This is a genomic window from Pantoea sp. EA-12 (assembly GCF_030053355.1).
GTDB classification, from domain to species: domain Bacteria; phylum Pseudomonadota; class Gammaproteobacteria; order Enterobacterales; family Enterobacteriaceae; genus Pantoea; species Pantoea vagans_C.
This window is the reverse complement of sequence record NZ_JASGBY010000018.1, coordinates 1-54,969: the sequence shown is the minus strand read 5'-3', so window position 1 is coordinate 54,969 and position 54,969 is coordinate 1. Positions and strand designations below refer to the sequence as shown.

Annotated in this window: 64 protein-coding genes and 1 tRNA gene (1 of these 65 only partly in view); 33 read left to right on the top strand and 32 right to left on the bottom strand. The window is 52.3% G+C overall.

The window, feature by feature from the left end; all coding sequences use genetic code 11:
• On the bottom strand, positions 1-1,223 hold the 5' portion of the coding sequence (locus QMZ30_RS21800) for an AMP nucleosidase (RefSeq protein WP_283228929.1). Its footprint begins 226 nt before the window's first position; the window shows 1,223 of its 1,449 coding nt (coding positions 1-1,223); it begins with the start codon at positions 1,221-1,223; the stop codon falls past the left edge of the window.
• Between the two features lie 125 nt (positions 1,224-1,348).
• On the opposite strand from QMZ30_RS21800, the gene QMZ30_RS21795 reads away from it, so the two are divergent.
• From QMZ30_RS21795 to QMZ30_RS21735, 13 genes are all read left to right on the top strand, one after another.
• Positions 1,349-1,549, top strand: coding sequence for a hypothetical protein (locus QMZ30_RS21795; protein WP_283228928.1), 201 nt, complete (start codon positions 1,349-1,351; stop codon positions 1,547-1,549).
• Between the two features lie 19 nt (positions 1,550-1,568).
• The gene (locus QMZ30_RS21790) at positions 1,569-2,684 is read left to right on the top strand and encodes a branched-chain amino acid ABC transporter substrate-binding protein (RefSeq protein ID WP_283228927.1); all 1,116 of its coding nucleotides are present in this window, start codon (positions 1,569-1,571) and stop codon (positions 2,682-2,684) included.
• 78 nt (positions 2,685-2,762) lie between these two features.
• A complete protein-coding gene (locus QMZ30_RS21785; RefSeq protein ID WP_039336852.1) occupies positions 2,763-3,677 on the top strand; it encodes an ABC transporter permease subunit in 915 nt (304 codons plus the stop codon).
• A gap of 10 nt (positions 3,678-3,687) precedes the next feature.
• Positions 3,688-4,971 carry a high-affinity branched-chain amino acid ABC transporter permease LivM gene (livM, locus tag QMZ30_RS21780; protein ID WP_283228926.1) on the top strand — a complete coding sequence of 428 codons (1,284 nt, stop codon included), beginning with the start codon at positions 3,688-3,690 and terminating at the stop codon, positions 4,969-4,971.
• A complete protein-coding gene (locus QMZ30_RS21775) occupies positions 4,964-5,839 on the top strand; it encodes an ABC transporter ATP-binding protein (RefSeq protein ID WP_283228925.1) in 876 nt (291 codons plus the stop codon). The genes livM and QMZ30_RS21775 overlap by 8 nt, the downstream gene beginning before the upstream one ends.
• Complete coding sequence (locus QMZ30_RS21770) at positions 5,832-6,581, top strand: ABC transporter ATP-binding protein (protein WP_283228924.1); 750 nt, start codon at positions 5,832-5,834, stop codon at positions 6,579-6,581. Before QMZ30_RS21775 ends, QMZ30_RS21770 begins: the two co-directional genes overlap by 8 nt.
• 120 nt (positions 6,582-6,701) lie before the next feature.
• A complete protein-coding gene (locus QMZ30_RS21765) occupies positions 6,702-8,114 on the top strand; it encodes an EmmdR/YeeO family multidrug/toxin efflux MATE transporter (RefSeq protein WP_283228923.1) in 1,413 nt (470 codons plus the stop codon).
• A gap of 134 nt (positions 8,115-8,248) precedes the next feature.
• On the top strand, positions 8,249-8,416 hold the full coding sequence (locus QMZ30_RS21760; protein ID WP_283228922.1) for a hypothetical protein: 168 nt from the start codon (positions 8,249-8,251) through the stop codon (positions 8,414-8,416).
• A 331-nt stretch (positions 8,417-8,747) separates the two neighbouring features.
• On the top strand, positions 8,748-11,027 hold the full coding sequence (locus QMZ30_RS21755; protein ID WP_283228921.1) for a catecholate siderophore receptor Fiu: 2,280 nt from the start codon (positions 8,748-8,750) through the stop codon (positions 11,025-11,027).
• Positions 11,028-11,077: 50 nt separating this feature from the next.
• Positions 11,078-11,755, top strand: coding sequence for a PKHD-type hydroxylase YbiX (gene ybiX / locus QMZ30_RS21750; protein WP_283228920.1), 678 nt, complete (start codon positions 11,078-11,080; stop codon positions 11,753-11,755).
• Between the two features lie 294 nt (positions 11,756-12,049).
• Positions 12,050-12,904 carry a sugar phosphate isomerase/epimerase family protein gene (locus QMZ30_RS21745; RefSeq protein WP_283228919.1) on the top strand — a complete coding sequence of 285 codons (855 nt, stop codon included), beginning with the start codon at positions 12,050-12,052 and terminating at the stop codon, positions 12,902-12,904.
• A gap of 134 nt (positions 12,905-13,038) precedes the next feature.
• The gene (locus QMZ30_RS21740) at positions 13,039-14,361 is read left to right on the top strand and encodes an MFS transporter (protein ID WP_283228918.1); all 1,323 of its coding nucleotides are present in this window, start codon (positions 13,039-13,041) and stop codon (positions 14,359-14,361) included.
• Between the two features lie 21 nt (positions 14,362-14,382).
• Positions 14,383-14,541 carry a hypothetical protein gene (locus QMZ30_RS21735; RefSeq protein WP_283228917.1) on the top strand — a complete coding sequence of 53 codons (159 nt, stop codon included), beginning with the start codon at positions 14,383-14,385 and terminating at the stop codon, positions 14,539-14,541.
• A gap of 90 nt (positions 14,542-14,631) precedes the next feature.
• On the opposite strand, the gene QMZ30_RS21730 is transcribed toward QMZ30_RS21735, so the two are convergent.
• The 4 genes from QMZ30_RS21730 to QMZ30_RS21715 all read right to left on the bottom strand — a co-directional run bounded on the left by QMZ30_RS21730 (position 14,632) and on the right by QMZ30_RS21715 (position 17,612).
• A complete protein-coding gene (locus QMZ30_RS21730) occupies positions 14,632-15,558 on the bottom strand; it encodes a sugar phosphate isomerase/epimerase family protein (RefSeq protein WP_283228916.1) in 927 nt (308 codons plus the stop codon).
• A gap of 157 nt (positions 15,559-15,715) precedes the next feature.
• Positions 15,716-15,791, bottom strand: a tRNA-Asn gene (locus QMZ30_RS21725).
• Between the two features lie 103 nt (positions 15,792-15,894).
• Positions 15,895-16,662 carry a DgsA anti-repressor MtfA gene (gene mtfA, locus QMZ30_RS21720; protein WP_283228915.1) on the bottom strand — a complete coding sequence of 256 codons (768 nt, stop codon included), beginning with the start codon at positions 16,660-16,662 and terminating at the stop codon, positions 15,895-15,897.
• A gap of 272 nt (positions 16,663-16,934) precedes the next feature.
• On the bottom strand, positions 16,935-17,612 hold the full coding sequence (locus QMZ30_RS21715) for an ASCH domain-containing protein (RefSeq protein ID WP_039336839.1): 678 nt from the start codon (positions 17,610-17,612) through the stop codon (positions 16,935-16,937).
• A 591-nt stretch (positions 17,613-18,203) separates the two neighbouring features.
• Here QMZ30_RS21715 and QMZ30_RS21710 point away from each other — a divergent pair.
• Positions 18,204-18,902: a phosphohydrolase gene (locus QMZ30_RS21710; RefSeq protein ID WP_058972730.1), complete on the top strand. Its 699-nt coding sequence runs from the start codon at positions 18,204-18,206 to the stop codon at positions 18,900-18,902.
• A gap of 76 nt (positions 18,903-18,978) precedes the next feature.
• Entirely contained in the window at positions 18,979-19,227 is a 249-nt protein-coding gene (locus tag QMZ30_RS21705) for a hypothetical protein (protein WP_039336835.1), read from the top strand.
• 42 nt (positions 19,228-19,269) lie between these two features.
• On the opposite strand, the gene QMZ30_RS21700 is transcribed toward QMZ30_RS21705, so the two are convergent.
• Both QMZ30_RS21700 and dcm read right to left on the bottom strand, forming a co-directional pair.
• Positions 19,270-20,871, bottom strand: coding sequence for a methyl-accepting chemotaxis protein (locus tag QMZ30_RS21700; protein ID WP_283228914.1), 1,602 nt, complete (start codon positions 20,869-20,871; stop codon positions 19,270-19,272).
• 162 nt (positions 20,872-21,033) lie between these two features.
• Positions 21,034-22,437, bottom strand: a complete 1,404-nt coding sequence (gene dcm / locus QMZ30_RS21695; RefSeq protein WP_283228913.1) for a DNA (cytosine-5-)-methyltransferase — start codon at positions 22,435-22,437, stop codon at positions 21,034-21,036.
• 126 nt (positions 22,438-22,563) lie between these two features.
• Here dcm and QMZ30_RS21690 point away from each other — a divergent pair, with 126 nt between their 5' ends.
• From QMZ30_RS21690 to dgcQ, 6 genes are all read left to right on the top strand, one after another.
• Positions 22,564-23,040 (top strand): very short patch repair endonuclease, encoded by a 477-nt coding sequence (locus tag QMZ30_RS21690; protein WP_039327778.1) that lies wholly within the window; start codon positions 22,564-22,566, stop codon positions 23,038-23,040.
• 70 nt (positions 23,041-23,110) lie between these two features.
• A complete protein-coding gene (locus QMZ30_RS21685; protein ID WP_283228912.1) occupies positions 23,111-23,386 on the top strand; it encodes a hypothetical protein in 276 nt (91 codons plus the stop codon).
• Between the two features lie 11 nt (positions 23,387-23,397).
• Positions 23,398-24,309, top strand: a complete 912-nt coding sequence (locus QMZ30_RS21680; RefSeq protein WP_283228911.1) for a DUF808 domain-containing protein — start codon at positions 23,398-23,400, stop codon at positions 24,307-24,309.
• 36 nt (positions 24,310-24,345) lie between these two features.
• Complete coding sequence (locus QMZ30_RS21675) at positions 24,346-24,480, top strand: hypothetical protein (protein WP_283228962.1); 135 nt, start codon at positions 24,346-24,348, stop codon at positions 24,478-24,480.
• Between the two features lie 180 nt (positions 24,481-24,660).
• Positions 24,661-24,840 carry a YodC family protein gene (locus QMZ30_RS21670; protein ID WP_039327770.1) on the top strand — a complete coding sequence of 60 codons (180 nt, stop codon included), beginning with the start codon at positions 24,661-24,663 and terminating at the stop codon, positions 24,838-24,840.
• A 133-nt stretch (positions 24,841-24,973) separates the two neighbouring features.
• Entirely contained in the window at positions 24,974-26,626 is a 1,653-nt protein-coding gene (gene dgcQ / locus QMZ30_RS21665) for a cellulose biosynthesis regulator diguanylate cyclase DgcQ (RefSeq protein WP_283228910.1), read from the top strand.
• Here dgcQ and QMZ30_RS21660 read toward each other — a convergent pair.
• The 3 genes from QMZ30_RS21660 to yodD form a co-directional block, all read right to left on the bottom strand.
• On the bottom strand, positions 26,623-27,843 hold the full coding sequence (locus QMZ30_RS21660; RefSeq protein ID WP_283228909.1) for a glycosyltransferase family protein: 1,221 nt from the start codon (positions 27,841-27,843) through the stop codon (positions 26,623-26,625). The two genes, dgcQ and QMZ30_RS21660, sit on opposite strands and share 4 nt — an antisense overlap.
• Before the next feature lie 23 nt (positions 27,844-27,866).
• Positions 27,867-28,664 carry a mannosyl-3-phosphoglycerate phosphatase-related protein gene (locus QMZ30_RS21655; RefSeq protein ID WP_283228908.1) on the bottom strand — a complete coding sequence of 266 codons (798 nt, stop codon included), beginning with the start codon at positions 28,662-28,664 and terminating at the stop codon, positions 27,867-27,869.
• 350 nt (positions 28,665-29,014) lie between these two features.
• On the bottom strand, positions 29,015-29,248 hold the full coding sequence (gene yodD / locus QMZ30_RS21650; protein WP_283228907.1) for a YodD family peroxide/acid resistance protein: 234 nt from the start codon (positions 29,246-29,248) through the stop codon (positions 29,015-29,017).
• 319 nt (positions 29,249-29,567) lie between these two features.
• Here yodD and QMZ30_RS21645 point away from each other — a divergent pair, with 319 nt between their 5' ends.
• Together QMZ30_RS21645 and dsrB are read left to right on the top strand one after the other, a co-directional pair.
• Positions 29,568-29,726: a YqaE/Pmp3 family membrane protein gene (locus QMZ30_RS21645; protein WP_034824466.1), complete on the top strand. Its 159-nt coding sequence runs from the start codon at positions 29,568-29,570 to the stop codon at positions 29,724-29,726.
• 67 nt (positions 29,727-29,793) lie between these two features.
• On the top strand, positions 29,794-29,988 hold the full coding sequence (dsrB, locus tag QMZ30_RS21640) for a protein DsrB (RefSeq protein WP_058972725.1): 195 nt from the start codon (positions 29,794-29,796) through the stop codon (positions 29,986-29,988).
• 135 nt (positions 29,989-30,123) lie between these two features.
• On the opposite strand, the gene QMZ30_RS21635 is transcribed toward dsrB, so the two are convergent.
• The 15 genes from QMZ30_RS21635 to fliF form a co-directional block, all read right to left on the bottom strand.
• A complete protein-coding gene (locus QMZ30_RS21635) occupies positions 30,124-31,830 on the bottom strand; it encodes a methyl-accepting chemotaxis protein (RefSeq protein WP_283228906.1) in 1,707 nt (568 codons plus the stop codon).
• A 164-nt stretch (positions 31,831-31,994) separates the two neighbouring features.
• The gene (gene rcsA / locus QMZ30_RS21630) at positions 31,995-32,630 is read right to left on the bottom strand and encodes a transcriptional regulator RcsA (protein WP_039327754.1); all 636 of its coding nucleotides are present in this window, start codon (positions 32,628-32,630) and stop codon (positions 31,995-31,997) included.
• 628 nt (positions 32,631-33,258) lie between these two features.
• The gene (gene fliR, locus QMZ30_RS21625; protein WP_283228905.1) at positions 33,259-34,047 is read right to left on the bottom strand and encodes a flagellar biosynthetic protein FliR; all 789 of its coding nucleotides are present in this window, start codon (positions 34,045-34,047) and stop codon (positions 33,259-33,261) included.
• Entirely contained in the window at positions 34,047-34,316 is a 270-nt protein-coding gene (gene fliQ / locus QMZ30_RS21620) for a flagellar biosynthesis protein FliQ (protein WP_039327751.1), read from the bottom strand. Before fliQ ends, fliR begins: the two co-directional genes overlap by 1 nt.
• Before the next feature lie 9 nt (positions 34,317-34,325).
• Positions 34,326-35,057 (bottom strand): flagellar type III secretion system pore protein FliP, encoded by a 732-nt coding sequence (gene fliP, locus QMZ30_RS21615; protein ID WP_039327781.1) that lies wholly within the window; start codon positions 35,055-35,057, stop codon positions 34,326-34,328.
• Positions 35,057-35,452, bottom strand: coding sequence for a flagellar biosynthetic protein FliO (gene fliO, locus QMZ30_RS21610; RefSeq protein WP_039327749.1), 396 nt, complete (start codon positions 35,450-35,452; stop codon positions 35,057-35,059). Before fliO ends, fliP begins: the two co-directional genes overlap by 1 nt.
• 2 nt (positions 35,453-35,454) lie before the next feature.
• Positions 35,455-35,862, bottom strand: coding sequence for a flagellar motor switch protein FliN (gene fliN / locus QMZ30_RS21605; protein WP_039327747.1), 408 nt, complete (start codon positions 35,860-35,862; stop codon positions 35,455-35,457).
• On the bottom strand, positions 35,855-36,862 hold the full coding sequence (fliM, locus tag QMZ30_RS21600) for a flagellar motor switch protein FliM (RefSeq protein WP_039327744.1): 1,008 nt from the start codon (positions 36,860-36,862) through the stop codon (positions 35,855-35,857). The genes fliN and fliM overlap by 8 nt, the downstream gene beginning before the upstream one ends.
• 4 nt (positions 36,863-36,866) lie before the next feature.
• Complete coding sequence (gene fliL, locus QMZ30_RS21595; RefSeq protein ID WP_283228904.1) at positions 36,867-37,352, bottom strand: flagellar basal body-associated protein FliL; 486 nt, start codon at positions 37,350-37,352, stop codon at positions 36,867-36,869.
• 130 nt (positions 37,353-37,482) lie between these two features.
• Positions 37,483-38,763: a flagellar hook-length control protein FliK gene (locus tag QMZ30_RS21590; protein WP_283228903.1), complete on the bottom strand. Its 1,281-nt coding sequence runs from the start codon at positions 38,761-38,763 to the stop codon at positions 37,483-37,485.
• Positions 38,760-39,203: a flagellar export protein FliJ gene (gene fliJ / locus QMZ30_RS21585; protein WP_283228902.1), complete on the bottom strand. Its 444-nt coding sequence runs from the start codon at positions 39,201-39,203 to the stop codon at positions 38,760-38,762. The genes QMZ30_RS21590 and fliJ overlap by 4 nt, the downstream gene beginning before the upstream one ends.
• A gap of 23 nt (positions 39,204-39,226) precedes the next feature.
• A complete protein-coding gene (gene fliI / locus QMZ30_RS21580) occupies positions 39,227-40,591 on the bottom strand; it encodes a flagellar protein export ATPase FliI (protein ID WP_283228901.1) in 1,365 nt (454 codons plus the stop codon).
• On the bottom strand, positions 40,591-41,292 hold the full coding sequence (gene fliH / locus QMZ30_RS21575; protein WP_283228900.1) for a flagellar assembly protein FliH: 702 nt from the start codon (positions 41,290-41,292) through the stop codon (positions 40,591-40,593). Before fliH ends, fliI begins: the two co-directional genes overlap by 1 nt.
• The gene (fliG, locus tag QMZ30_RS21570) at positions 41,285-42,277 is read right to left on the bottom strand and encodes a flagellar motor switch protein FliG (protein ID WP_283228899.1); all 993 of its coding nucleotides are present in this window, start codon (positions 42,275-42,277) and stop codon (positions 41,285-41,287) included. Before fliG ends, fliH begins: the two co-directional genes overlap by 8 nt.
• Positions 42,274-43,992, bottom strand: a complete 1,719-nt coding sequence (fliF, locus tag QMZ30_RS21565; RefSeq protein WP_283228898.1) for a flagellar basal-body MS-ring/collar protein FliF — start codon at positions 43,990-43,992, stop codon at positions 42,274-42,276. Before fliF ends, fliG begins: the two co-directional genes overlap by 4 nt.
• A 356-nt stretch (positions 43,993-44,348) precedes the next feature.
• Between fliF and fliE the strand changes: the two genes are divergently transcribed.
• Together fliE and QMZ30_RS21555 are read left to right on the top strand one after the other, a co-directional pair.
• Complete coding sequence (gene fliE, locus QMZ30_RS21560) at positions 44,349-44,660, top strand: flagellar hook-basal body complex protein FliE (protein WP_039331746.1); 312 nt, start codon at positions 44,349-44,351, stop codon at positions 44,658-44,660.
• 175 nt (positions 44,661-44,835) lie between these two features.
• The gene (locus QMZ30_RS21555; protein WP_039331747.1) at positions 44,836-45,018 is read left to right on the top strand and encodes a hypothetical protein; all 183 of its coding nucleotides are present in this window, start codon (positions 44,836-44,838) and stop codon (positions 45,016-45,018) included.
• Between the two features lie 46 nt (positions 45,019-45,064).
• On the opposite strand, the gene QMZ30_RS21550 is transcribed toward QMZ30_RS21555, so the two are convergent.
• Positions 45,065-46,276 carry a diguanylate phosphodiesterase gene (locus QMZ30_RS21550; RefSeq protein ID WP_283228897.1) on the bottom strand — a complete coding sequence of 404 codons (1,212 nt, stop codon included), beginning with the start codon at positions 46,274-46,276 and terminating at the stop codon, positions 45,065-45,067.
• Positions 46,277-46,521: 245 nt separating this feature from the next.
• Between QMZ30_RS21550 and QMZ30_RS21545 the strand changes: the two genes are divergently transcribed.
• Positions 46,522-46,770 carry a hypothetical protein gene (locus QMZ30_RS21545; protein WP_283228896.1) on the top strand — a complete coding sequence of 83 codons (249 nt, stop codon included), beginning with the start codon at positions 46,522-46,524 and terminating at the stop codon, positions 46,768-46,770.
• Between the two features lie 35 nt (positions 46,771-46,805).
• On the opposite strand, the gene QMZ30_RS21540 is transcribed toward QMZ30_RS21545, so the two are convergent.
• Positions 46,806-47,474, bottom strand: coding sequence for a S24 family peptidase (locus QMZ30_RS21540; RefSeq protein WP_283228895.1), 669 nt, complete (start codon positions 47,472-47,474; stop codon positions 46,806-46,808).
• A 144-nt stretch (positions 47,475-47,618) separates the two neighbouring features.
• Here QMZ30_RS21540 and QMZ30_RS21535 point away from each other — a divergent pair, with 144 nt between their 5' ends.
• The 4 genes from QMZ30_RS21535 (at position 47,619) to QMZ30_RS21520 (ending at position 49,091) form a co-directional block, all read left to right on the top strand.
• A complete protein-coding gene (locus QMZ30_RS21535; protein WP_034824400.1) occupies positions 47,619-48,008 on the top strand; it encodes a hypothetical protein in 390 nt (129 codons plus the stop codon).
• Positions 47,989-48,318, top strand: a complete 330-nt coding sequence (locus QMZ30_RS21530; RefSeq protein ID WP_283228894.1) for a hypothetical protein — start codon at positions 47,989-47,991, stop codon at positions 48,316-48,318. The genes QMZ30_RS21535 and QMZ30_RS21530 overlap by 20 nt, the downstream gene beginning before the upstream one ends.
• An 82-nt stretch (positions 48,319-48,400) precedes the next feature.
• Positions 48,401-48,694: a hypothetical protein gene (locus tag QMZ30_RS21525; protein WP_283228893.1), complete on the top strand. Its 294-nt coding sequence runs from the start codon at positions 48,401-48,403 to the stop codon at positions 48,692-48,694.
• 130 nt (positions 48,695-48,824) lie between these two features.
• Positions 48,825-49,091, top strand: a complete 267-nt coding sequence (locus tag QMZ30_RS21520; protein ID WP_039331758.1) for a hypothetical protein — start codon at positions 48,825-48,827, stop codon at positions 49,089-49,091.
• A 20-nt stretch (positions 49,092-49,111) separates the two neighbouring features.
• On the opposite strand, the gene QMZ30_RS21515 is transcribed toward QMZ30_RS21520, so the two are convergent.
• Entirely contained in the window at positions 49,112-49,351 is a 240-nt protein-coding gene (locus QMZ30_RS21515; protein WP_039331762.1) for a DinI-like family protein, read from the bottom strand.
• 170 nt (positions 49,352-49,521) lie between these two features.
• Between QMZ30_RS21515 and iraP the strand changes: the two genes are divergently transcribed.
• Positions 49,522-49,815 carry an anti-adapter protein IraP gene (gene iraP, locus QMZ30_RS21510; protein WP_283228892.1) on the top strand — a complete coding sequence of 98 codons (294 nt, stop codon included), beginning with the start codon at positions 49,522-49,524 and terminating at the stop codon, positions 49,813-49,815.
• 198 nt (positions 49,816-50,013) lie between these two features.
• Here iraP and QMZ30_RS21505 read toward each other — a convergent pair whose 3' ends face one another.
• The gene (locus QMZ30_RS21505; RefSeq protein WP_034824381.1) at positions 50,014-50,337 is read right to left on the bottom strand and encodes a DUF6388 family protein; all 324 of its coding nucleotides are present in this window, start codon (positions 50,335-50,337) and stop codon (positions 50,014-50,016) included.
• A gap of 148 nt (positions 50,338-50,485) precedes the next feature.
• Between QMZ30_RS21505 and yedD the strand changes: the two genes are divergently transcribed.
• A complete protein-coding gene (gene yedD, locus QMZ30_RS21500; RefSeq protein WP_283228891.1) occupies positions 50,486-50,953 on the top strand; it encodes a lipoprotein YedD in 468 nt (155 codons plus the stop codon).
• A gap of 52 nt (positions 50,954-51,005) precedes the next feature.
• Here yedD and fliT read toward each other — a convergent pair whose 3' ends face one another.
• The 3 genes from fliT to fliD are packed head-to-tail and all read right to left on the bottom strand — an operon-like array spanning position 51,006 to position 53,209.
• Complete coding sequence (fliT, locus tag QMZ30_RS21495; RefSeq protein ID WP_283228890.1) at positions 51,006-51,362, bottom strand: flagella biosynthesis regulatory protein FliT; 357 nt, start codon at positions 51,360-51,362, stop codon at positions 51,006-51,008.
• The gene (fliS, locus tag QMZ30_RS21490) at positions 51,362-51,769 is read right to left on the bottom strand and encodes a flagellar export chaperone FliS (RefSeq protein WP_034824372.1); all 408 of its coding nucleotides are present in this window, start codon (positions 51,767-51,769) and stop codon (positions 51,362-51,364) included. Before fliS ends, fliT begins: the two co-directional genes overlap by 1 nt.
• A gap of 12 nt (positions 51,770-51,781) precedes the next feature.
• On the bottom strand, positions 51,782-53,209 hold the full coding sequence (gene fliD / locus QMZ30_RS21485; protein WP_283228889.1) for a flagellar filament capping protein FliD: 1,428 nt from the start codon (positions 53,207-53,209) through the stop codon (positions 51,782-51,784).
• Between the two features lie 334 nt (positions 53,210-53,543).
• On the opposite strand from fliD, the gene QMZ30_RS21480 reads away from it, so the two are divergent.
• Positions 53,544-54,854: a FliC/FljB family flagellin gene (locus QMZ30_RS21480; protein ID WP_283228888.1), complete on the top strand. Its 1,311-nt coding sequence runs from the start codon at positions 53,544-53,546 to the stop codon at positions 54,852-54,854.
• Positions 54,855-54,969: the final 115 nt, after the last annotated feature.

Genomic DNA, 54,969 nt, shown 5'->3' with positions numbered 1-54,969 from the left:
GCAATTGTCGCGCTCTCCATGTCTACCGCCACGGCGCGGCTCAGGTTAAAGCGCAGCGCAGAAGCGGAATAACGCAACTCCCAGTTACGGTCATCAGTTGTGACGACGGTTCCGGTACGCAGACGCTGTTTGACCTCTTCCCCCGGCATACCGCTCACTGCTTTCGTGGCGTCATATAAAGCGCGTTGCACTTCAGCAATGCTTGGGATCGGAATGTCCGGCGGCAGTACACTATCCAGCACGTGATCGTCACGCAGATAAGCGTGAGCCAGTACGTAGTCACCAATGGTCTGGCTTTCACGTAGCCCGCCACAGTGACCAATCATCAACCAGGCGTGCGGACGAATCACGGCGAGGTGATCGCAAATGGTTTTGGCATTGGACGGTCCCACCCCGATATTCACTAGCGTGATGCCGCGGCGGTTGGGTGAAGTGAGGTGCCAGGCGGGCATCTGGTGCTTCTTCCATGCCAGGTCGGACATCATGGCGGTAGGGTCTTTGGTGTCTGCGGTGATGACCACATCCCCGGCGCACGCCAGACTGTCATAAGGCGTATTGGGATCCTGAACCTGTTCGATGGCCCAACGCACGAATTCATCGACATAGCGGGTGTAGTTGGTAAACAGCACAAACGGCTGGAAATGTTCTACCGCTGTACCGGTGTAATGACGCAGGCGCGCGAGGGAAAAATCGGTGCGCAGCGCATCAAAGTGCGACAGCGGGAAAATAGCATTGGCATGGAACAGGCCATCCGCGGTTTCATCGCCGATTTGTGACAGTTCAGTGGTGGGGAAATATCGCGCAATGCTGGCGCTCATTGAACGGTCCAGCGTGAGGCCATCAATCACGTAGGGATAAGGGATTTCCTGTTGCGATGGGCTCACCTCAATCAACACATCGTACTCTTTCTCCAGCATCTGTAACTGCTCGCTTAAATAATGGCGTAACAGTGCAGGGCGGGTGATGGTGGTGCTGTAACTGCCGGTATGGGTAAAACGGCCCCAGGCGCGCGTGCGATTCTGCTGTGGGCCTTCACCCTGCCAGGTGATGCGCAATTCGGGATAAACAAACAGACCATTTTGACGCTCGGCTTCATCCGGCAGCGTACCCTGGGCAGTGAAATCACGAATCGCGTTGCGCAGTGCCTCTACAGCGCTCTCATACAGGCGTTCCAGCTCATCCAGTGCCTGCTGGCTACTCAATCCGTTCCGTTGTGTATTCATAGGTTCTCCTTCAGGGAAACATGGACCGATTTGACCAGAGCATAGCGGATAAACACAGCAGCACGATGAAGAATCTGTGATCGACCGCATTCTGCACCATCACGGTGCTGGTGCGCGGCGTAACTGTGGCTATGTTTATGATTAGCAGGGATGTCACCTCGCGCTGCTTCTACCCTGGCGCGATGCCACTGCAAAAACTGCCACCGACCGTCTTCTTTGGCGAGTTTCTTGCTTATTCCTTAATCGTGGTCCTGATGACCACTGAAAGTGCTGCAAAAGTTTCAGAAATTGATTTCTCCCAGGCCGTGGTATGGCTCCGTTCCTGACCCGTTGAGGATTGAAAGCATGTCTTTGAAATTCATCAAACACCCAGTGAAGGTGGTACTTGCAGGTTGCCTGAGCGTCGCTTTTTACGCTCAAGCGGATATCAAGATTGGTGTAGCGGGCCCGTTCTCCGGCCCCAATGCGACCTACGGGGCGCAGTACTGGAAAGGTGCAAGTCAGGCAGCCGACGATATTAATGCCGCAGGCGGTATTAACGGCGAAAAAATTGTGTTGGTGCAGGGGGATGATGCCTGTGAACCCAAGCAGGCGGTGTCGGTAGCAAACCGACTGGTTGATCAGGACAAAGTGATGGCAGTGGTCGGTCATTTCTGTTCATCCTCCACCATGCCCGCCTCGGAGGTGTATGACGAAGCCGGTGTGCTGGCGATTACCCCCGGCTCCACCAACCCACAAATCACCGAGCGCGGCATGAAAACCATGTTCCGCATGTGTGGTCGTGACGATCAGCAAGGTGCAATCGCCGCCGATTACATCATCGACAAGTTAAAAGCGAAAAAAGTGGCGGTGATCCACGACAAAGATACTTACGGTCAAGGCCTTGCCGATGCCACTAAAGCGGCGTTAGAGAAACGCGGCGTGAAAGAGGTGATGTATGAAGGGCTGTCTCGCGGTGAAAAAGATTTCAACGCATTAGTGACGAAAATCGGTGCGGTTAAACCTGATGTGGTCTATTTCGGTGGATGCCACCCGGAAGCGGGTCCGTTAGTGCGTCAAATGCGTGAGCAGGGCGTCAACGCCGCCTTCTTCTCCGGTGACTGTATCGTGACTGAAGAGATGGTGACGGCAGCAGGTGGCCCGCAATATACCAAAGGCGTGTATATGACCTTTGGTAATGACCCACGCACCATCCCTGATGGCAAAGCGGTGATTGAGAAATTCCGCGCCAGCGGTTTCGAACCCGAAGGTTACACCCTTTATGCCTATGCGTCGGTTCAGGCGATTGCTGCGGCCTACAAAGCTGCCGGTAAAGATAACGCCAAAGCCAGTGATTGGTTGAAAGCCAATAGTGTCGATACCGTGATGGGCAAAAAAGCCTGGGACGGTAAGGGCGACCTTAAAGTCTCGGATTATGTTGTTTATCAGTGGGATGACAAAGGTAAATATCACCAGCTGTAATATGACACGCGGCCCCGCCTGGCGGGGCTTTTCGCGATTGGACGCGAAATCTGCGTTCCTTTTACGTGCGAGAGATATATGGACGCTTTCTTCATACAGCAGATGATCAACGGCCTGACGTTGGGCGCGGTATATGGGTTGATCGCTATTGGCTACACCATGGTTTACGGCATTATTGGCATGATCAACTTCGCGCATGGCGAGGTGTACATGATCTCCGCCTATCTGTGTGCGATAGGGCTGGCATTACTGAGTTACTTTGGCATTCACTCCTTTCCACTGCTGATCTTCGGCACGTTAATTTTTACCATTATTGTCACTGCCGCCTACGGCTGGGCGATAGAGCGCATTGCCTATCGACCTCTGCGTAACTCCACGCGTCTTGCGCCCCTGATTTCAGCGATTGGCATGTCACTGATCCTGCAGAACTATGTTCAGTTGAGCCAGGGGCCAAACCAACAAGGGATTCCGACATTACTAACAGGCGTTCTGCGCATGGAGATTGATGGCGGTATCGTGCAGATAACCTGGACCAAAGTGTTCATCCTTATCGCTGCCTTCTGCGGTATGGCGTTACTGACCTGGATAATTCAATACACCAAACTGGGACGCATCTGTCGTGCGGTGCAGCAGGATCGGCGCATGGCCTCGATTCTGGGTATCAATACCGACCGTGTCATTTCGCTGGTGTTTGTGATTGGCGCGGCGATGGCCGGGTTGGCTGGCGTGCTGGTGACCATGAACTACGGCACCTTTGATTTCTACGCCGGGTTTATTATCGGCATCAAAGCCTTCACGGCTGCGGTTCTCGGCGGCATTGGTTCTCTGCCGGGCGCCATGTTGGGCGGGTTGCTGTTGGGCGTGGCGGAAGCGCAGTTCGCGGGGCTGGTGAACTCTGATTATAAAGATGTGTTCTCGTTTGCTCTGCTGGTGGTGATTCTGATCTTCCGTCCGCAGGGGCTGCTGGGACGTCCGCTGGTTGCAAAAGTGTGAGGATGCCGCGATGAATGCAATGGCGCAAAGTACGGGCGTGCGCGAAGCACTGCTCGATACACTGCTGGCTGGCGTGATCGCGCTGGTGGTGTTTGGTCCGATTGTTGGGGTGGTGCTGGATGGCTACAGCTTCAAACTGTCGCCTCAGCGTGTTGCACTGCTGGTGGGACTGGTGATGGTGGGACGCTTAGCTATCAGCCTGATTCTGCATACGCCCTTTGGCCAGCGTTTCAAACGCAAGTTTGAAGGCAATGACGATGGCGTTTACGTTCGTGAACCGGGTCATCGTTCGCGGCTGCGCTGGGTGTTGCCGCTACTGCTGGTGGTGGCGCTGGCGTTTCCTTTTCTCTCAAGCAAGTATCTGTTAACCGTAGCGATTCTCGGGCTGATTTATGTCCTGCTCGGCCTTGGATTGAACATTGTGGTTGGGCTGGCTGGGCTTCTCGATTTGGGTTATGTGGCCTTTTACGCCATTGGTGCCTACGGTCTGGCGTTGGGGTATGAATATCTTGGTTTAGGGTTCTGGAGTATGTTGCCGATTGCCGCGTTGCTGGCCGCTTTTGCCGGTGCGCTACTGGGGTTTCCGGTGCTGCGCATGCACGGTGACTATCTGGCGATCGTGACGCTGGGCTTTGGTGAAATTATCCGTCTGGTGCTGACCAACTGGCTATCGTTTACCGGCGGCCCCAACGGCGTATCGGTTCCTTCACCGACCTTTTTTGGCCTGGAGTTTGCCCGACGCGCGCGGGACGGTGGTGTGCCTTATCACGAATTTTTCCACCTTGATTACAACCCCAATATGAAGTTCATCTTCATTTACGTGGTGCTGGTGCTGGTGGTGCTGCTGGTACTGTTTATCAAGCATCGCCTGACGCGCATGCCGATTGGTCGCGCCTGGGAAGCGCTGCGTGAAGATGAAATCGCCTGCCGCGCCATGGGGCTGAACCACGTGCTGGTAAAACTTTCGGCGTTTATGCTGGGCGCATCCACCGCGGGTATTGCCGGGGTGTTTTTTGCCAGCTATCAAGGCTTTGTTAATCCTACGTCATTCACCTTTTTCGAATCTGCATTGATCCTCGCGATTGTGGTGCTGGGGGGGATGGGCTCGACGCTGGGCGTGGTGCTCGCGGCCTTTGTGCTGACCGTGGCACCCGAACTGTTGCGCAGTTTTGCGGAATATCGCGTCCTGTTGTTTGGCATGCTGATGGTATTGATGATGATTTGGCGACCGCGCGGCCTGGTGCGTACCGCACGTGTTGGCGTACCGGTGAGAAAAGGAGTGCGCCATGAGTGATGCCATTCTGCAAGTGGATAATCTGATGATGCGCTTCGGCGGCATCAAAGCGCTCAATGATGTCAGCCTCTCTGTAGAACGCGGTTCAGTCACCTCGCTGATTGGCCCTAATGGTGCCGGTAAAACCACAGTGTTCAATTGCCTGACAGGATTTTATCGCGCCACGGGCGGGCGCATTATGCTCAATGCTAACCAGCGCAGCACTGACGTGATTCAGGTGCTGGGGCAGAAAATCCACCCACAGGATTGGCTCAACCCCGCACGTCTGGGATCGCGAGTCTGGTACAAAATGTTCGGCGGTGCCCACCTGGTCAATCGCGCTGGGCTGGCGCGCACCTTTCAAAACATCCGCCTGTTTCGTGAAATGTCAGTGGTCGAGAACCTGCTGGTGGCGCAGCACATGCAGGTTAATCGACAGCTTTTAGCGGGAGTGCTGAATACGCGAGGTTACCGGGAAGCGGAAAACCGGGCACTGGATCGCGCCTTTTACTGGTTGGAAAACGTCGATTTAGTCTCCAGTGCGAATCGGCTGGCGGGGACGCTCTCTTATGGCCAACAGCGGCGATTAGAGATTGCACGCGCCATGTGCACGCGTCCCGAATTGATCTGCCTGGATGAACCCGCAGCAGGGCTGAACCCGGTCGAGACCGATGCACTGAGCCAAATTCTGCATCGCCTGCGTGCCGACCACCGTATTAGCGTGCTGTTGATTGAACATGATATGCCGATGGTGATGCGTATTTCCGATCACATTGTGGTGTTGGATCATGGCGATGTGATTGCGCAGGGCACACCGCAGCAAATCCGCCACGATCCCAAAGTGATTGCGGCTTATCTCGGTGCCGATGAGGAGAGCGAGCATGGCTGAACCGATGCTGAGTTTTGAACAGGTGGATGTGTTTTACGGCCCCGTGCAGGCCCTCAAGCAGGTGTCATTGACCGTGAACCAGGGTGAAACCGTCGCCTTGATTGGCGCGAACGGCGCAGGCAAATCGACGCTGCTGATGTCGATATTTGGTCAACCCCGCATTGCCAGCGGTGAGATTCGCTTACGCGGAGAATCGATTAGCCACCGCAGCACCCATTTTATCGCGGCCAGGGGTATTGCTCAGGCACCTGAAGGGCGGCGTATTTTCCCTGATATGACGGTGGAAGAGAATCTGCTGATGGGCACCATTGCCGTAGGTGAACGCCACGTCAAAGAAGACAAGGAGCGGATGTATCAACTGTTCCCACGCTTACTGGAACGGCGCAAGCAGCGCGCAATGACGCTCTCTGGCGGTGAGCAACAGATGCTGGCAATTGCGCGGGCATTGATGAGTCGCCCAAAGCTATTATTACTGGATGAACCTAGCCTGGGCCTGGCACCGATCGTGGTGAAGCAGATCTTCAACATCCTGCGCGAATTGACTCAGCAAGGCATGACGTTATTTCTGGTGGAGCAGAATGCTCGTCATGCGCTGCAGTTAGCTGAGCGTGGCTATGTCATGGTCAACGGGGAAATTAAACTGAGCGGCAGTGGGGAAGAACTCCTAAATAACGATGAGGTGCGTAGCGCCTATCTCGGTGGTGCAGCGGATCCTGCGGTGGTGGCGACAAAAAGTTTGTAATAATGATTAAATGGTGACGGGAAACACTTTGCATATTTCTCAGTGGCCTATCATCATTATTACTCTTCTTCCTCTCCAAAGTGATTTGGTACTCCCTTGCAAAATCCTGGCGTAGCAGTGATGCGTGCGGTCAGAAATACGGCGTGGTATCCCAAACGTCGCTCTTATCGCACGCTGTTGTGGCGTGAAATCACCCCATTGGCCGTGCCCATCTTTATTGAAAACCTGTGCGTGATGCTGATGGGCGTCCTGAGTACTTTCCTGGTGAGTTGGCTGGGCAAGGAAGCGATGGCGGGCGTTGGCCTGGCTGACAGCTTCAATATGGTGATTATCTCTTTCTTTGCGGCGATTGATCTGGGTACCACGGTGGTGGTGGCCTTCAGCCTTGCCAAACGCAACGGCAAACGCGCCCGTGCGGCGACGCGCCAGTCGCTGGGATTAATGACGGTGCTGGCCTTTGTGCTGGTGATCGTGATTGAGTTCTGGGGGCATTTGATCATTGATGGCATCGCCGGCAGCGCTGAACCCAAGGTGAAAGAGCTCGCGCTTAGCTATCTGCAAACGTCGGCGTGGAGCTATCCCGCAGCAGCGATTGCATTGATTGGCAGTGGCTCACTGCGCGGAGCGGGGAATACCAAAATTCCAATGCTGATCAATGGCGGCATGAATATCCTTAACATCGTGATCAGTAGTGTGCTGATTTACGGTGCGATGGGGTGGGAAGGCATGGGGTTTGTCGGGGCCGGGCTTGGGCTGACCATCTCACGCTATATCGGTGCGGCTGCGGCCATTTATGTGCTGTATCGTGGTATCACGCCTGCGCTCAGAATTAGCATCGCCAGCTACTTTCGTCGCTGGGATCGTAACATCCTGATGGAAGTGTTGGGGATCGGTGTACCCGCCAGTATTGAGTCTGTGCTGTTTAACGGCGGTAAATTGCTGACGCAGATTTTTGTTGCGGGTATGGGCACCAATGAAATTGCCGGTAACTTTATTGCCTTCTCCATCGCCACGTTAATCAATTTGCCCGGTAATGCCCTCGGTTCGGCATCCACTATTATTACCGGCAAGCGCCTGGGAAAAAATCAGGTGATGCAGGCAGAAAGGCAGATTAAACACGTGTTCTGGCTGGCGATGATTGGGTTGTGCACGCTGGCCTTAATCACGGTGCCTTTAGCGGGCACGCTGGCGAAATTCTATACGCGCGATCCTGAAGTGATCGAGGTGACGAAACACCTTATCTGGCTGAATGCCGCCTTTATGCCTATCTGGACTGCTTCGTGGGTGTTGCCTGCCGGACTGAAAGGCGCACGCGATGCGCGTTATACCATGTATGTGTCGATGTTTAGCATGTGGGGCGCACGCGTGGTGGCGGGTTATGTGCTGGGTATCATGCTTGGCATGGGGGTGGTGGGCGTGTGGCTCGGTATGTTCCTCGACTGGACTGTACGCGGCGTGTTCTTCTGGCTGCGCTTGACCAGCGGAAAATGGCTCAATAACTATCATCGAATGCTGGTAAAGAGCAGGGGATAGGTGTGTGATGGCCGCTGCTGAGTGCGGCCATCACAATATGCATTAACTGGGATTCCATCGCATATCTAATCGTTTTGGTTATCACGCGCTATGCGCTTTACTGTCACGGTCAACCATTACTGGAGAGCCTGACGATGAAAACCATCCTGTCGCAGTGGTTCAACCGCTTAATTAACGCTGATATTGAGCCGCGCGAGGAACGTGAGTTTGACCTCAGCAATCATATTGATTTGCTGATCCCAGTTAGCCAATTGTATGGCATTGAATTCCATCCATCGGTGTACCGCTACTATGAAAGATGAACGCTTCCTTCAGGTGATGCGCTACAGCTACTGGAATGAACTCTGCACTGCCCAATAAAAAACCCGCTGCCATGTCCAGCGGTTTTTTTCTGTCCGTATTTTCCCTCTTGTTGAAAAAATTTCGCCTCATCCCGCCGTCTCATTCAACCGTATTGATTCTGTAATCTTAACGTAAAGAAATGTATTCCCAATCCTCACATTGCGTGTAAAAATAGAAAAGTAAATGATAACCATTGGCGTTATCATTTAGGTGTTGCATGCCAAAACGGCCTTTTAGCCTTGATGGGATGTGATAAGCGCGTCAATAACGATAAGAAACCTTCCCTTTAAAATGGATAAAAATCGCACTCTGCCGTTTGGCAGTTTCAATTCGCTGACCTTGTTCACGGGTCTCTGTATTGGTATTTCTCCTGCCGCCAGCCTGGCTGCTGACACCTCAACCAAAAAAACTGACGATACGTTAGTGGTGAACGCGCAGACTCCCTCGCTGTATGCGCCGAACGCCTCTGCTGACCCAAAATTTAGCCGCCCGCTGGTGGACACCACCCGGACCATGACAGTGATCAGCGATCAGGTGATTAAAGATCAAGGCGTGAATAATCTGACCGATGCGCTGAAAAACGTACCAGGTGTGGGTGCATTTTATGCCGGTGAGAACGGCAGCTCGTCGACAGGGGATGCCGTCTATATGCGCGGTATGGATACCTCGAACAGCATCTATGTTGACGGTATCCGTGATATTGGCAGCGTGACGCGTGACACCTTTAACACGCAGCAGGTTGAAGTGATCAAAGGGCCATCCGGCACCGATTACGGTCGCAGCGCGCCATCCGGCTCAATCAACATGATCAGTAAACAGCCGCGTCTGGATACCGGTCTGGATGCCTCTGTCAGTGTCGGCAGTGCGTGGATGCGTCGTGGTACGCTTGATTACAATCAGGCGATCAACGATAACAGCGCCTTCCGTCTTAATTTGATGGGAGAGAAAACCCACGATGCGGCACGTGATAACGTGGAAAACGAGCGTTATGGCGTTGCGCCTTCACTGGCATTTGGTCTGGATACGTCAACGCGTCTGTATCTGAACTATTTGCACGTGCATCAAAACAATACGCCAGACGGCGGCATCCCAACGATTGGTTTGCCGGGCTACTCTTCGCCAACGGCCGCCACGGCCGCGCTGAACAACTCAGGCAAAGTGGCGACCAGCAACTACTACGGGACCGATTCCGATTTCGACAAATCGACGACCGATACGGGCACCATCCGCTTTGAGCATGACCTGAACGACAGCACCACCATTCGCAACACCACGCGCTGGTCGCGAGTGAAGCAGGAGTATCTGCTGACTGCGGTGATGGGCAGCACTATTACCACACCAGATCTTAACGATGTCGGTACCTGGACCTGGACGCGTAATGCCAACCAGAAAGATGTCAGTAACCGTATTCTGACCAACCAGACGAATATCACCTCTAAGTTTTATACCGGCTCGGTGGGGCACGATATCAGTGCAGGCGTTGAGTTCACACGTGAGAATCAAACCAACTACGGCGTGAACGCCATTACTGCGCCTGCGGTGAATATCTATCACCCTATCAGCAGTATCTCGGTGGGCGGGCTGGATCGTAACGGCGCGAATGCCAACGGTCAGACGGACACCACCGGTATTTATGCCTTCGATACCTTAGCCATCACCAAAAGCTTTGAGTTGAATGGCGGCATCCGCCTCGACAGTTACCACACCGAGTATGACAGTGCGACGGCTTGCGGTGGCACGGGACGCGGTGCGTTGGCTTGCCCAGCGGGCACGGCACGAGGTACACCAATCACTACGGTTGACACCGCCAAGTCAGGCAATCTGGTGAACTGGAAAGCCGGTGCACTCTATCGTCTGACAGAGCAGGGCAATGTGTATGTTAACTATGCCATCTCGCAACAGCCTCCAGGCGGCAGCAGTTTTGCCTTGGCGGCAGGTGGCACGGGTAACAGTGCCAACCGCACCGACTTTAAACCGCAGAAAGCCAAGTCAAGTGAAGTGGGTACCAAATGGCAAGTGCTGGATAAACGCCTGCTGCTGAATGCGGCGTTGTTCCGCACTGATATTGAAAACGAAGTGGATGCTAACGATGATGGCACCTACTCGCAGACCGGCAAAAAGCGTGTAGAGGGCTATGAGTTATCGGCCACGGGTAACATCACGCCTGACTGGGAAGTGATTGCCGGTTACACCATGCAGCACGCTTCCGTGAAAGAGGGGGCGGCCGTGGCACAAGACGGGTCGTCCTCGATTGCCTACACGCCGAAGCACGCGTTCACCTTGTGGACACAGTATCAGGCAACTGATGCCATTTCAGTTGGTGGAGGTGCACGTTATGTTGGCAGCTTGCGTCGCGGCAGTGATGGCGCAGTCGGCACGCCTGATCATACCGAAGGCTACTGGGTGGCAGATGCCAAACTGGGATATAAGGTGAATAACAACCTCGATCTGCAGTTCAACGTGTATAACATTTTCGATACCAACTATGTTGCTTCGATCAACAAGAGTGGCTACCGCTATCATCCGGGTGAACCACGTACATTCCTGTTGACGGCAAACGTCCACTTCTAAGTGTTAACATGGGGCGTGTGCGCCCCATTTTTATTTGAGAGAACAACGCGATGATGTATCACATTCCCGCCGTACTGGCACCGGAAGAGGTGGCGAAATTCAGTGAGCTGTTACAGCAGGCTGAGTGGATTGACGGACGTGCAACGGTCGGAAGTCAGGGGGCGACGGTCAAAAACAACCAGCAGATTGACACACGCACGCCGCTTTACGATCAACTGCAAGCGGCGGTGATGCAGGCGCTGAACACCAACCCGCTGTTCTTTTCTGCCGCGTTACCGCGATCGATTTCGACACCCTTGTTTAACCGTTACGAGCAGGGGGAAACCTACGGTTTTCACGTTGATGGTGCGGTACGTCATAACGGCGCGGCGGGCTGGATGCGTACCGATCTTTCCGCCACGCTGTTTCTCAGCGAACCGGACAGCTATGACGGCGGCGAGTTGGTGATTGAAGATACCTACGGCCAACACAAAGTGAAGTTGCCTGCCGGGCATCTGGTGCTTTATCCGTCCAGCAGTCTGCATTGCGTGACACCCGTGACACGCGGTGCCCGTGTGGCGTCATTTTTGTGGATTCAGTCGATGGTGCGTGATGATAAACAGCGTGCGATGCTGTTTGAGCTGGACCGTAATATCCAGAGCCTGAAAGCGCGCCATGGAGACAGCGAAGAGTTACTGTCGCTGCTGAATATGTACCACAACCTGCTGCGTGGCTGGACGGAAGTGTAATCCCCTGACCGCACATGGAGCGGTCTAACGTGTTACCCATGCGCCCGGTTTGCACTTCATACCCACCCTATGTAAACCGAGCACGTTCGGCGTAGGGTCGCCATTTATGGCGACTCAATCCTGCCTGACTGACAACATCCCTCTACGTTGACTGCCCTCGAGTTCATCACCGCAAACCCGCATATTTCCATCAAAGTCTCCTTTCGTGATCCACTCGCGCTTTCGGGTTTCTGTTTTTTGCTAAAAGTGTTCATACGGTCATATGCTGAACTTTAGTTCAATAGGGAGGGCATCATGAGTAAGCTGGAAATTGGCGTAAACACGGCGATGTTTGACGGTTTAGATATGGATGTGGCTTTCAGCACCATTAAGAAAGCAGGCTTTCATTATGTGGAACTGGCCTATAACCAAGGCTATGTCGGGGAGATGCCGCCTGAATTATTCGGCGAAGAAAACGCCAGGCAGGTCGCTGCGTTACTGGAAAAGCATCAGTTAGGCACACGATCCTTCGGTGCCACCATGAACATGGGCTCGACAGATGCTGTTGCCCAGTTTAAACGCCGGATTCGCTTTGCGAATTTGATTGGCGCTAAGTGGATTAATATTTGCGTTGGGCGTAAAGAAGACCGCCAGCAGATTATTGCAAATCTAAAAGAATTGGCGCCTGTCGCTGCTGACCATGGATGTGTCATCTGTCTGGAAAACGGGGGAGATCCGAATTATGACGTGTTTCAATTAGCAGATGATGGCTTTTCCTTACTTAATGAAATTAATCATCCCGCGGTGGCATTCAATGTGGATGCCGGCAACATTGTTTCGCTCTGCCCAGAGGTAGACGCGATTGAACAAGGCATCGCGATGTTGCCGGGTGCACAGCACTGTCATCTTAAGGATTTGAATATCGTCGACGGTGAAGTCCATTTCACCCCGCTGGGATATGGTCAGCTCAATTATGTACCGATGCTCAGCGCACTGGAAAAATTAAATCTTCCTTGCAGTCTGGAAATTCCATTACGTATGCATCGACAAAGAGACAGTTATCCGCTACGCGGTGAATTACCCGTGGATGCGGATGTCAGTCTCCACGTCTTAATACAGTCCCGAAAAAAACTAGAGGAATGGCTGGGATATAATCCAGTCAGTCAATAATAAACGTTGTGATAATAACCGCTGATGGATTCATCAGCGGGTTTTACCTGTGCATTTTCGATCCAAAAGTAAAGCGTACTTTAAGCTTCTTTGAATAATCCGATGTTTAACGATTTCAAAACTGAAGGTTAATTATGTCTGACTCTACATTGAATGCCTCACCAAAATCCGGCAAACCGACCCAATTTCGCTGGGCGATATTTGCCACAATGTTCTTCCTGTTAGCCGTTAATTTAATGGACCGAATCACGTTATCAATTGGCATGCCTTACATTAAAGATGAATTCCATCTTTCACCAACGATGCAAGGCCTCATACTCAGCAGTTTTTTCTGGTCGTATGCGTTATTACAAATTCCTGGCGGCTGGTTACTCGATCGCTATGGGCCGAGAAAAATTATTACTGGCGCGCTGTTTGGTTGGGGGTTCTTCCAGGCCATTATTGGTTTGGCGAGTGGCGGGCTTAGCCTGATCCTTGCACGTATAGGCTTAGGTGCCATGGAAGCGCCAGTATCGCCAAGCGGCGCGAAGTTAAGTTCCACCTGGCTGACGCAATCAGAACGTGGTCGTGGGGCTGTGATTATGGATTCAGGCAGTCCGCTGGGGGTGGCCATTGGCGGGATTATTGTCGCACATTTGATCGTTGTGCTGGATTCCTGGCGCGTGACCTTTGTGGTGGTGGGCCTGTTCACCATGTTGTTGGGATTTTTTGCCTGGCGGATACTACGTGACCGTCCAACGGAACATCCTAAAGTGAGTCAGCAAGAGGTCGATTACATTGCGGCGGGCAATGTTGATGGATCGGCGACGAATACCGACATCACACCCACCAAAGGGCTTGGCATCAGCTGGTTTACCATGATCGCCATCATGGTTGGGCGCGCTTCATGGGGCATGGTGTACTGGGGATTATTGACATGGGGACCGAGTTACTTGGCTCAGGCGCAAGGGTTACAACTCGCTTCAATTGGTAATTCGACTTTCTTAATCTTTATTATGGGTACCGCCGGTTGTTTATTCAGCGGCTTCTTTGCTGATTACCTGGTGAAAAAAGGGATGAGTCACAACGTTGCACTAAAAAGCTTATTGTCAGTATCGGGATTGGTGGGCCTTGGTGTGTTGTATGCGTTAGCGACGGTTAAAAATCCAAATCTGGCAGTAGGGCTGTTATCCATCGCTGCCTTCTTTATGATGTTCGGTAGTCTGTATTGGAGTTTTCCAGCTATTTTGGCACCGAAAGACCGTGTGGGCATGGTGGGGGGCTTTATGAATATGGCTAACAGTTGTGCCGGCATCCTTGTACCGATTCTGGTCGGAATCATTTTGCAAGTGACCGGAAGTTATGAAAGCGTTCTGGTCTATTTCGCCATTTGTGCCGGTTGTTATACGCTGGGCACACTCTGTATTAATTTCAATAAACTGCCGACTAAAGATGGTCAGCTATCATTCCAAAAATAGTTGTTCATTTTAGGGAAGTGTATGCCATTAATACTGCGCGTGAATAAAGTGCCGCAAACTTTGGTTGATCAGTTGTCACTCAATAATAGCGTGGTTGAACTTGTAGATTTGCAACCGCCAGATGAACAAGCAATCGATATTGTTTTAGCTACGCCACACGTGCTGCAATGGAAAAATTAGTGCTGGATAATATCTCTGCTTATCAAGCGGGTAGCCCACTGCTGACCCCCGATATATTAATATATAGGGGGGGCTCATTCCCCCTTATGCTTAAGCGATACCCGCACGCTGCAAAAAAGCCCGGCATTGTTGCTCATTGTCCCACAGGTCATCCTGCGCGGTCGTTCGCATCTCCACTGCGATAGAAATCGGGCCAAGTTCGGTAGGCAGCGGTAGGTTGCGAGCGGTGTGGATGATGTGTGCAGCAGTGTCATGGGTGAGAAAGCCGGGCTCGCCAAACTTCATGTGATAATCACCAAATCCAGCCGCCTGCGGGTCAAGAATGGCATTTGCCAGATGAAGTTGTGAAATAAAGGGTGCAGCGAGTGTCAGCGATTCAGTGAGGTCTTCCTGATTGAGTGCAACATGCGCGCTATCCCATGCAAGATAGAGGTTTGGGCAATCTGGGCGCAGCTGTTTCATCCATGCCACGGTCTCATCCGTTGGGCCAATTAACTGACATTTATGCGCAAAACGATCCAGCGGTTCGATCTGGAGAATCATTCCTTCATATTGGTTGACGGTTTCGCCAATTTGCACGATGGCTTCACTGAAGCCTTTCATCGCTTCAGGGCGTTGTGCATCACCGGGATCGCTGCCGCTGACCAATGACAGTTTCGTTGTACCGCACTCCGCAGCCATGTGGACCAATTCACAGGCACGACGGATTGATTTTGTACGAAGCTCACTATCAAGACTACTCAGGTTTAAATCTTGTTTCAGTAACTCAAACGTGAGCCACTGGGTGACATGCAAATGATGCTCTTGAGCCAGAGAAGAGATCTTTTTGGCGATAGTGGGGTGGTGAATAATGCCGGTTTCAAACCCTTGATAATAATGACTTGTGGCTATTTTACTGATGATCTGCAGCATGGCTTCTTCATCATGAGTGATGGGAAAGAAGAGTTCTGCAAGATGCGCGGAAGGATAAAGAGTTGTCGCCATAATCCAGACATCGCCTCCTGTTAAAAAGATCACTAAGCGGGTGTTTAATCAGCTTAGAGGCCAATGAACAGATGAACAACTTATGTTCTTATGAGCATTGTCACATTATGACAGGGATCGCAATTTTCAAGGATTTAAGCGGAAAAGCAAGAAGCCCGCTCAGGTTTTCCTGAGCGGGCTTCTCTAAATATGGCTCCTCTGACTGGACTCGAACCAGTGACATACGGATTAACAGTCCGCCGTTCTACCGACTGAACTACAGAGGAATCGTGTGAACGAGGCGCATATTAATGGCACCCCCTTTATGTGTCAACAGCTAAAAACACATTTGTATTCAACTGGCTAGCAAAAGTACAAAGCGATCGCGATTTAAGCAGAATCCACGGACAAACGGGCTACAGGGTCCTGACGATAAAATTGCTGTAAGTGCTGATACATGGCAGGGAATCGTTGTGCCAATAGATCGGGTGCACTAAAGAAGTACTCTGACAGCACGGCAAAGCATTCGGCAGCATCGCTGGCTGCGTAGGGATCGATAGTTGCCGCTTGCTCGCCTACCAGTTCAACCTCCGCTTCAATCTCTTCCATTGCGGCGAGCAAATCCTTTTCCCATTGTGCGACGTCTCGCAACGCAATGGCCGGGATACCGCTGGTGTAGCCGCTGCCGCGCGCATCTAACTTATGTGCGACTTCGTGGATCACCAGGTTGTAGCCTGACAGGTCGAAAGAGTCTTGAATATCCAACGCATTCAACACCACTGGGCCTTGTGTCCAACTCTGACCGGCATGCACAGCAGCGGCATGGTGCACCAGTCCACTGTCATCTTCCCAGTGATCGTTGACGTTGAAAGGCTCGGGATAGATGAGGATTTCGTGAAAGCCATCCAGCCATTCAAGCCCCAGCTTTAACACCGGCAAACAAAACAGCAACGCGAGGCGTGCCAGTTGCAGTTCATTGAGTTGTAAACCCTGCAGCAGGGAGATTTTCTTCTGTTGCAGGAAGCGCTGCGCAAGCGCAGTGAGAGTGGATTGTTCTTCTGCTGTCAGCAAAGAGAAAATAGGCTGCGCTAACGCCTGCTGCCAGGGTAGCGCCGTCACTGTTGCATCAACCTGCGCATTCCATGGCCATTTAAACATCGCGCGACTCACTCTGCAGGGCGGAAAGGTTTATCCTGGCGCGGCAAGATGAAAATTACCAGCGCGGAATCAAAGCCGGATATTCAATCAGTTGCTACAGAAATTGTCTGTGATTGGCGTGGCAAAGCGGGAGAAAAATAAAAAGGTGCGCAGCATTGCGCACCTTACAAAAAACCGCATTCATTCTTGTTGGATCACCCTTCATGGCGACCGTCAGGCGCTGGACTGACAAGCATTACGCTCTATGCAGCGACCTTGTCATGAGGAAGTGGTTAGTCTTTCTCCAGACGCTGGAATTCGATCACCCACACCCACGGGTTCACCTCCCAACTGGTGGCACCGTACTGCTTTTGCCACGCCTTGCGGTAGGCCTCTTTGGGGGATTCCGCATTCATATTCATGGTGAAGAAGTTATTCAGGAAGTGCGTATCGGTCTGCACGCCCTCGGCCATGATGTCATCTTCACTGATGTCCTGAATTTTCTCGGCACGCACGGACGTGATCGCCAGGCTGATTCGACTGGCCCAGCGTGGCATATGGATCGCGGTCTGCCAGCCAAACTGTTCAGCGTCCTGGAGATCTTCATCCAACTGACCGAGTTCGTTGCTGTCCGCTCGATACTGGCAAAAAGCAGGCGTACGGAAGGGCAGGGGATCGCGCTCGTATTCGGGCAGTTGCTCCTCTGGCACGATCGGGCCGCGCCAGGTTTCACGAACCCATAAGCGATCGCCTACTTGTCCATACGGACAATGAGAGCTGATATCCGACATCGACATCAGCTTATAGCCGTGAAGATGGTTAGCACTGACGTCGAATGCATGTACGCCCTCGTGATGATCCTGACCCGGGCCAAAAGCCTGAGTTTTCATGATGCGCCGGGTTTGCGTTTGCTGGCCAACAAGCAGGGCGCGGACCCGCTGTTCGGAAAAAAGAATCGGCCGTTCTTTCATTACGTACCTCATGTAGTGTCACTAACCCGGAGAACTTCGACGAAACATCCGCATCCGCAGATGTGAGAATCAGCATAATGGGTTTGAATCGATTTGCTTAATAATTTGTCGCCTTAGTATCAGGCTTTTCCTGCATATTCCGGTTTTAAAAATGGCTCATAAGCAAAATGCGTGCTAATAGCAGCACGTCAGGCAATGCTGAGCGGGAAATATCCCTTATACAGTACGTTATAACGGCCACGATGGGAATCTTTTCGGATTTAGTCGTGGGTGATTATCGCCTTATCGAGAAGTTAATCAGCACGTTTAACTGGAATATCTCAGCAATGTGAAAATTGTTGATGGTCAAAATAGATTACTCATGTTTAACAGAGTTAATTAACTAAAACGACGCTAAGGAAATGCTTAAAACGTGATCTGTGCTGGGAAACGTGCATTAACAGCGCTATAACAAGATCGGAGTCTCATTTTTTACGCTTTGCACATCCAGGAAGGATGTAAAAAAAGTGTCACGACCAGACCGCTATGATGTTACCAGGAGCAGCACCCTGATTGAGCGGTGCTTTTATAACAGCAATAAGGAGAAGCACGATGTCACTCACCCGCTGGCAACAACGCTACGAGAACTGGCTGCAGCAAAACTGGCTGCATGACGACAAAGCCCATGATATCGCGCATCTGCGTCGTGTTTGGATGAGCGCCAACCGCATCATGCAGCACAGCGCAGCCGACCCAATGGTGGTGCTGACCGCCTGCTACTTCCACGATGTGGTCAACCTGCCCAAAAACCATCCCGAGCGCCATTTGGCATCGACCTATGCCGCGGAGGAGACGCGTCGCATTCTGCAGCAGGACTTCCCTGATTTCCCACAGGAATTGCTCGACGGTGTTGCCCATGCGGTCCAGGCGCACAGTTTTAGTGCGCGCATCACGCCACAAACGCTGGAAGCAAAGATCGTTCAGGATGCCGATCGCCTTGAGTCCTTAGGCGCTATCGGCCTTGCGCGTGTTTTCTACACGGCAGGGGCACTGGGACGACCGCTGTTTGACAGCGAAGATCCCTTAGGCAAAGAGCGTGAGTTGGATGATGTGAAATGGACCCTGGACCATTTCCAGAAAAAACTTTTACGTCTGCCGGAAACGATGCAAACCGAAGCGGGGCGCCTGCTGGCGGAGCATAATGCTGATTTTCTCGTGCAGTATATGGGCAAGCTCTGTGCGGAATTACAGGGCAATCTCACCACCATTGATGAGTCAGTATTAAGGGATTTCAGTCCCATACACTCTTAATATTAAATTTTTATGACAGTCTGTTAACTTTCATCTTCTTCCGCTACGTTGTTGTAAATCAAAAGGGAGTATGAAGATGACCGAGACCGTTAACTTAACCATTAAAATTGACCCGGCACTGAAAGAGCACATCAAACAGTTAGCCGCCGATAACCAAATCTCCATGAGTCAGGAGATCGTTAACCGCTTACAGGCCAGTTTACATGCCGTTGAGCAACCGGCCGTTGATAGTCTGCATACCGAAGAAGCGGTGGCTGAACAGCTTTCCGCGTCTGAACTGAAGCAGGTGCGTGCGCTGTTGAAGAAAGGCAAAAAGAAGAAATAAACGACAAAACCCGTCATTGACGGGTTTATTTATCTCTGCCCTTCACGCGGCATCAACGCGGAATTGCTGTGCGCGCTGGGCGAGGCGGTCGGAGAGTTCACGGAGTTGAGCGGCGGCCTGAACCTGATGCGCGTTCAACGCTTCGTTTTGCTGAAGCTGATGGCTCATCTCCACCACTTCATGTGCAATCTTACTCACACGGTGGCTCTGCGCCGTGGTGTTTTGCTGTAGTTCATCCAGTTGTGTCACCACACCCGACACCGCAGCGCTAATCTGTGCGAACAACACTTCCAGCGCTTTCACTTTATCGAAACCATCATTCACATGCTGCTGAGTGTGCTGAATTAAGCCATCAATCTGTCGCGTTGATTCGCCACTCTGCTGGGACAGCATGCCCATCTCTTTCGCGACCACCGAGAAGCTGCGGCCATAAGCGCCAGCATGCGCTGATTCAATGGCGGCATTCAGCGATAACAAACGCGTCTGCATCGACAGGCTATCCAGCATGCCCACAATCCCCGCGATATTGCCCGATGCGGTCACAATCTGCTGCATCTTGAGTTCCATGTTATCGACTTCAGTGGCGCAGTTACGCATCAGCGCGTCAGCCGATTGAGCTTCCTGCGTGGCCTGTTGTGAGAACTGCGCACCGACCTCTACCTCTTCTGAAACACGGTGCAAACGCTGTGAAAGATGATGGAAACTGGCGTTTTGCGCCTGATGTTGCTGCATCACCTGTTCATTATGCTGCTGCATATCCTCAGCACCGGCGGCAACACTGACTGCAACGGTATTGATATCATTGACGATCTGTTGCAAACCGCTGCGCATGGATTCAATGGTCTGGAACAGTTGACGCGTCTCCAAAGACTGACGGCGCGGCGTATCATGGCCTGGCACCAAATCGCCGGTGGCGATCTGTTCCAACTGCTTATTCGCGCGTCGCAACGGTAACAGCACACCTCGCATCAACAGGCTGGAGGCCAAGACCAACAGCGCCATGAGAATGGCACTGACTATCAGCGACATATTGCGGCTCTGTTTCAGCGTACTCAGCGTGTTCTGGTTAACGCTGTTCAGCTGGTGGTTGGCCTGTTCGATTTCGCTGAACCAGGCATCGTTGAACTGCTGCTGAAAGGCCTGCATCGGCACCATAAAGAAGGCGTTAATATCGTTGGCTGACAAGCCTTTTAACTGCTCCTGCAAACCTTCCGCCAGCATGGCAAAACCTTGCGCTAACGGGCTGTCAGCTTTGGCATGATAAGCAGCAAACAGTGTCTGGGCTTTTTTCAACGAGTCATCGGAGGCGGCGGCCAGACTCTTCCAGCTATCAACCGAGCCACTTTGCTGATCCTGCATCAGGTAGATACCTGCGCGATGGCTGTTATCACTGGCGGTCAGCAGTTCAATGCGCGCTTTATCCAGCAGGGCCAGCCTTTCCCGAAGTTGGTTGGCTTGCTGCAACGAGGTTTGCGTCTGGTTGACGTGGTTGCTCAGCAGCAGCACACCAGCAAATTGCAGCAGACAGAACAGCACGATAAATAGCAAAAACTGGCTGCGCAAACTGGTGAGCCATAATGGCATACGCCATGAGAATCGAGCACGTAAACGCAGCGGTAAGGAGATAACGGAAAGGAGTGACATCTAACGCCCCCAAAAATAAAAAGGAGTATTGGGAGCGGGCGTGACAGTTTGGTGACAGGGAACGCGATTCAGTGCAAAACAGCACAAAGCCTGTCCCTAAAGGAAATTATGGACCTGATAAACTCGGTGCCTGCGCGCAAGCGATTGGCCTGAAGGCCATCGCTACGGCTTTTGCGTCAGAAGATACTGTTCGATCAGCGGTGAAAGCAGCTTTGCCACCGCCGCGAAAACCGGCACCACCACCGAGTTACCAAACTGTTTGTAGGCCTGAGTATCGGAGACGGGAATACGGAACGATGATTCTCCCGGCGCTTCAAAACCCATCAGTCTGGCGCATTCGCGCGGCGTCAAACGACGCGGCCGCCGTGCCATGTTACTGGCATGCAGGAAGTCTGCCTCACCCTGAGCCTGATCCCAACCGCGATCAATCAGAATCTCTGAACCATCTTTGTAATAGCGCGCCGAGAGAGTGCGAACGCAAATGTTAGGGTTATGCGGGTCGTTAAGGCCAAAACCAAAACCGTTGCCTTTGGCTTTGTGCTTTTTCGCGTACTGGTACAGGTAATGCCACAACGTTGGCGACAGAATGTATTTCGCCTCTGGCGCGGGCTCCAGCAGGCTGTGTAACGACGGCACCTGTTGCGGGTAGAGTGTTGAGAGTGCGCGCAGTGAAAAGCCGTTGCTCAATCCACTGTCACGACGAATACCGACCAGCACAATACGTTCGCGATGTTGCGGTAAAAAATGACGCGCATCCACGATCTTCGCATCGGGCGAGCCGTTATCGGCAGCATCGGCCACGTCGTATCCGAGTTCATCCAGCGTCGCCATAATGATGGCGAAGGTGCGGCCCTTGTCGTGACTCTTAAGGTTTTTCACATTCTCCAGCACGAAAAACGGCGGTTTCTTGGCTGCCAGAATGCGCGCGACATCGAAAAACAGCGTGCCCTGGGCTTCGCATTCAAAACCGTGCGCGCGACCCAGCGCATTCTTCTTACTCACACCCGCCAGTGAAAAGGGCTGGCAAGGAAAACCGGCTAACAATACCTGATGGTCTGGAATGGTTTGATCGATGTGCTGGTAAATTGCGTCTTCGTCAGAAAGTCCTGCGGGCTGTGTCACCAAACGAATATCACTGTTGAACTGATGCCGTGCCGGATCGCTATAGTGGTTGGCTTTATAGGTGCGAACCGCTTCTTTGTTCCATTCGCTGGTAAAGACGCACTGCCCACCGATCTGTTCAAAGCCACGGCGAATGCCGCCGATGCCGGCGAACAGATCGACAAACTGGAATTTAGCTGCGTCGTAATGGGCGGGGCGTGATGGCAGCAAAGACCGCAGGCTTTCCACCTCATTGCTGGAGAGCGCGGGTGCGGCACTTTTTCCCTGACGAATACGATTCAGCCGCGGGATGCTCCAGTCTCGGCCGCCAGCCTCGGTTAAGGTCTGCACCAGATCGCGCGCGGCATAGATATCGAGCACCTGCATTAACAGCGATGTTGCGTCATCCGGAGCAGCAGTAAACGGGGAGGGCGAGACGGTTGCGGCGGGGTCGATAGCAAGCATGCGTTTTTCCTTAACAGTGAAGCCACTATGCTAACACTCATCGCACATTCACACACTTGTTGCGCGTGCCTTTCGCTTTTGCCTTAAACCGCTAAAGTTGAAGGAGCCCCATTAAAAGGAGACGCCATGGCAGACGTCCACCCGCAAAACATCCGCAGCAAAAATATGCGCGCCATTCGTCAACAGGATACGGCGATTGAGCAACGTATTGCGCTGATTCTAAAAGATCGCGAGTTCAGCTATCGCGTGCAGGATAAGGCGCTGCCGGGCCGCCCCGATTTTGTGCTGCCGCAGCAGAAAGCGATCATCTTTGTGCATGGCTGCTTCTGGCATCGTCACCACTGCTATTTATTTAACATGCCCGCCACGCGCACCGAATTCTGGGCCGGAAAAATCAACAGTAACGTTGAGCGTGATCGTCGCTATATCCAGCAATTGCAGCAGAGTGGCTGGAAAGTGTTGATCGTCTGGGAGTGTGCGTTGCGCGGTAAACTGCGACTGGAAGACGTTGCACTGATTGAACGGCTGGAGGAGTGGCTGCTTGCCGCTACGCACAGCGGTGAAATTGATCATCAGGGGTTGCATCACTATCGCGAAGAGTAGCGCGTGATTGTTGCTTTTAGCCACCAGAACAGTTTAGATCACCCCTTTCTCTGGGACGCGGAATAGAGCCATGAGCAGCATTAAACTGACGGTCAAACGCTTGTATCAACTCCGCGATGAGCGGATGGTGAACACCCATGCAACGGCACGCATCTATCTGGGTGAGCAGTTGGTGGCCACTGAGGAGATCAGTGGGATGACGGAAAGTCCGGTGAGCAAGTATGTTCATGCGGATGATGTTGCCGGGCAGACACTTCGCGTTGAATGGGACTGTGCGGGCATCGCCGATATCACGGTAACGGCGGTTGAGCGTTGCCCCTGTTGTCAGGATCACGAACCGGAATAAGGATAACTATTTTGGCAGGAACCAGTTTATTAACGCTTCTGGATGATATTGCGACCTTGCTTGATGATATTTCAGTGATGGGCAAGGTTGCTGCAAAGAAGACTGCGGGCGTATTGGGTGATGATTTGTCACTCAATGCGCAGCAGGTCACCGGTGTTAAGGCCAACCGGGAACTGCCGGTGGTCTGGAGCGTGGCAAAAGGCTCCTTTTTAAACAAATTGATTTTGGTCCCGTTGGCGTTGGTGATTTCAGCGTTTGCCCCCTGGCTGATTACGCCATTGCTGATGCTGGGCGGGGCGTATCTCTGTTATGAGGGTGTCGAGAAGGTATTACATAGCCTGAATCACGATAAAGCCGAAAGCACGCCGGAAGCGCGTCAACAACGCCTCGACAAGCTGGCACAGCAGGATCCGCGGCAGTTCGAGAAAGATAAAGTCAAAGGTGCGGTGCGCACCGACTTTATTTTGTCCGCGGAGATTGTGGCCATCACCCTGGGGATCGTTTCTGAAGCGCCGTTATTGAACCAGGTATTGATTCTGGCGGGTATTGCGATTCTGGTGACCATTGGGGTGTATGGCATTGTGGCGATGATTGTCAAAATCGACGATCTTGGTTACTGGCTGCGAGAAAAGTCCTCCACGCTGGCGCAGGCGACCGGCGGTGCACTGCTGGCGTTAGCGCCTTGGTTAATGAGGGTGTTGTCCGTGGTCGGTACGGTGGCCATGTTCCTGGTGGGCGGCGGCATCATCGTGCATGGCATCGCGCCGTTGCATCACGCCATCACGGAATACAGCGGCGGCTTTAATGGTGTGGTATCGGCACTTCTGAGCAACGGTGCCAATCTGGTGCTCGGTTTTATCATTGGGTCGATCGTGCTGTTGGCGGTAAATCTGATTGCTAAACTGCGTGGAAAATCGGTATAAAGCGCAGGAAATTTCTAATCACGGGTCAGGAGAACGATGATGAACGACGATATGTTTGAGTTTGATATCGATGCGCAACTGGAACAGGCTGAAGCCAAAGCGGCGGAAAAAGCCAATGAAGTTCCGACAGATATCAGCGACGAAGCTGATTGCGAAGGCTGCAAAATTTGATTTTCCCACCCGGGAAACCGCTTCAAAGCCGATAATAATTTTTATCGGCTTTTTTTATAAACAACATTTTTAACTGCTTATTCCGAATTCGTCACAGTAATAGCAATATCCTATAGGCAAAAACCCTGCGCAGCTGCTATACCTAATCCGTTAATTCAACGGAAAAAGGGAGGGCGCGGTATGACCTTTGCGATCAGTGACGAAGTTCAGCAGAAAGAGGGCGGACCCACGATGGTGGTGACCGGCTATGCCAGCGGAATGGTAGAGTGTCGTTGGTATGATGGCTACAGTGTGCGTCGTGAGGCGTTCCGCAGTGACGAACTGAGTCACCTGTCGACCGCGCAGCAGCTGGCCAGCTGAACGTTATTCGGGACGGCAATCACCGTCCCGTTGCGTTTTTAGCTATTTGATTTTCCTTTGATCCCTGCCTGTACGCTTCCTCATCACCTGACTACACTTTTGGCATTCGACTTCTTTCGGAGCATGGTTGCTGATGCCAAAATCGCCTCTCCCCCCGCGAGCGAAAAATCCGTTTTTACCGGTCCATCTCTGCTTTTTAGCGGTTTTTTTATTTTCAGCGTTCCTCACGGCGCATGAAGCGGTTGAGCTTAAAAACAACTATGAAGAGCGCCAACGCGCGCAGCTCGCTGATTTTCAAAAAAGCCTCGACAGTCAGTTTCAGGAAAGCCTCGATGAACTGATGTACTACCAGAAAATGCTCAATTATGCGCTGACCCATCCGCTGGACTCTGACCATGCGCGTGAGGCCATCAGGCGTTTTCAGCAACTACGCCAACAGCCCACCTGGCAGCTGCAAATCGCCAGTCCGCGAAGTATGCCGTTAAATGGCATCAGCGACAGTCGGTTGCAACAGGATGGATTATTGCAGCGTGACAATGCGCATCTTGATCAGGAACTGCGGGCAGCGCTGGAATTCAGTTTTATTATGCAATTCGGCGACCCAGCGCAGGATTTCCATTCACGCTTCTGGTACACCTCGCGTGCGGGCTTTTACATCAGTTCGCGTCCCCCACAAAGCCTGCAGGAACTGGAAGAAAGCTATTCAACCATGGTCACGCGTCCCTATTTCCGCGATCAGGATCCCGCCAGTCCTCTACACGCGCGTTTACGCTGGACTGAAGCTTACCAGGGACTCTTCAACGAGGGACTGATGTTAACCGTGAGTACGCCAATCATCAGTAATGGTTACTGGTATGGGGTGTTGTCCATGGACTTCACTCAGCAACGTATCCATGCCTTGCTCAGCAAAGCGAGGCAGAGTTATTTACAGGGAAAATTGCTGATTGTTGACCGTGGCATGCATGAAATAACCCGGCTCTCAGGACGTCACGATCAAGCACTCACCCCCGAGCAGCAAGCGCGTCTGGAGCAGAAAATGCGCGAACACCCAGCTGGCATCATGCGGCTGGGAACGCAATTTGTCAGCTGGAGCAAACTGACCAATGTTGATGCGTGGATGGTCAATATTCAAAGCTTAAGGCAAGGCATGGCCCAACCATTAGGGCGTGTCGCGATTTTCCTGCTGGCAATGTGGCTGCTGTTTGTTCTGCTGTTGGTGGTTTCTCACCGCGTGATCTTCCGTCTGGTGCGGCGCATGGACGATCTCTCCTCCAAACTGACCTGGCGCGCCAATTATGATGGCATGACACGTCTACTCAATCGCAATGCCTTCTTCGAGCAGTTTGTGGCGCTGGCGGCACACAACAAACAGCAGCAAACACCCATGGCGGTGATACAGCTGGATGTCGACCATTTCAAAAACGTCAATGATACCTGGGGTCATGCGGCGGGTGACCAGGCACTAATTCGTGTGGCGGGCGTGATCAGCCATACACTGCGCAAATATGACATTGCCGGGCGCATTGGCGGTGAGGAGTTCTGTATCGTGCTGCCGGAAACCACACTGGAGGATGCCAGCGCGGTGGCAGAGCGTATTCGCACACGGTTAGCGGCGAAAACGATTTTAGTTAATAGCACGACAACCTTTAACATCACGCTGTCAGCAGGGGTTACGGGCAGTGAAGAGCAGGGCGATTACCACGCAGAGAGCCTGCAAGCGACCGCCGATCGTCGCCTGTATCAGGCTAAAACCAGCGGTCGTAATCGCGTGTGCGCGGAAGGTTAGACTTTGCCGTCGTTGTCCTCTTCCACCGCCTGATAGATACGTTGCAGGATGTCTGGAAACGCGGATTGCACCCGACTCCAGCTGGGGATAAATGGCTTCTCGTTAGGACGTTCGATAAAAGACTGTCCAGCATCAAGGATGGCCTGAGTGAACATTTCAACGGCGGCTTCTTCGATGTGTTGATCAAACTTGAGGCCATTCATCGTCGCTTCGTGGTTATAAATCTCCATCATGTCCAGCGCGTTGCGGTAGTAGGTGGCTTTGAGCACGCGGAAAGAGTCACTGGTCAGTGGCACGCCCATTGTCGCGAGCTTGCGCAGCAGCGATTGCACAATGTCATTGCTCATCCGTTTTAACCCGCCGGTGCCATCCTCTTCGGACAGCGGTTGATGCTTATGATCGTAGTTATCCGCAATCTCCACCTGACAGGTCTGACGCGTGGTGTAGTTGCGGTAGATCTCCGATAACACGCCAATCTCCAGCCCCCAGTCACCGGGTATTTTTATGCCATTCAGCACGTGAGTGCGCATAGCAAATTCGCCGGAAAGCGGATAGCGGAAGCTGGTGAGGTAATCCAGGTATTCGGAATGGCCATACACCTTTTGCAGCGATCGCAACAGCGGGCCGACCAGCAGGCGGCCGACGCGGCCATTGAGTTTTCCATCTGCCACGCGCGCATAAAACCCTTTGCAAAACTCATACTGGAAAGCGGGGTTGGCAAGCGGATAGAGCAGGCGGGCGAGCATGCCGCGTTCATAGGTGACGATATCGCAATCGTGCAGCGCTACGCACTGCGTACGATCGGAGGCCAGCGTGTAGCCAGTGCAGAACCACACGTTACGCCCTTTGCCCGGCTGGCTGGGAGATAACCCTTCTTTATCCAGTTCCGCGTCCAGCGCTTTGAGGCGCGGGCCGTCATTCCATAAGATGCGATGCCGTTGCGGCAACCGAGAAAAGAACTCGCGGGCAAAGAGAAACTGCTCACGATCGGCACGATCCAAACCAATGACGATTTCGTCCAGATAGGGCACTTTGGCCAGTTCGCTGACGATATTATCCAGTGCCGGGCCTTCTAACTCGGAAAACAGTGAAGGTAAAATCAGCCCCATTTTGCGTTTACGGGCAAAACGCACCATCTCCTTTTCCAGCGATTCAACGCTGCGGTGGGTGAGATTATGAAAGTTAGTAATGACACCATTTTGGTAAAAATCACTCATCGTCTCATCCTTAGGTCAGGCGGTTAATCGGGTTGTGCCAGAAAGTAATCCAGCCCTTCACGCCAGCCCATTGGGCCGACATGCGCGGTGTGATAAACGTGTTGATGATCTTCGCGCTGGAGTCTTACCGGGGTCTTGCTGAAGCCTTTGATCACCACGGCATAATCAACCTGATCCAGCATCGGTACATCGTTAGGGCCATCGCCTAAACCGATGGTGATGCGTGTACGTGCTTCCTGTTGTGCCAGATGCTGCTGCAATTGGGTGAGTGCCACGCCTTTGCCACTGCCGGCTGGCATCACATGCCAGAATCGTCCCCCTTGGGTCAGCGCTAAGTGGTGTTCCGCCAATGCGGCGCGAAAGTCATCTAACTTATCGCCATCATCCCGCCACAGCACCACTTCTGAGGCATCACGCAGCCGACTTTGGCTGGCTTCGGTGAGTGTCAAACCGGTAAAGCGAGCGACTTCGGCATCGCTGAAATCATGAAAGCCGGTGAAGCGGAAGTCGGATTGTAGTTTACGCAGCGTCTGGCACAACTGCAGATAGGGTTCGCCCGGTTCATCCGCGAGGCGCGGTTCGCCATTGAGCGCAATGCGTGCACCATTTTCGGCGATAAAAGGGGAGCCGCTGAGACCGAGGCGTTTTTGCAAAGGAATAATTTCAGCCGCCGTTTTACTGGAACAAATCACCACGGGGATGGCATGTTGTTTCAGGCGTGTCAGCCACTCACTGGCGGCATCCCAGTTGTAATCATGATGGTCCAGCAGCGAGCCATCGAGGTCGGTCACTATCATTAAGGACGAATCGAGTCTGAGCATCGTTACACTCCTTACGCCAGGCGCATCCATAAAGCAGAGAGCAATCAGTATAATAGCGTAATCGGGATCACACTTTTTCGCGGGTAAGTTCCAGGATAAATCTTAAATCGTCATGCGTGCTACGCGGTTTGTGCGTGATTTGTGCACGTGAAAAACACAGTGAGCACAGAGTGTTTTCGGTAACATACGGGGAAGCTAATGCATTTTTGTTCGATTTACACGCAAAATTGGGACTTGTCTTGTGTTGACTAAAGCGTAACCTCAATCGGGTGTTAAGAATTCCCTGGTGTAACGAATTTACTGATTAACTTTACCCGGCGCCCCCGCCGGGTATTTTTTTGAAATCGATTTCAACGATTCACTTCGGTGATGGAGAAGTCGCGGATGTCGAGTTCGAAGGCTTCTGCCAGTTCGGTGTAGGAGTCGTAGGCTTCACCATTCACTTTCACACGATGCGCATGTTCCGCTTCCATGAACTCTTTAACCTCGCCTGAGGTTTTCTTCTGAATCGCTCCCAGCAATGCTTCTACATCGATATTCACTTCACGCTGCACGTTGTCGCTGTACTCTTTCGCGGTCGTCATAGTGGGCCTCCCAGAGGCGATGAGATTCAGGTTAAGTATAGACAACGCAGGTGCATGAGCGGGAAGGGCGGATTTCGGGCAAAAAAAAAGCCCGCGCTGCGCGGGCAAAAATCCTTGTTACTTTTAGGTTGACTGCGCCTTTGGGGTTGGTGCAGTACCGAGAAGTGTACGAGCAGGCCGCGTCAGAAGTCTCTCTGCTAAACGTTAAGAAAGTGAAAAGTCAGGTTTTGACAGATCTTTACCCGAGTCAAACCCCATTTCTGTTATCAGTGTCTATGCTTAATCTTGAACGATTATTTTTCATTATCAGGGAGTTAGTATGGATTTTATTCGAATTGTGATTGCGATTTTGTTGCCGCCGCTGGGGGTGTTTCTGCAAGTGGGTTTCGGCGGTGCTTTCTGGCTGAATATTTTGCTGACGCTGTGCGGATATATTCCCGGCATCGTGCATGCGGTGTGGGTTATCGCACGACGCTGATCGCGATCAGGCAGCGGGCTTTTTCTTCCGTTACACTGTGTGCAGGACAATTTCAGGAGAGCAGTAAATGAAGGTCAATGACCGGGTAACGGTAAAAACCGATGGCGGCCCACGTCGTGTCGGCACAGTGTTGGCGGTGGAAGGCTTTAATGAAGGCGTGATGTATCTGGTGGCGTTAGAGGATTATCCGCTGGGGATTTGGTTCTTCAATGAGAGCGACCATGCCGAAGGCGTGTTTGTCGAGCCTTACGAAGGAGCGTGATGTACTGCTGATCACCTAACCAAATGCCAGTGCGCATGAATGCGCACCCTACGATAATCACACACGATCATCGTAGGTGTGCCATTCATGGCGACCGAAAGACGCTTAACGGGCAAGCGTGGCGTCCCGCATCATTTAAAACGTTTCCCAATTATCATTGCTGTTCGGTGCAGCCAGTGCCGGGCGCGGTGCCAGCGTTGGGGCTTTTAATGCCGGAGCTGAAGGAGCGACCATCCGTGAGGCTGGCGCATCGTTTAAACGGAATGCGGCGACGGCCTGGGTCAGACGACCTGCCTGGTCTTCCAGCGATGCCGCCGCTGAAGAGGCTTCTTCAACCAACGAGGCATTCTGCTGTGTCACGTTATCCATCTCGGTAACCGCCAGGCTCACCTGCTGAATACCACGGCTCTGCTCATCAGATGCGGCAGCAATTTCCGACATAATATCGGTCACGCGACGCACCGCTTCGACAATCTCACTCATCGTTGAACCTGCTTCACCCACTTGATGAGAACCGTTGGTAATCAGATCTACCGACTCCGCAATCAGGGATTCAATCTCTTTGGCTGCCTGCGCACTGCGTTGTGCCAGATTACGTACTTCACTCGCCACCACGGCAAAGCCACGGCCTTGTTCGCCGGCGCGTGCGGCTTCAACGGCGGCATTCAGCGCCAGAATATTGGTCTGGAAGGCGATGCTATTAATCACATTGGTGATTTCAGCGATCTTCTTCGAACTGCCAGAGATATTGTTCATGGTTTTCACTACACCATTCACCAACTCCCCACCGCTGCGCGCTTTCCCTGAAGCGTCCGCTGCCAGCTGGCTGGCATGATGCGCGTTCTCGGCGTTCTGCTTCACGGTTGCGGTAAGCTGCTCCATGCTGGCCGCCGTCTGCTCCAACGCGGAAGCTTGTTCCTCGGTGCGTGATGACAAGTCGGTATTGCCTGCAGAGATCTCACTCGACCCCTGATAAATCGCCACGGCGCCTTCACGTACGGTCCCTACGGTACGAACCAGCGCCGCCTGCATCAGTTGCAGATTGTGCAGCAGGCTACCAATTTCACTGCGGCCATAGGGCTGCTCTGGCGCGGTTAAATCGCCTTGGGCAATACGACCAATACGTTCTACAGACTGCTTAAGCGGGTTGATCACGACACGACGCAGGAAAACAAAGGTCAGAAGCACCAGAACCAGCGCGGCGGCAAACGCGATGGCCATAGCAATAAAGCCTACGCGTGACTGGTGCGCTGCTTCGGCATTAATCGCTTCCGCGCGGTCAGTACGGATCTTGATGGCTTTCAGCAACACGGCGTTGTAGGCATCATCCAGCTTACGGGTGACATCGGTCTCTTGCGCGACGATCCCCTCAAAGCTGCCTTGCTTAGCCGATTCAATCATCGGCTTCAGCCCCTTATCGATATAGTCGTTAAAACTGGCGGTCAGTGGTGCGTCCAGTGCCAAATCCTCTGGCGTCTTGGACTTGCGATCCATATAAGTTTTGAACCCTTCGCGCGCCTGCTTGATGCGTGTTTCTGTTCGCGCCAGATCGGCACGATAGCCATCCATCTCACCAATACGCGCAGCCGCACCGGATTGCAGAACATTTAAACGTGCGGTTCGCAGGTGGTTTGAGCTATTAGAAATGCCCATCCGAATTTGAATTTCATCGGTGGCATCATTGAGGGAATTATTACTCTGAATAAGAAAGTAGCTGGCGAGGCCGATACACAGGGCGAAAAGTAGCAGAATGCCACCAAAGATCATGCTGAAAAGAGGCATCAGGCGCAGGTTCTGCCAGATGCTGAGCTTATATTGCTCATCAATCGATGCTGTTTTCATATCCTTGCTCTCATTTTGGGTAGGTGTTCTGAGAACTAGCATCGGCAATAAACGGCAAAGGCTTAGACGGGGAAGTGGGATCTGGCTCGCAAAACCCAGCAAAACGACAGAGGGCCAATCGGCGGATTGGCCCTCTGTCTGCTACGGATATTAACCCTTAGGGACTATCGTACGTTGACATAAATCCCGGAGGTCACATTATCGGTAAGACGCACCACATGATAAATAACCTGTTTATTATGTGTCTTAATTTTGCGTTTAATATTACCTTTATGTGACGATACCGTTTTGGCTTTAATTTGCATCTTATCTGAAATTTGAATGGTGTCATGTCCTGACATCCACATTTTCAGCATGTTCGATTCAGTCTGACTTAATGTCAGTGGGTGAATATCGAGACCGGCGGAAATACGCGGCGCAACGCTGAGTTTCTTTTGCAGGTATGTGCCTAACAATGAATCCAGAGTCGATGTTTTTATCGATTTTGACGTAATAATCAGGTTCTTACGAACGTAGAGGTATTCCTCAAAATGGATATTCGAGATGGCCATGAAAATAAAGAATAGCGTATCAGGATGCTGCATAATAATGGCACGAATACGATCGCTGGAATCGGATTCGTGAATGAAGCATTCTTCGTTAATAAACACGACACCTGGTTTTAATTGTTCACATCTTTGTTGCAATTGTTCGATATCAGAGACCGGAGTAATGTTTTTCTTTTTAACTCCTTTGGCCGACATATAGTCTGATAATCCCAGGCGTGTGTAGTTACATGAATCCATAATAATCGTTGGCATTATAGCGACCCTCACCAATTTGTTATCCGTTTAAATCAACGATGAATACGCGTTTGCGGTACGAGAGAGATTTCCAAAGACACTTTTTTATTCTGCTCGGCAGACTGGCGAAATGTATCCGTGCGCCATCATGACTCTTCCCTGAACCCTTCTGCGAAGTTTTTTGTGTTACTTCAACGTCACTCTTGTCCCCGCGACAGTGGGAATCGCCGGGAGTTTGCATTAAGTGTGTAATTCGCTCTGTTTTTGAGAGCCCTGTCACTATCGCGCAAGTCACAGACAAATCTGATAGGACAATTCTTAAAAACATTTGAATCGCGAAAGTGTGACGTTTCAGCGAGTGTTGACAATGCCGTAAAAAAGGGATTTAGACAAGAAAAATCGCTGTAAAATTTTTTTTGTTTAAAAACAGCCCTTTGAGCATTTTTTCAACCAATTCACAAGGTTTTCCACCTTAGGAATCGTCTGACTAAAATACGCGAAGCGCGGTTTAATAAGAATAATTTTCACCTGAAATGCGCATTTATCAGAATAACCTCAGTTGATTTCTGAGAAATATGGTTCGAAAAATGCACAGATTGATTTTGAATACTTAACTATCGCATAAGATTCGCTACAGAATCCTTAATTAGCGCGGGCGGGAGAGTTCTGACACAAACTGCGCGAGTAAATCAAAGACTTCGCCGAAAAGATGTTCGCAGAAGGGGGCGAGCAGCGGCATCATCATACCCAGGCTAAGGATCCCCACCGTTAAGGTAATTGGGAAGCCAATGGCGAAAACCGACAGCTGTGGTGAAACACGGTTTAACAAACCTAGTGCCATGTTTAGCGTGAGCAACAGAACTATTAAGGGCAGCGCTAACATCATGCCGTTAAGGAAAATTAACCCGGCGGACTTCACCAGCGCCATAAATGCATTGGCGTTGAGAGGTTGATCGTTAATCGGCAGGGTATGAAAACTGTCAACCAACAGGGAAATCAGCCACAGATGTCCGTTGAAAGTTAAAAACAGCAGCATCGCCAGCATATCGAGAAAACGTGCCAGTACCGGCATGTTCAAGCGGCTGCCAGGATCGAAGAAGGTCGCGAAAGATAAACCCATCTGCAAACCCACCACTTCACCGGCCATGCGCACCGCGGCAAACGCCAGTTGCATGGTCAGGCCAATACCGACACCAATCAGCAGCTGTTGTAGCAGAATCCAAAACCCGGCAGGGGTGAAGAGGGTGACTTCAACGGGCGGCAGCACCGGAATAACAATCCAGGTGGTCAGCACCGCGAGGCCAATTTTAACCCGTTTAGGAATCGACTTTTCGCTCAGCACCGGCGCACTGGCGAACAGCGCCAACAGACGTACCATCGGCCAGAAAAATTGCGCGACCCAATGGATCAGTTGGCTGCTGTCGAGATTAATCATTAGCCAATGATATACGGCAGGTTGGTGAACAGATTACGCATGTAATCCAGTACCAGATTGAGCATCCACGGACCGGCGATCACTGCTGTAGCGGCAACGGCAAGGATTTTCGGGATAAAGGAGAGTGTCTGTTCGTTCACCTGCGTCGCCGCCTGCAACAAACTGATGATCAAGCCGCTGACCAGCGCCGCCAGCAACAGAGGCGCGGCGAGCATCAACGCGATTCGCATCGCTTCCTGGCCAATTTGCATTACCGATTCAGGGGTCATGCTGCGCTCCTACGAGTAGAAACTTTGTGCAAGGGAACCGACCAAAAGCTGCCAGCCATCGACCAGCACAAACAGCATCAGCTTGAACGGCAGGGAAATCGTCGCCGGTGGCACCATCATCATCCCGAGCGCCATTAACACGCTGGCGACCACCAGGTCGATAATCAGGAAAGGAATAAACACCGTGAAACCAATCTGGAAAGCGGTTTTCAGTTCACTGGTAACATAAGCCGGCAGCAAAATGCGCATCGGTACCGCTTCTGGCCCTTCAATCGGGGCGGTATTCGCGAGGCGGGCAAACAGGGCTAAATCTGCTTCACGCGTCTGACGCAGCATAAATTCGCGCAGCGGTTGCGCGCCTTTATCTATCGCCACGTCCATGCTGATTTTGTCCTGACTGAACGGCAAATAGGCGTCGGAATAAATCTTGTCGAAGGTCGGCGCCATAATAAAGAAGGTTAAAAACAGCGCGAGGCCGAGCAGCACCTGGTTTGGCGGCGCTGATGGGGTGCCTAAAGCATTACGCAGCAGGCCGAAAACAATAATGATGCGCGTAAAACTGGTCATCATCAGCAGCACGGCTGGGATAAAAGTCAGCGAGGTGATGAAGACCAGTGTTTGTACCGGCAACGACCAGCTCTGACCGCCGTTGGCTAGCGGTTGGCTCACTAAACCTGGCAGTTGCGCATGGGCAACCGGTGCCAGCAACAGCAGCGGCAGAAGGGGAAGCAATCGACGCATCATTGGGGTTTTCCGGGACGTTTAACCAGGTTCTGAAACAGCTGACGAAAATCCTGCGGTGCAACGCTGTTGCTGGCCAACTCCTCTGGCGGCACAGGTGGCAATGAGTGCAGATGGGTAATTTGCTGAGCGGTCACACCCAGCACCAAACGCGCGTCGGCCGTGTCCACAATCACCACGCGTTCCTGACGGCCAACCTGCACACTGGCGCTGATTTTCAGCGCCTGAGTGTTGACGGTCTTAGGCGCAAAACCAAGGCGTTTAGCTAACCAACCGCAGGCCAGGATCAGCAGGACAATCACCGCCAGTACGCTGCTGACTTGTCCAATCACCGAACCGGTAGAGACCACCGGCTGGCTGTGGACAGGCTGGCCGATTTGCGCGTTCTTCAACATGCTTAACGGCTCAGACGACGCATACGTTCGGAAGGGGTGATGATATCGGTGATACGCACGCCATATTTGTCGTTCACTACCACCACTTCACCCTGGGCAATCAGATAACCGTTGATCAGAATATCCAGCGGCTCACCTGCCAGACCATCCAGTGCCACCACGGAACCCTGCGTCAGACGCAGCAGCTCTTTGATGGTCATCTTAGTGCGGCCCAGTTCTACCGTGAGTTTGACCGGGATATCCATGATCAAATCGATATCCTGCAGCGAGCCACTGGCACCGTTGCTGTCGAAAGACTTGAACACGTTCTCCGTTGGGTCCGGGGCGCTGGTGGTAGCCTGTTCGTTCATTGCTTCAGCCCACAGGTCGTCCGCAGAAATATCATCGGACGGTTTTTTGCTGTCACTCATCGGGCTGTTCCTCGTTCAGCGAATTCAAAATCGGGTTAATCAGATGTTCTACACGCAGCGCGTACTGACCGTTCATGGTGCCGTATTGGCTGGTCAGTACCGGTACGCCATCCACGTGTGCGATGATGCGGTCCGGCTTCTCAATGGGCAGGACGTCACCAGGTTTCAGTTGCAAAATGCGTGACAGGCGCAGCGATGTCTCAGCGAAGTGGGCAATCAGCTCCAGCTCTGAGTGCTGTACCTGTTTCACCAGATTGTCGCGCCAATGGGTATCTTCCTGGCGCGAGTTTTCTAATGGTGGATTGACCAGCAGCTCGCGCAGCGGCTCAATCATGGAAAACGGAATACAGATATTAAATTCACCTACCAGGTTACCAATTTCGACCTGGAACGGCGTGTTGACCACGATGTCGTTCGGTGAAGTGGTGATGTTGGTGAACTTCACCTGCATTTCAGAACGCACATATTCAACGTCTAACGGATAAATCGCTTTCCACGCATCGCTGTAACCATCCAGCGCCAGTTTTAACATGCGACGGATAACACGCTGCTCGGTATGGGTAAATTCACGGCCTTCCACTTTGGTCGGGAAACGGCCATCACCGCCGAACAGGTTATCCACGGCGATGAATACCAGACTCGGTGAGAACACTACCAGCGCGGTACCGCGCAACGGTTTCAGATGGATCAGGTTCAGGTTGGTTGGCACCGGCAGATTACGGGCGAACTCATGGTATGGCTGAATCTTGATCGCACCGACACTGATATCCGGGCTACGGCGCAGTAAGTTGAACAGCGCCATACGAAAATGACGGGCAAAACGCTCGTTAATGATTTCCAGCGCCTGCAGGCGCTCGCGCACCACACGACGCTGGGTATTGGGATCATAGGGACGGATATCACCCTCGGTCCCTTTGGAACTGTTCTCTACTTCCGCGCTGTCACTGTCGCCATTAAGCAGCGCGTCAATCTCAGCCTGGGAGAGAATGCTATCGCCCATTAAATCACCTCAAAATGAAGGCGGTAAACAGCACATCACTGACGACTTGCGGCGGTTGAGTTTTTACCAGCGGTGGCGCTAATACCTGTTTGATCTGCTCAACCAGGGCCTGTTTGCCTTGTTCAGTTGCAAGCTGCGCGGCATTTTGACGCGAGAGCAATAACAGCAAACGGCTGCGCACTTCAGGCAGGTAATCATTCAACCGACGACGGGTATCCTCATCCGGCAAACGCAGGGTAAAGCCCACGTACAATACACGGTCGGGATCGTTGTCAGGATTGACCAGGTTAACCGTAAACGTATCCATTGCAAAAAAGACAGGGGCGGCCGGTGGCTCTACTTTCGCCGCTTCCGGTTTGTCATCCCCGTGTTTATTCATCATTCGCCAGACTGCATAGCCTGCCACGCTGCAAGCGGCCAGCGTTACAATCAGTAACACCGGTATTAGTATTGAACGTTTGCGGCCTTTAGCTTTCGCGTTATCAGACATGTTTGCAGTTACTTCCTGTGAATTATGGGCAAGCCTTTCGGCTCACCTGGACAGATTATCCCGCGTCTTAAGTCAAACAATGGGAAGAAAAGACGCGGGTTTTACGCTTACCTTCAGCGTTTAGCCGCTGTCAGGCAAAGATATCGACAGCGCCGTTGCCGGTCGCGCGCGCCTGAAGGGCTGCCGGGACGGCAATAGGCGTTATCTCGTTTTCACTGTCCTGGGAGAGGGTAAAGCTGCCGTGCTGGCCATCACGACGACCTTCCTGCTGGCCCTGATAATTCTGGCTCTGTGCGAAGGCGTCGCTGCTGACGTTACTCTGTCCCAGGTTTATTCCGCTCTCCGCCAGCGCATTTCGCAGCTGAGGGAGAGCCGCTTCCAGCGCGGCCCTCACTTGGCTGTGGCTGGAAACCATACTTAACTGTGCCTGATCCTTATCAAGGGTCAGGTTGATCTGAATAGCACCCAGATCTTCCGGATGTAAGCGCAGTTCGGCATTTTGCTGACCGTTACGACTAAACATCACAATTTGCTGGCTAAGTGCCTGCTGCCACTCGTTGCTGCCGAGTTGGGCATTGAGCATCGGCGTCGACGGGGTGGTACTGGTCGTCGCCGTGCTGTTGGTCAGTGTGCTACTGCTGCTGACCGGGGCGCTGGTTAATGCTGTCACCGTATCACTGCCGCTTTGACTGTCACGGCGTTCTTCCGGTTTACTCAGGGCACTGAGTACTTGCTTAAAACTCTCGTCCAGTGTCAGCGTTGCGTTGCTGGCACTGGCCGTGGTGCTGGCGGCAGAGGCGCTGTTACTGGTCTGCGCCGCGCTGGCATCACTCTTCAATTCACTCAGCACCGTGCTGGATTTCTTTGGCGCGCAGCTGTCTGTTGAAGCGGGCTCATCCTTTAGTGCACTTTGTAGCGTCCGACTTAACAATGCACTGTTTAGCGTAGACCCTGCATCTGCTGATGTCTTATCAGTGCTGGCCCTGATCGCGCTTTGGCTGCTGCGGTCTTCCACTGCTGCCGGTAACATGGCAAATAACGCCTGCACATTCTGTAAGTCGCTGGCACTTAACGAACTTGCTTCAGTCTTGTCTTTATCATCGGCTGATTTCAGCGCGGCTTTAGTGTTTTCCGGCTGTAAAAGTGCGTTTAACGCTTCTGGTTTGTCCAGTGCCTGTAATAATGCGCTTAATGACGCTTTGGTGACGTCTTTTTCATCGACTTCTGCTGCTATATCAGTCGATTGCGTGTTAACACCTTGTTGCTTAGCCAGTGTTAATAAGCGGTTACCCAGTTCGGTGACAAACCCTTGTGGCAGGGCGTCACTGTTTTGCAGAGTGTCCGTTGAAACTGAACTTTCTGCGTTTCCCAAATTAGAGGTTTGCGTAACCACAGTTGGCAGCGTAATCATTCCCCTCTCCTCATTGCGGCCCGTTGGGCAAATTCATCCATCCGTTTCTGATCGAGACGGTTTTCTTGTTGTAATGCTTTTTCAGCCGCGCGGGTGATCAGCGTTTGATAAGCATTCAGTCGCTTATGTTTTTCTCGCCAGTTGCTTAATGCCTGATCAAGGCGCTGATTCCACTGGTTAAGCTGCTGCCGATGCTGTTCAATCGCTTTTTCCAGCGTCTGAATAAACTGGTGGTAATTGGTCCAGCGGGTGCTGGCGATGCCACCCGACATATCGGCGTTGAGTTTGTTGCGATACTCGTCCTGATAGTCGAGCAGCATGCTAAGTTGTTCATCTGCCTGCTGTACGCCACGGCGCATATCGCCCAAATGAATCACGGCCTGTTCCAGATCCTGCTCCGCAATGTCGCGCAGCTTATCGATAGCATTGGCAGTTTTCATGGCTTACCTCGTTTGAGCGGGCGCTAACCGAACATGGCTTGCAGATGCAGCGTGGCGTCGTCGTAGTCGCTGCGCTCGAAAATACCTTGTTGCAGAAACGCTTCCATTTCAGGGTAAAGTTTGATGGCTTTATCCAGCATCGGATCGCTGCCTGCGGCATATGCGCCGACGCTCACCAGATCGCGGTTACGCTGGAAACTGGAGAGCAACTGTTTGAACTGGCGCACGCGCGCGTAATGGGTCTCATCAATCAGCGCGGTCATTGCACGGCTGATGGAAGCTTCTATATCAATTGCCGGATAGTGACCGGCTTCCGCCAGACGGCGCGACAGCACAATGTGGCCGTCAAGAATGGCGCGAGCAGAGTCGGCAATCGGGTCTTGCTGATCGTCGCCTTCGGTCAGTACGGTATAGAAGGCGGTAATCGAACCGCCGCCGTGGGTGCCATTACCCGCACGTTCGACCAGCGCCGGAAGCTTCGCAAATACCGAAGGTGGATAGCCTTTGGTGGCGGGCGGCTCACCGATGGCGAGGGCGATTTCACGCTGTGCCATGGCGTAGCGGGTGAGGGAGTCCATGATCAACAAGACGTGCTGGCCGCGATCGCGAAAATCTTCTGCGATACGCGTGGCGTAGGCGGCCCCCTGCATACGCAGCAACGGCGAAACGTCCGCAGGCGCGGCGATCACCACCGAGCGTGCACGACCTTCCGCACCGAGGATATTCTCAATAAACTCTTTAACTTCACGACCACGCTCACCGATCAGGCCTACCACAATCACATCGGCTTTGGTGTAACGTGCCATCATGCCCAGCAGCACCGATTTACCGACGCCGGAACCGGCAAACAGGCCCATACGCTGACCACGACCGACGGTCAGCAGGGCGTTAATCGCGCGCACGCCGGTGTCGAGGACATCTTCGATGGGCGTGCGTTGTAATGGGTTGAAAGGGGCGGTGATCAGCGGAGCGCGATAGCCGGTATCCGGCGCGGGTAAGCCATCGAGCGGCTTGCCACTGCCATCCAGCACGCGTCCTAACAGTTCTGGACCAAGCATCAACTGTTTGCCACTGTGTCCGCTTTCGCCGTTAACACGTGCATATACGCGTGCGCCTGGCAAGATGCCATCCACTTCTTCCAGCGGCATCATCAGCAATTTCTGACCGTTAAAACCCACCACTTCACTCTCGACTTCAGAGATAGTGTTACCGTCGTGACGTTCAATAATGCAGGTGGCACCGAGGGGCAGTTGCAGCCCGGTGGCTTCAAGCACTAAGCCGGTGGCACGGGTCAGACGACCGTAACGACGCACCGTCTGCACTTGCGAAATGCGATCCTCGAAGGCATCGAGTGCCCCGAGCCAGCGAGAAAGGCGCGACGAAGTCATTAGAATGTCCCCGGCGCAGCCAGGCGGCACAGTTCTTGCCAACGCGTGGCCACGCTGGCATCGAGATCGCCGTCTTCGGCACTGAGTTTACAGCCGCCAGGATGCAGGGAATTGTCAGCCAGTAATTTCCAGCCGTGCAGATCCAGCGTCGGGCCTAACGTTTGTTCAATGCGTTGCAAATCATCCGGGTGCACGCGCAGCTGCGGTTTGCCACTGAACATCGGTTCTTGTTGAATCAATTGCTGTATCTGACGCAGCAGGGCGGTGCCGTCCACCTGGGTGGCCTGACCAATTACGGTACGTGCCGCTTCCAGCGCCAGCTGCATCAGGCGCGAGGCAATCACGCTGTCGAGCGCTTCCAGCGTGTGATGGAACTCGCTGACTAACTGCTGCATACGCGCCTGCAAAGGCGCTTGCTGCTGTTGGGCATCGGCCAGACCTTGCTGGAAACCGGCGTCATAACCGTTCTGCTGCGACTCGGCAAACCCTTTTTGATAGCCTTCGCTGTAGCCCTGTGTCTGCGCGTCTTTGCGCATCTGCTGCTGCATGCGCTCCAGCATTTGCTGTTGCTCAACTTCAGCACTGACTTCAAACTCTTCAGCGGGCATTTCCAGCTGCGGTTCGACTTCGACTTTGAATGCGCTGCCTAAATCATCAGGCTGCCAGCGCTGCCACGCACGGGCGGAAAAGGCATCAGACATAGGTTTCCTCGCCACCACCAATTACCATCTCGCCAGATTCGGCCAGGCGGCGTACCACCAGCAGAATCGCTTTCTGTTCGTTTTCCACCGCCGACATACGTACCGGGCCACGGTTGGCCAGATCGTCGCGCAGGATATCGGCCGCACGTGCCGACATGTTTTTGAGGAATTTCTCGCGCAGTGGCTGCTCTGCACCTTTCAGGGCGATCAGCAACTGCTCGGACTCCACTTCCTGCAGCAAACGCTGGATGCTGCGGTCGTCCACTTCCACCAGGTTTTCGAACAGGAACATCTCGTCGATGATTTTCTGTGCCAGCTCGCCATCGAAGTCGCGAACCGCTTCGATAACCGCTTCTTCCTGCTGAGTTTTCATCAGGTTGATAATTTCGGCTGCGGTTCTCACGCCGCCCATCTTCGCGCGCTTGAGGTTGGTACCATCCAGCAGACCGTTGAGCACTTCGGTCAGTTCTGCCAGCGCCGCTGGCTGGACACCGCCAAAGGTGGCGATACGCAACATCACATCGTGACGCAGACGCTCGTCGAACAGCGCCAGGATGTCTGCCGCCTGACCCCGTTTGAGGTGGACAAGGATGGTGGCGATGATCTGCGGATGCTCGTCGCGAATAAGGTCGGCGGCCGCTTGCGGTTCCATAAAGTTGAGCGTTTCCATCCCGCTGGTGGTCTCGTTTTTCTCGAGAATATCTTCCAGCAGGCTAGAGGCACGCTCTTCGCCCAAGGCTTTAACCAGCACGGAGCGCAGGTACTCATTGGAGTTGAGACTGAGCGCGGCAAACTGTTCGGCATCGGCTTCGAACTGACGCAGCACTTCAGTCAGCTGCTTATGCGAGACCTGCTTCATGTTGGCCATCGCCGAACTGAGATGCTGAACTTCACGCTGGTTGAGGTGTTTGAACACCTCCGCCGCGCGCTCTTCGCCAATGGTCATCATCAGGATGGCGCTTTTTTCTGTACCGGTCAGACTCATAGTTCATTACCCATCCATTCACGGATAACCAGCGCCACGACGCGCGGATCGTTCTCAGACATATCGCGGATGCGCTGGCTCATCACCTCGGCGCTCATGCGGTTATTCGACTTACGTTCTTGTTCCAGCTCGTCTTTGCTGAGCTGCACGCTGAAGGCTTCTTCTTCCATGGCTGCAGCACGGGCTGCCAGCGCTTCGGCGGCGGCTTTCTCCTGCTCTTTCTTACGCATCAGCTGTGGACGAACCAGTTTGCGATACAGGATGAAGGCAACCAACGCCACCAGCAGCCAGCGACCGCCGCTCATCAACATGTCGAAGAAGGCCTGCGTCTGCCAGAACGGCAGGTCACCGCCAGTTGGCTCAGTGGTGTTGAACTGCGAGTTCACCACATTCACGCTGTCGCCACGGTTCTGCGAATAGCCCATCGCTTCACGTGTCAGATCTTCAATCTGTTTGATCTGTTGGTCGTTCAGCGCAACCGCTTTGCCTTTACCGTCATCGCGATAGTTGACCACCACCGCGACCGACAGACGCTGCACGTCACCCACGTTCACTTTGGTATGGCGGATGGTGCGGTCCAGCTCATAGTTCACGGTATCGTTACGGCTTGAACTGCTTGGGCCGCTGCTCTGTGCGGTGCTGGTGGTGGTGCCGTTGTTCGCCGCGTTGTTCTGACCATTGGCATTCTGGCCGTTGGCGTTGTTCTGCTGCTGCGGGTTATTAACCGGTGCGGTATTGGCCGGTGCAGGCTGATTAGACAGCGCACCCGGTACGCCGCCTGGATACGGGCTACCGTTCTGCTGGTTGGTATTGGTCTGACGTGAACGAATCGCCGTGCTGTTCGGATTAGCGTTCGGCTGGTACTTCTCGTCGGTTTGTTCGCTGCGGTCAAAGTTAATCTGCGCTGTTACCTGCGCATGCACATTTCCCTGGCCAACAATTGGATTCAGGATCGCTTCAATACGTTGCTGATAGCGTGCTTCAACTTCAGACGCGTATTTCAACTGCGCGTCATTCAGGTCACGGCCTTCGCTGTCTGAACGGGTCAGCAGACGACCTGCCTGATCCACCACAGTGACGTTGCCTGGCGGTAAGCCCGCGACACTGCTCGAAACCAGGTGCTGAATAGCCTGAATCTGCCCTTCATCTAATGCGCGACCCGGTTGCAGGTTCAGGGTGACGGAGGCAGAAGGGGCTTTCTGCTCGCGCACGAACAGGGTCGGTTTGGGCATGGCCAGATGCACACGGGCGCTCTTTACTGGACCGAGCGTTTCCATGGTACGCGCCAGTTCACCTTCCAGCGCGCGCTGGTAGTTGATTTGCTCGCTGAACTGGCTGATGCCGAATTTCTCTTTGTCCATCAGCTCAAAGCCAACGGAGCCGCCTTTCGGCAGCCCCTGTTGCGCCAGGCGCAGACGCAGTTCATGCACTTTATCGGCGGGCACCATCAAGGCACCGCCGTTCTCAGCGAACTGGTAAGGAATGTTCATTTGCGTCAACTGCGTGACAATCGCGCCACCATCCTCATCAGAGAGGTTGTTATAAAGGACGCGATAGTCCGGCGCTTTTGCCCACAGCACCAACGCAAAAACCACTGCGATAGCGGCAGCGGCGGCAACAATTAAGGGAATGCGCGGATTTGCGCGCAGACGGGCGAGAAGGTCACTGAAGCCTTTCTTTGCGGTATCTTGTGTGGCGGCTGCACTCGCATTCATGACCGTTTCCTGCCTGACATAATTGACCGGGTTAGTTGTGACAAAACTGACTCCCTGCATTTCCCCGTCATATTTCACGTTTTAGCGGCGTTGGCTGCACTTGCTCACCCCTGTCACTTACCAATGTAAGCTCCAGGGGATTCACAAGCTGGCCGCCTTGCTAAAACGCGAACTATTTTGGGGAAGCAAATAAAATGAACTTCCAATCTTATGCCTGGCATTATTTGATGAATCGGGTCACTTCGATGGCTGGATAAGCCGTGGTTTTTACGTTTATTTAGCGCCTTTGTCCTATTGACACTGTGTTAACTTTTCCAGCGTGAAAATGTGAACCCTTCTTCAATGAGGTACAGGCAATGTCGATTCAGGCAATTGATGGTGTGTTGCAGCAGCTGCAGTTAACGTCGCTGCAGGCCAGCGGCAAGCAGGCCGAGTCAACCAGTCAGGTGGATTTTGGTGCCACCATGAAAGCGGCGCTGGATAAAATCAGTGATACGCAAAATGCGGCACGCACCCAGGCGCAAGATTTCGAAATGGGTAAACCCGGCATTCAGTTAAATGATGTGATGGTCGATCTGCAAAAATCCTCGATCTCAATGCAGATGGGGATTCAGGTACGTAACAAACTGGTGTCGGCTTATACCGATATTATGAATATGCAGGTGTAGCGGTATAGGTTGAAAGACATTGCTCGCGGTGTGAATTGTCATTTGCCTTAATGCTGATAATAAGCGAAGCGCTAATTAAAACAACCACTTACTGATCATTTCTGTCATCTGTGTGTTAGTATGCCGTCGTTGATAAATGCCTGCTCTTAAGGGCAGCGACAAGAAGCGTGCATAGATGAAAGAAGGTTATTACTGGGTTAGAGATAAAGATAACCCGCCAGAGGTGTGGCGTTATATTAGGCAGTTTGGCTGGTATCGTCCCTGTGTTGCAGTGCCGATTACCCTCAGCTCTTTTAAGCTGATGAACTATCAAGTCATCAGCGACCGATTATTACCACCGGGCTTTACGCCGCTTTAAATGAAAAACCGCCCAGCGTCAGGCGGTTTTTGTCTGTTGGACAGCGCTATTTAATTTCGGGCCAGGCCACCGCCGGAAGACCATTCAACAGCGGGCGGGCAAACAGATATCCCTGGAACTGGCTGATACCGGCCGCCTCCAGCCACATCCACTCTTCGGCTTTTTCCACACCCTCGGCAATCACCGCAATTTCCAGCGAAGAGCAGCATTTGATAATGGCGTGCACGATGGCCTGCTTCGGCCCACTTTTGTGCACGTCACTGATGATCTCGCGGTCAATCTTGATTTTGTCGGGCTGGAATTTGGATAACAGTGACAGACCGGCAAACCCTGAGCCGAAATCGTCTAACGCCAGACTGATGCCAGCGGCTTTGAGTTTTCTGACTTGGGCGGAAAACTCATCGGTGCGGGAGATGATCTCATTCTCCGTCACTTCAACAATCACCTGCTGTGGGATTAGGCCATTGGCAGCGATCTCAGCCAGTAAAAACTCAACCGCATTCGGCACCTTGACCAGCGACATCGGCAGCAGGTTAATCGAGATGCGCTGCTCGCCAATACCTAAGGCTTGCGCCACGCTAAAGACAAGGCGCTTGCTCTGGATATCGGCATGGTAAATCGCCTCATCATCATAGGCCGCAAAGTACTCTTCCGGCGATCCGCCCGTCGGTGTGCGAATCAAGGCCTCATAAGAGGTAATGCGACGGGAGAAGGGGTCAAGAATCGGTTGGAAGGCGAACTGGCAATCCAACGTGGTATCAACGCTGTGACTGGGCAGCGTCGCACTGGTTTCGTCAGTGGCAAAATCCCAGGTGTTTGCTGCCGGAATCTCAAAATAATGGTCCCGGTCGCGCGCCTCCAGAAAGGTACGCAAAAACTGAATCGCGCGATCTTTATAGGTCAATGAATAGCGATAAGTGGTTTTATCCAGAATCGCTTGCAGCGCGTCGGCTTTGTCGTGTTCACGCAGGTCGAACAGTTCCATACCCACATTGCCAAAGCGGCGTGCGGGAGCCACATCCTGCATTAAGGTCACCAGATTGTGGTGGCGGCTATCAATGCCGATGCGGTGAAAAATCTCCTTTACCACCGTATCCGGACCTTCCAGCAACTGGAAAAAGTGCAGCCCATCAAAGAGTAAAATTCCGGTGACACCACAAAGCTGATTTCTTTCGTTAGCTCTGGCCACCATCTCCTGCACCCGGTTGATGGGAATGTGATTGTGGAGATGGCTGCGATAAAGGACGGTGCTGAGCATATGGGTTTGTGACTACCTTATTATTGTGTGCCTCACAGTAACAGGCTTATCCCGGGGTCTGTCTACAGATACCGCGTCGAAAGGTAAACTATTTTTAAAATAACAGGTTAACCGAAGCGGCCAGAAATTGGCGTCAAGTCGAATTGTTAATGAAGCGCACTGGAATAGTGATATCGATAAATAAATTCGATTGAATGGATAAATAAAAGGCGTATCGTTGCCCTCGTTAACCAGAGGTGAGCATAATGTTACGCGACTATTTAAAGATTGATGATGGCGATCGTTTAGTTGAACAGAGCGTGTTAAGACTCCACAACCGCGGTCAGGAAGATGTCACCGAATGGTGCATTGTTGGCGCAGACGGCAAGCAGAAGGGCAGCGTCGCGCTGTTTGATAAACTCAGTACCCGCCGCTCTTATTGCGTCAGTTATCGAATTACACAGAAGGATGTGCACGGGAGGGTTGTCGTCGATCATCTGACCGACGTTTTGTAATATTTGCCGTAGTTTTCTCCACCTTGGCCCGCTGATTAGCGGGTTTTTTGCGTGGTGTGATCGGCGCGATAACGACGCATTTCCATCAATGTTCCAATCAATTGCATGCTGTTCTCCGATGATGTCAACACCGGAAAATCTTCGTTTATCGGTCGCAACGAGAAAATTTGTTCGTCATGACGCTGAGATAACAGTCGGAAAACGCGAACCTGCGCCACACCATTGACCTCTGCGAGCACCACATCACCGGGTTGTGGTGCGACGGTGGGGTCAAAAATCAACGTATCACCCTGCCGATAGTCGGGTTGCATGGAACCATCTTCTAACATCACGGCCAGCGACTGTTCGCTGAGTAGGATATCGCTGTAGAGAAAGCGTGTGGCCTGCTGTTGCACCGCCAACCGTTGCTCATGCATCCACTGCGCCGCTTGTGTCAAACTGATTAATGGCAGCGGGGTGAGATGGTTAATCGCCAGCGGTGCGCTGAACACTTCACCCTCGCCATCCATGATCCATGCCGCAGTGCATTGCAGCCATTCTGCCAGCCGCAGCAGGTTCTCGCCGCGCGGCACGGTTTCCTCTTTTTCCCATTGGGAAACCGCAACATGTGACACGCCAACACCGCTGGCCAACGCCTGTTGCGTCAATTTCAGCGCCTTACGGCGACTGCGAATTCGCTCACCCACACATTCTTTTTTCATCATCTTGACAACTCCCGGAAGGTTTACTTAAGTATACTTAAATTCATTTATTAAAGTAAACTTAAATTCAGGCGTTGACTGCGCACCTGGCAAGGGTAGTCAACGTGCTTCTGGGGCGAACTCCTTGCCAGTGTTGAGAGGTGAGGCATGGAAAGTAGTTTGGTGACCAGTGTCGGTGCGTTGCTTCTCGGCGGCGGCGCGGCAGCTGTGTTCTGGAAACCTTTAATGGCTGGTATTGCAGCCATCGTCACCAGCAATCGCGCCGGCGGCGAGATCATCACCAGCTACAAAGAGCAGGTGATGCTTCTCAAGGAGAGCCACGCGCTGATGCGCCAGGAGAATGATGACCTGCGTATTCGCCACGATAAAAATCTCCGGCGTATCTCTTCGCTGGAAACCGATTTGCGGCTCATCAAGAACGCACTGGGCATTTTGCTAGCGACCACGGAATCGGATCACAGTGACAAATTCCGTAGCCAAATCAATCAACTGATTACCACCCTTGAGGAGAGTCGCGATGGTGCAGATAAACAGTGAATTTTCAGTCAGGGGCCATCGGCGTCAGCTGCTGTTGGGCGGATTGTTGCTGGTGCTGTCACTGGTATGTGTGGCGATGACCATCATGTTTGTTTTCGTCAATAACAGTGCTAATCGACGGGTAGAAGACATTCGACAACAGTACCGAACCATTTCAGACCGACGCGAAGCGCGCGTAGCCGAACTGACCAGCCAGTTGGTGGCGCTGCAGAAAAAACTCGACGGTTTGCCAGACCGCACGGCAAACAAAACGGCAGACAAAGTTAAGCAGGTTGTTACCGAAGACGCGCCACCGGAATCAACGCATTAAGGAGGCCATGATGAGTATTACCGAGCGGATCGCAACCCGTCTTCATCAGTTGCGGTCTTTATTCAGCAAGAAGGAGAAAGTTATGAGCGACCAAACTGTTATTGAACCGACCACCGTCACGGATGCCAGCACAGTGTCACCGCTGGAGAGTTTTGCTAATGAGATCGCGGCGCCCGCTGCGAGCAGTGCGCCAGCACCGGAGGTTGCTGCACCTGCGGCAACCGCCAGTACAGCCGCTGTCTCCGCCGTGAGCGAGGATGTGAGTGCCAGCGTAAAAGACTTCACGCAGGCATTTAACTTTGTCGAACAGGGCGTGGAGAAACTGGGGGTAGCCGCCAAGGATGAGCTGATAGCGTTAGCACGGAAGTATCTGTAACTATACGGGCGGTCATTTGGCCGCCCGATTCAACCTTCCGATTATTCCTAAGGCAGTCTCGATATTTTCTACTAACTTTAATCATTCAGACGTTATTTAAACGGGCTTATTAAGCAAAAAGGAAGACACCATGAGTGATACAGAGACTGTTAAAACCAAAACCGATTACCTGCGTGATGTCACTTCACAGCTTAAAGAGATGCGTCACTACGCACAGACCAACACCGAGACGCTTTCCAGCCACTGGTTAGCCTTCGATGCAGGCGAGTATAAGGATAAAGAGTACGCGGGACGTTTCGACACGCTGCTCAACAAGCAGGGAAAACTGCTGGATGACATTGAGCAGGCGATTCAGGATTTAGAGATCACCATCAATCACAGCGAACAAGAAAGCTAATTTTCCTTCGTGCGGGTGGCCTATTCGGCCACCAGCCACATATCTGCTTCATCGAACATCTCTTCGACAATACGTGCAATAGTCGCCTTATCGTTCTTACTCAGATCGGTATCAATTCCATTACGCTCCATCGGCTTGACGCGCACCTCAACCTCAGGAAATACACGTTGCACGCGCTTCTCCAGCTCCTGCAAAATCATTTCGCGTGCGCCTGGCAAACCGGCCACGTTGCGTTTGTCGTAAATCAGTTCCACAAACATCAGGGCATTCCATTCTTCAAAAGGGTGCGTCATATTACTGTAAATAAAAACAGTAGCAAGTCATCGACGCTTGTCGGCTGGAATTTTTTTCTTTCTGGCAAGCGGTGCACAGGATTTGCGCTGATACTCAACAGCGTTACACAGGGAAATGGACTCATTGGGAGGTAGACATGCGGCAACTGGTGATCGATATCTTGCTGAAAATGGCAAAAATGGATACGGAAGCAAAAGAGCTGGTGGCGCAGGTTGAAGCGCAATCATTACTGATCGCGGCCTTGCTGATTCATGCGAAGCAGGATAATAGCTTAACCATCAGCGATACCGTTCAGGATGCGATTGTGACGGCTTCCCGCAGCGGGCATGAGTTTTTGCAGTCGGATGTGGATCTGCTGCTTACCCATATTAATCGTCTGTTGGCGGTGGCGAGCTATGTTGAGGTAAAGGGTGTTGAGCGCGAAGAGTAGGGGGAAAAAATACTACCTCTGGAGGGGAAATCCAGCAACTCCTCCAGAGGCGGTGCAACAGCACCTTCGTTCAAGGACAATCTACGACCTAAGCCGTCAGAGATAAGTTATACAACTTGATCGGTGTTGTACAACTTTTTCCTTGTTCATTTGTGTGGTTGGAGGTGTATTTGAGACGCTTTTTTAGTACCGCTTCGCTTAGAGCTCGTTCTTGATGCAGAACTCTTCCCACGTCATCCCCAGTGCTTCTGCATGAGATTTTAAGTAAGTTTCAATAGCTTCCGCAGCAACCGCTTTATCGGGTTCGGCCAATTGAATAGAGAACAGCATGCCGTCTAGTTTCTTTTGGCGCAGGAACGCCGCGTAAATACGCTCGGCATGCCATTCACGCAGTTGGCGCAAAGACAGGTTAGCCGCACGCGCATCACTTTCGGTTAACTCATCCAGTGCGGCCTGGAAATCGGCATGCGCAGCAAAAAACATGGTGCGGGCTTGTGCGTAATACTCTTCTGGGGTTTTCATTCGGAATTCCTGCTGATCATCTTGCGCGCTAGTGTAACGCGCGCCGGGAACATTGTCAGGAACCACCGGGTTTTAATGAAGATTCCTTGCGTAACTTACGCGAAAAATTATAACGTACCGGGCATTGAAGCGAGTGTAGGAATCGATAATGAAAAAGTGGATGGTACTGGCCGCATTGGCGCTGAGCGGATGTGCGCAAATCACCAGTTATGAAGGGGCAGTAAAAACCCCGGCACCGCAGGAATTACAAGGTAACTGGCAGACCGTCGGGCCACAAAGCAAGCTGATCAGTAAGCAAGCCATAGGCAGCCTGATTATCGGTGCGCAGGGCGATACGCTGGATTGCCGCCAGTGGCAGCGCGTGATTGCCAAGCCAGGCAAATTAACCCGCTTGGGCGATGATTGGGTCAACGTGACACGTCAGGTGCGCGTGATGCCGATTACGCTGCAGAACGGTGAGCTGCGTTATGACGGCTTGCGGATGCGTAAGGTCGATCGTCCAACCGTAGAGTGCCAGCAGGCCTTAGAAGAGGTGGCGAAACGCCCAAATGAAGCAGTGATTCAGAATATTCAGCCGCAAATTATGGAGCCGGTTTCGGTGCCTGCGCAGAAGTAATAAAAAAGGGTGAGCACGAGGCTCACCCTTTCTCATTCGCACTTCATGCCGATCACGAACTCTGCGGCAAATACACATGACCTTGCTTGCCGTAGGCGCTCATCACCGATTTCTGCTTAGATGACTGGCCCACCAGTAGCGTCAGCTCGTCCATGCGCAATTTCAACAGACGTTTGACTTCACTCTCATTGTCGAGGATATGGCGCAGTACCGGGCGCAGCTGTTCCTGCATCTGGTTAGACGGCGGTGCGGCTTCTGTTGTTCGGGCCAACGTTTGCACCGCACTGACATAATCCATCTCCTTTGTAATCAGGTCATCCCATTCGCCGTCTGCGGCCAGGCGCAGCATTCCATGGCTGAGATCGAGTAGCTGTTGGTAAACGGTAATCAGATGCGGTGCGTTATTCATTAAACGGCGTCCTGAAGGTGTTGAGGTTGAGCGACTTCTTTCCAGGCATCCGCGATATTGCGCAGCAGACCTTCGACTTCTTCGATGGCTTCTACGTCATTTCGCAGGTTGGCCTGCAGCAGACGGCGGACCATATAGGCGTAAAGCCCCACCAGATTATCGGTGAGCTCATCGCCGCTACCTTCCACCAGACCTTGCTTAAGTCCGTTTTCGATGATGTTGATCGCTTTAGACAGCGATGAACCTTTGCCTTCAATATTGCCATCCTGCAAAAACAGGCGGGCACGTACCAGCGCGCTGAGCGCGCCGTCAAACAGCATGGAGACCAGCTGCTGCTGGTTAGCGCTCATCACTGCGCTCTCCACACCAATTTTTGCATAGGCTTTGGTGCCATTTGCGCTGTACATGATCACTCCTTATTACGATGAGCTACTGGAGCTGGACGTGCTAGATGACTCGAACTGCTGCGTCAGATAGCTACTGGTCTGGTTGAGCGAGCTCATTAAAACGTCGAGGGCGGTGAACTGAGTTTTGTAACGCGCCACCATGTTATCGATACGCGTACTCATATCGTTATATTGGTCGGTCAACTCGTTAAGTGTTTTACTCACACCATCGGTAGCGGCCTGCACGATGCCGGTGGTTGACAGCCAGCTGGTCAAATTGGTGGCGATGGTAGTTGAGATCCCGGTGGTCGTGCCATCACCGACGATCATCTCTTTTACGCCGTCAGGATCGCTGCTCAGCGCGGTTTCCAGTTTGTCGGAATCGGTTTCCAACTGTCCGGTCGTCGGGTCGGTAGTAATCCCAATCTGTGCCAGGGTTTTATAAGTGGAAGAGCTTTGCGCATTGGTCAGCATGCTCTTCAACTGAGTCTGGATAGTACGCAGGGTACTGTCACCCAACAGCGCGCCATTACTGGAGTCTTGAGCATCAGATCCGACATCGACGGCGGTGTATTTGGTCAGGGTGTCGAACTGATCCAACAACGTGTTGTAAGCACTGACCCAGCTGTTGATGGCGCTTTCAGCTTTGGACGTGTCTTTGGTAATGGTCAGCGTCTGGTTGCCGGTGGTGGTGTCGTTGAGATTCAGCGTAATACCTTCCAGCGCATCATCAATGGTGTTGCTGCTGTTCTCAATCTCAACGTTGTTTACGGTTAACTTGGCATTTTGCGCGGCAACGCTTTCGGTCATCGCGTTGCTGCTGGATGTGGAGTCATAACCCACAATACCTTGCAAGGTGTCATCGCCGGTGACGCTAATCGAGCTGACGGCATTATCACTGCCGGTTTCGCTTGAGGTCAGCGATAAACGATAGCTGCCATCGCCAACTTTAATAATGGTGGCAGAGACGCCGGCATCAGCACTGTTAATGGCATCACGCATACCGGTCAGCGAGGTTTGATCGCTGGTCAGAGAGATATCTTTGCTGGTGCCGTCTTTCAAAGCGATGGTCAGGGTACGGCTGCTGGCCGAACTGTCGCCCAGGGCCGTGGTGTTGCTGGTCTGCACTGCAGAGGTCAGGGTTTGAGCCTGCGCCAGCTGTGACACGCTGATGGTGTATTTACCGGCAACCACAGAACCAGAAGTGGTGGCGCTAAAGGCGCTGGAACTGCTGGTGGCAGAAGTTGCGGTAAACAGATCGGCGTCATTAAGTGTGGTGTTTGCCGTCTGGAAGGTGGTCAGTGCACTTTTCAGCGTCCCGTAAGCACTCAGTTTGGCGGTATAGGCCGTTTGCTGAGTAGAAATCGGAGTCAGAGACGCTTTCTCGGCGGTTTCCAGGTTATCCAGAATGGTACTTAAATCGAGTCCTGAACCGATACCGAGCGTAGAGATACTAGCCATGTTGTTTCCTTTTATATCGACACGGAGAGTGAATACCCGGGTTATCGGCTTTTGATGGGCAAAGTTTAAAATTATTTATCAGCGAGTGATAAAGCGAATAAGGCATATAGAGAAGGGTATTTCTCGCGCTAGAAAAGTGCTGAGGTTGCACTAAAGATGTGCTGGGTGAGGGCGATAAAGATAAGCGTGACAGGTTGAAGAGAAAAAATTTCGCCTGGTACTAAAAAAAATCTAAAGGTTGTTTAAGCACAGACGATAACAACTTTGACGGCGCTGAAGCCGGCGGGTTGAAGCCCAAACCTAAACCAAAGACTTGATTAATAGGAACTTAACCATGGCTCAAGTAATTAACACCAACAGCCTCTCGCTGATCACTCAGAACAACATCAACAAGAACCAGTCTGCTCTGTCTACTTCTATCGAGCGTCTGTCTTCTGGTCTTCGTATCAACAGCGCGAAAGATGACGCTGCTGGTCAGGCAATTGCCAACCGCTTCACCTCTAACATCAACGGCCTGACTCAGGCTGCTCGTAACGCCAACGACGGTATCTCTGCTGCGCAGACGACTGAAGGCGCACTGTCAGAAATCAACAACAACTTACAGCGTGTTCGTGAACTGACTGTACAAGCACAGAACGGCACCAACTCTGATTCTGACCTGTCTTCAATCCAGGACGAAATCAAATCACGTCTGGACGAAATTGACCGCGTATCTGGTCAGACTCAGTTCAACGGCGTGAACGTGCTGGCTAAAGACGGCACCATGAAAATTCAGGTTGGTTCTAACGATGGTGAAACCATCTCCATTGACCTGCAGAAAATTGACTCTTCTACTTTAGGTCTGAGCGGTTTCTCAGTGTCAGGTAATTCACTTAAAGTGAGTGATTCAATCACTCAGATTACTGGCGCAGCGGGTGATGAACCACAAACTGTTACATTTACTGATGTAGCTTCTGATTTGAGTACTGCATTGGGTACTACTGTAGATGCTTCATCTCTGACTTTGCACAATACTCAGACAAGCACTGGCGCTGCGACTGGTCAATATGTTGTTCAATATGGCAGCGATTTCTATTCAGCATCAATTGATCACGACTCAGGTGCTGTAACGCTGAACAAAGCGGATGTTGAATATACTGATACAACAAACGGTTTGACAGATGCGGCTACTCAAGCAGGGCAGTTAATCAAAGTTGCAGCGGATAAAGATGGCAATGCTGCTGGATATGTTACTTTCCAAGGTAAAAACTACGCTACCACTGTTGGCACTGCACTGGATGACGACAATACAGTGGATAGTGCAGATAACAAAGTTGAGATCGAACTCTCAGGTGATGACGCCACTGCGGAATTCGAAGGCGCTGCCACTGCTGACCCACTGGCGCTGCTGGATAAAGCTATCTCTCAGGTAGATAAATTCCGTTCAAGCCTAGGTGCGGTGCAGAACCGTCTGGACTCTGCTATCACCAACCTGAACAACACCACAACTAACCTGTCTGAAGCACAGTCTCGTATTCAGGATGCTGACTACGCAACTGAAGTTTCAAACATGTCTAAAGCACAGATCATCCAGCAGGCGGGTAACTCAGTGTTGGCTAAAGCTAACCAGGTTCCACAGCAGGTTCTGTCTCTGCTGCAGGGCTAATCGCTCTAAGCGCTTTGCTTATCAAACCCCGCTTCGGCGCTGAGGAATCCCCAGTAATGGGCGGGTAAAATAAGACAGGCATAGAGATATGTGATCTACTGATTGTTCCACCAAT

Coding starts and splice junctions, on each gene's coding strand:
- QMZ30_RS21790 (WP_283228927.1), top strand. CDS start 1,569: ATGTCTTTGAAATTCATCAAACACCCAGTGAAGGTGGTACTTGCAGGT.
- QMZ30_RS21785 (WP_039336852.1), top strand. CDS start 2,763: ATGGACGCTTTCTTCATACAGCAGATGATCAACGGCCTGACGTTGGGC.
- livM (WP_283228926.1), top strand. CDS start 3,688: ATGAATGCAATGGCGCAAAGTACGGGCGTGCGCGAAGCACTGCTCGAT.
- QMZ30_RS21775 (WP_283228925.1), top strand. CDS start 4,964: ATGAGTGATGCCATTCTGCAAGTGGATAATCTGATGATGCGCTTCGGC.
- QMZ30_RS21770 (WP_283228924.1), top strand. CDS start 5,832: ATGGCTGAACCGATGCTGAGTTTTGAACAGGTGGATGTGTTTTACGGC.
- QMZ30_RS21765 (WP_283228923.1), top strand. CDS start 6,702: ATGCGTGCGGTCAGAAATACGGCGTGGTATCCCAAACGTCGCTCTTAT.
- QMZ30_RS21760 (WP_283228922.1), top strand. CDS start 8,249: ATGAAAACCATCCTGTCGCAGTGGTTCAACCGCTTAATTAACGCTGAT.
- QMZ30_RS21755 (WP_283228921.1), top strand. CDS start 8,748: ATGGATAAAAATCGCACTCTGCCGTTTGGCAGTTTCAATTCGCTGACC.
- ybiX (WP_283228920.1), top strand. CDS start 11,078: ATGATGTATCACATTCCCGCCGTACTGGCACCGGAAGAGGTGGCGAAA.
- QMZ30_RS21745 (WP_283228919.1), top strand. CDS start 12,050: ATGAGTAAGCTGGAAATTGGCGTAAACACGGCGATGTTTGACGGTTTA.
- QMZ30_RS21740 (WP_283228918.1), top strand. CDS start 13,039: ATGTCTGACTCTACATTGAATGCCTCACCAAAATCCGGCAAACCGACC.
- QMZ30_RS21735 (WP_283228917.1), top strand. CDS start 14,383: ATGCCATTAATACTGCGCGTGAATAAAGTGCCGCAAACTTTGGTTGAT.
- mtfA (WP_283228915.1), bottom strand. CDS start 16,662: ATGTTTAAATGGCCATGGAATGCGCAGGTTGATGCAACAGTGACGGCG.
- QMZ30_RS21715 (WP_039336839.1), bottom strand. CDS start 17,612: ATGAAAGAACGGCCGATTCTTTTTTCCGAACAGCGGGTCCGCGCCCTG.
- QMZ30_RS21710 (WP_058972730.1), top strand. CDS start 18,204: ATGTCACTCACCCGCTGGCAACAACGCTACGAGAACTGGCTGCAGCAA.
- QMZ30_RS21705 (WP_039336835.1), top strand. CDS start 18,979: ATGACCGAGACCGTTAACTTAACCATTAAAATTGACCCGGCACTGAAA.
- QMZ30_RS21700 (WP_283228914.1), bottom strand. CDS start 20,871: ATGTCACTCCTTTCCGTTATCTCCTTACCGCTGCGTTTACGTGCTCGA.
- dcm (WP_283228913.1), bottom strand. CDS start 22,437: ATGCTTGCTATCGACCCCGCCGCAACCGTCTCGCCCTCCCCGTTTACT.
- QMZ30_RS21690 (WP_039327778.1), top strand. CDS start 22,564: ATGGCAGACGTCCACCCGCAAAACATCCGCAGCAAAAATATGCGCGCC.
- QMZ30_RS21685 (WP_283228912.1), top strand. CDS start 23,111: ATGAGCAGCATTAAACTGACGGTCAAACGCTTGTATCAACTCCGCGAT.
- QMZ30_RS21675 (WP_283228962.1), top strand. CDS start 24,346: ATGATGAACGACGATATGTTTGAGTTTGATATCGATGCGCAACTGGAA.
- QMZ30_RS21670 (WP_039327770.1), top strand. CDS start 24,661: ATGACCTTTGCGATCAGTGACGAAGTTCAGCAGAAAGAGGGCGGACCC.
- dgcQ (WP_283228910.1), top strand. CDS start 24,974: ATGCCAAAATCGCCTCTCCCCCCGCGAGCGAAAAATCCGTTTTTACCG.
- QMZ30_RS21660 (WP_283228909.1), bottom strand. CDS start 27,843: ATGAGTGATTTTTACCAAAATGGTGTCATTACTAACTTTCATAATCTC.
- QMZ30_RS21655 (WP_283228908.1), bottom strand. CDS start 28,664: ATGCTCAGACTCGATTCGTCCTTAATGATAGTGACCGACCTCGATGGC.
- yodD (WP_283228907.1), bottom strand. CDS start 29,248: ATGACGACCGCGAAAGAGTACAGCGACAACGTGCAGCGTGAAGTGAAT.
- QMZ30_RS21645 (WP_034824466.1), top strand. CDS start 29,568: ATGGATTTTATTCGAATTGTGATTGCGATTTTGTTGCCGCCGCTGGGG.
- dsrB (WP_058972725.1), top strand. CDS start 29,794: ATGAAGGTCAATGACCGGGTAACGGTAAAAACCGATGGCGGCCCACGT.
- QMZ30_RS21635 (WP_283228906.1), bottom strand. CDS start 31,830: ATGAAAACAGCATCGATTGATGAGCAATATAAGCTCAGCATCTGGCAG.
- rcsA (WP_039327754.1), bottom strand. CDS start 32,630: ATGCCAACGATTATTATGGATTCATGTAACTACACACGCCTGGGATTA.
- fliR (WP_283228905.1), bottom strand. CDS start 34,047: ATGATTAATCTCGACAGCAGCCAACTGATCCATTGGGTCGCGCAATTT.
- fliQ (WP_039327751.1), bottom strand. CDS start 34,316: ATGACCCCTGAATCGGTAATGCAAATTGGCCAGGAAGCGATGCGAATC.
- fliP (WP_039327781.1), bottom strand. CDS start 35,057: ATGCGTCGATTGCTTCCCCTTCTGCCGCTGCTGTTGCTGGCACCGGTT.
- fliO (WP_039327749.1), bottom strand. CDS start 35,452: ATGTTGAAGAACGCGCAAATCGGCCAGCCTGTCCACAGCCAGCCGGTG.
- fliN (WP_039327747.1), bottom strand. CDS start 35,862: ATGAGTGACAGCAAAAAACCGTCCGATGATATTTCTGCGGACGACCTG.
- fliM (WP_039327744.1), bottom strand. CDS start 36,862: ATGGGCGATAGCATTCTCTCCCAGGCTGAGATTGACGCGCTGCTTAAT.
- fliL (WP_283228904.1), bottom strand. CDS start 37,352: ATGTCTGATAACGCGAAAGCTAAAGGCCGCAAACGTTCAATACTAATA.
- QMZ30_RS21590 (WP_283228903.1), bottom strand. CDS start 38,763: ATGATTACGCTGCCAACTGTGGTTACGCAAACCTCTAATTTGGGAAAC.
- fliJ (WP_283228902.1), bottom strand. CDS start 39,203: ATGAAAACTGCCAATGCTATCGATAAGCTGCGCGACATTGCGGAGCAG.
- fliI (WP_283228901.1), bottom strand. CDS start 40,591: ATGACTTCGTCGCGCCTTTCTCGCTGGCTCGGGGCACTCGATGCCTTC.
- fliH (WP_283228900.1), bottom strand. CDS start 41,292: ATGTCTGATGCCTTTTCCGCCCGTGCGTGGCAGCGCTGGCAGCCTGAT.
- fliG (WP_283228899.1), bottom strand. CDS start 42,277: ATGAGTCTGACCGGTACAGAAAAAAGCGCCATCCTGATGATGACCATT.
- fliF (WP_283228898.1), bottom strand. CDS start 43,992: ATGAATGCGAGTGCAGCCGCCACACAAGATACCGCAAAGAAAGGCTTC.
- fliE (WP_039331746.1), top strand. CDS start 44,349: ATGTCGATTCAGGCAATTGATGGTGTGTTGCAGCAGCTGCAGTTAACG.
- QMZ30_RS21555 (WP_039331747.1), top strand. CDS start 44,836: ATGAAAGAAGGTTATTACTGGGTTAGAGATAAAGATAACCCGCCAGAG.
- QMZ30_RS21550 (WP_283228897.1), bottom strand. CDS start 46,276: ATGCTCAGCACCGTCCTTTATCGCAGCCATCTCCACAATCACATTCCC.
- QMZ30_RS21545 (WP_283228896.1), top strand. CDS start 46,522: ATGTTACGCGACTATTTAAAGATTGATGATGGCGATCGTTTAGTTGAA.
- QMZ30_RS21540 (WP_283228895.1), bottom strand. CDS start 47,474: ATGATGAAAAAAGAATGTGTGGGTGAGCGAATTCGCAGTCGCCGTAAG.
- QMZ30_RS21535 (WP_034824400.1), top strand. CDS start 47,619: ATGGAAAGTAGTTTGGTGACCAGTGTCGGTGCGTTGCTTCTCGGCGGC.
- QMZ30_RS21530 (WP_283228894.1), top strand. CDS start 47,989: ATGGTGCAGATAAACAGTGAATTTTCAGTCAGGGGCCATCGGCGTCAG.
- QMZ30_RS21525 (WP_283228893.1), top strand. CDS start 48,401: ATGAGCGACCAAACTGTTATTGAACCGACCACCGTCACGGATGCCAGC.
- QMZ30_RS21520 (WP_039331758.1), top strand. CDS start 48,825: ATGAGTGATACAGAGACTGTTAAAACCAAAACCGATTACCTGCGTGAT.
- QMZ30_RS21515 (WP_039331762.1), bottom strand. CDS start 49,351: ATGTTTGTGGAACTGATTTACGACAAACGCAACGTGGCCGGTTTGCCA.
- iraP (WP_283228892.1), top strand. CDS start 49,522: ATGCGGCAACTGGTGATCGATATCTTGCTGAAAATGGCAAAAATGGAT.
- QMZ30_RS21505 (WP_034824381.1), bottom strand. CDS start 50,337: ATGAAAACCCCAGAAGAGTATTACGCACAAGCCCGCACCATGTTTTTT.
- yedD (WP_283228891.1), top strand. CDS start 50,486: ATGAAAAAGTGGATGGTACTGGCCGCATTGGCGCTGAGCGGATGTGCG.
- fliT (WP_283228890.1), bottom strand. CDS start 51,362: ATGAATAACGCACCGCATCTGATTACCGTTTACCAACAGCTACTCGAT.
- fliS (WP_034824372.1), bottom strand. CDS start 51,769: ATGTACAGCGCAAATGGCACCAAAGCCTATGCAAAAATTGGTGTGGAG.
- fliD (WP_283228889.1), bottom strand. CDS start 53,209: ATGGCTAGTATCTCTACGCTCGGTATCGGTTCAGGACTCGATTTAAGT.
- QMZ30_RS21480 (WP_283228888.1), top strand. CDS start 53,544: ATGGCTCAAGTAATTAACACCAACAGCCTCTCGCTGATCACTCAGAAC.